The sequence below is a fragment of the Microbacterium sp. H83 genome (genome assembly GCF_001650405.1).
Taxonomy (GTDB): domain Bacteria; phylum Actinomycetota; class Actinomycetes; order Actinomycetales; family Microbacteriaceae; genus Microbacterium.
Genome location: NZ_LWCU01000003.1, coordinates 54699 through 110276, shown reverse-complemented (window position 1 = coordinate 110276; position 55578 = coordinate 54699). Strand labels below are relative to the sequence as shown.

The following is a 55578-nucleotide window of genomic DNA, read 5'->3' as shown; positions in this document are numbered from 1 at the left end:
GGCGAGACCCAGCGCCCGCACGATCTCGTATTCGGGCCCCGGGGCGTGGAAGCCTGTGCACGACACGGTGACGACGTGCGTGACGTCCGACGCCACGACGTCGGGGTCGGCGTCGAGGGCGCGACGGGCCGCCTCGACGAACATCCGCGACGCCTCGCGCACGTAGATCTCGTTGCGCTGCTTGGTGCCCGGCGAGAGCAGGTGCCCGGACCGGCGGTCACGGAAGACAGGCGCGTCCGTCTCGTCCGTCCCTTCCGTCCCGTCCGTCCGGACGGGCGAGAGCTCCTCGATGACGGTGTGCCGGGTGTCGATGCCCGAGCCGTTGAACGAGGCTCCGATGAGGCGCTGGGCGAGCCGTCCGACGTCGGGCTGCCCGGCGAAGACGTCTCGCACCTGCTCCTGGGCGATGACGGTGTCGGGGACGATCGTCTGCAGCGATCGGAGGATTGCGGGGCGGCTCATGTCCGTCACTCAAGCACGAGCCGGCGACCCCCGGGAAGGGGCTTGCGCCCGACCCGGCGAGACCCGCCCTCAGAAGCCGAGCGCACGCGCCAGCTTCGACCCGGATGCCGCCTCACGGCCGCCCGCGGCGAAGATCGCCTTCTCCGCGGCGGCGAAGAGAGCCTCGCGGCCTGCGGCGTCGGCGGGGGCGGCGGGGCCGAGCTCCAGCTCCCACTCGCGCCATTCGCGCCGCACGTCGTGCCGGAGATCGGTGGCGCGGACCCGGTCGTCGACGAACTCCGCGACCACGCCGTCCGGTCCGGTGAGGAGATACGCCGTGCGGGCGTTCTCGATGCGGGCCAGAGGGGTGAGACCGCCGGTCGCCCATCGGCTGAGCGTCTCGACGACGGCCGCGGGGACGCTCTCCGCGTCGCCCGCGTCGACGTCCAGCGGCCAGCCGATCTCGACGCGGCCGTCGCCCTCACGCGGACCCTTGATGTGCCAGCCGGCGTCGGGCCCGCCGGTGCGGCGCCGCAGGGCGACGCCGGCGCGGGACAGCTGGGCGTCGGCCGTGTCGAGGTAGCGCGCGTCGAGCTCGCGGAGCTCGCCGGCGGACACGGCATCGACGCCGGGGACGCCCCTCCACTCGGGGAGAGGCGTCGCGTCGTCGACGTCGTACTTGCGCTCGACCTCCAGGACCCGGGACGGGTCGGAGCCGGACGGGGTCTCAGTCATCCGAGGGGTTGAGATCCTCGAGCGACTCGTCGTACCAGTAGTCGATCTCGGTGGGACCGTCGGCGTCGCCCGTGTTCTGCGGCTCGCCGCTGCGGTTGTACACCACCTGGGTCTCGCTGTAGGGGACGATCAGCTTGTCGTCCGCGTCGTCGAGGGGGATGATCTGCCCGTCGAGCGGGCCTCCGTGGAGTCGTGCGAGTGCCATGTCCTCACCCTAGACCCGCCGCCCTGTGCGCCGCCCGCGCGCCGCGCCTGCGGCGGGGCTCTCAGGTCGCGACGACGCCGAGGACGGCTCCGATGATCATCCACGGCCCGAAGGCGATCCGCGTGGTCCGGTCGGCGCGACGCAGCGCCATCAGCGCGAGGGCGTACAGCGCGCCGAGCACGAACGCGGATGCCGCGCCCACGGCGAGCGCCGGCCAGCCGTGCCACCCGAGCACGAGGCCGATGACGGCGGCGAGCTTGACGTCGCCCCCGCCCATCCCCTCCCGGCCGAGCGACCGCAGCGCCGCGTAGAAGACGCCGAGCACGAGCATGCCGAGCAGTGCCCGCACCAGCGCGCGGATCTCTCCTGTCGCGAGCGCGTCGAGGGAGGCGAGGACGAGGAGCGCGGCGAGCGTGGGCAGCACGAGGCGGTTCGGGAGCCGGTGGGTGCGCGCGTCGATCGCGACGAGTCGGCACCCGACGACGAAGAGGGCCAGGTGCACGCAGACGACGACCGGGGTGCGGAGATCCATCCGGGAAGGCTAGGAGATCGCGGGTCGTCGCAGTGCAGGGTGTGGATAACCGATCGTCCGGGGCCGATGTCGGAGGTTCGAATTATCGTCATCTGATCCAGTTGCTTTAGTAGTACATATATTCGAGGATGGAAGCATGGGGATCGGGCTCGATGCGATGACGTCGATCTCTCCGGCGGGTGACACCCGCGCCGGAGAGGTGCTGCGACTGCGCCGCGAGATCAGTCGCATGCAGCGTCGGCGCAGCGATCTCCCGCTCCTCCCCCTCGACCCCGCCTTCTCCTCGCTGCTTCCGGAGCAGGGCCTGCAGACCGGCACCGCGTACACGGTCTCCCCCTCACCCAGCCTCGTCCTCGCCCTGCTCGCCGCCGCCTCCCGCAAAGGTCTCTGGTGCGCGGTGGTCGGCATGCCCACCCTGGGCGTCGAGGCGGCGGCGGCGTTCGGCATCGAGCTCCCCCGGCTGATCCTCGTCCCCGAACCGGGAGACCGGTGGCTCGCCGTGACCTCGGCGCTCGCCGAGGTCGTGCCGCTGATCGCCGTGGCCCCCGGCGGCAGGGCGCGGGATGCGGATGCGTCCCGCCTCAGCGCCCGCCTGCGCGACCGCGGCGCCACCCTCCTCGTCGCGGAGTCGTCGACCTCGGGGGCCTGGCCGCAGAGCGAGGGCTCGATCCGTCTCCACGACCAGCACTGGCTGGGCATCGGGGAGGGATGGGGACTCATCGAGGGGTCCACGGCGACGGTGACGGCGAAGACGAGGCAGAGCCCCACGGCCTCGAGCGTCCGGGTCCGCCTGCCCGGCAGCGACGGCGCGGTCGAGGCGCTCGTCGACGAGCAGGCCGCAGCCGCGACGGTGGCGGAGCTGACGGCACTGCCCGCCCTGCGAGGCGCGGACGCCTCCCCTGCCGAGCACCCCCTGGCGGTGGCGGGATGAGTGCTCCCCTGCGCGTCCTCGTGCTCTGGTTCCCCGACTGGCCGCTGCGTGCCGCGCTGGGCGGCGATCCACCGCATCCGCCGACCGCCCTGGTGCATGCGAACACGGTCGTCGCCTGCACGGCATCGGCGAGGGAGCACGGCGTCCGCGCAGGTCAGCGGCGCCGGATCGCCCAGGGCCACATCTCCTCGCTGCGGGTGCTCCCGCACGACCCCGCGCGCGACGAGCGGGCGTTCCTCCCGGTGCTGCAGCTCATCGAGAAGCACGCCCCCGGTGCGGCGCTGCTGCGTCCTGGCCTCGCCGCGGTGCGGGCCCGCGGCATCTCCCGCTATCACGACGGAGAAGAGGAGGCAGGGCGCGCACTGATCGCCGTCCTCGCCGAGGCGGGCTTCCCCGAGGTGCGGGTGGGCATCGCCGACGGCCCGTTCACAGCGGAGCTCGCGGCGCGGGGGAACGCGCCCTGCACCGTGGTGCCGGCGGGAGCCGCCTCCGCGTTCCTCTCCCCTCTTCCCGTCCGAGTGCTGCGCGACGAGCAGCTCACCGGCCTGCTCATCCGGCTCGGCGTGCGCACGCTCGGCGAGTTCGCTGCCCTCGACGAGATCGAGGTCCGCGACCGCTTCGGCGAGCGCGGAGCCCGATTGCACGCCCTCGCCGCCGGCGCCGACTCCCGGGCCGTGGTGGCTCGTCCGCCCGACCCCGAGCTCGTGCGCTCCATCGAGTTCGAGTCGCCGCTGGCCGGAGCAGACCAGGTGGCCTTCGCGGTGCGGCAGACCGCCGATGCGGTGATGCTCGCGCTCGGCGACGCCTCCGTGGTGTGCACCGAGGTGCGGATCGACCTGACCGACGACGACGGCACGGTCTTCTCCCGCCCCTGGCTGCATCCGACCTGCTTCGATGCGGTGGACCTCGTCGACAGGGTGCGCTGGCAGCTCGAGGCGCTGGCCGCCGAATCGGCGAAGCAGCCGATCGACGAGGCACGGGCTTTCGGCGGCATCATGATGGTGCGCATCGTGCCGGTGGCGGTCGACGACGCCGCGCATCATCAGCCAGGGCTCTTCGGCTCCGGCACCGACGAGCGTCTGCACCATGCCGTCTCCCGCGTGCAGACGATGCTCGGACACGAGGGCGTCGTCACCGCCGCGCTGTCCGGCGGACGCTGGCTCGCCGATCGCCAGGTCCTCACGCCGTGGGGTGAACGGACCGTCGCACCCCGTGATCCCTCGCACCCCTGGCCGGGCAGTCTTCCCGACCCCCTTCCCGCCGAGGTCTTCCGCCCGCCTCGACCGATCGGCGTCCAGACCTCCGGGGGCGAGACCGTGCTCGTCGACGATCGCGGTGCGCTCACGGCGCCTCCGGCCCGCATCGACGGCGACCAGGTGCAGGCCTGGGCCGGCCCCTGGCCGATCCACGAGCGCCGGTGGGACGCCTCGGGAGGCAAGAGGGGGCATCGCCTCCAGATCGTCGACGGCCATGACCGCGCCTGGCTGGTCTTCTGCACGGGCGACCGCTGGTGGGTCGAGGGGAGGTACCGCTGATGGGCTGGCACAACCCTCCGCTGTCGTGGAACGAGCTGGAGCGCGCGCTGAGCGGTGAGGAGTCCCCGCACCCGATCGGCGGGGAGCCGCCGACCATCCGGCCCGACCCCGGCCCGGTGAGCACCCGGCGCACGCGGAAGCCGCCCACGTCGGTGAGCCGTCCGGACGATCCCGTCCCCTACGCGGAGCTGCACGCGCATTCCACCTATTCGTTCCTCGACGGCGCCTCCTCACCGGAGGATCTCCTCGCCGAGGCCGAGCGGCTGGGCCTGACGGCGCTCGCACTGACCGACCATGACGGCTTCTACGGCGCGGCGCGCTTCGCCGAGGTCGCCGAGCTGATGGACGTGTCGGTGCAGACGGTGTACGGCGCCGAGCTCTCCCTCGGTCTCGACGCCCCGCAGCGCGGCGCCGCCGACCCGATCGGCGATCATCTGCTGGTGATCGCCGACGGCCTGGACGGGTACCACCGGCTCTCCGGCGCCATGACGACCGCCCACCTCCGCGGCGGCGAGAAGGGCCGACCGGTCTACGACCTCGACGAGCTGGCATCGACGGCGGAGGGACACTGGACGATCCTCACCGGATGCCGCAAAGGCGGGGTCCGTCGCGGGCTCGAGACCGGAGACGCGAGGACTCCCCTGCGGCGGCTGGTCGATCTCTTCGGGCACGACCACGTCGCCGTCGAGCTGTTCGATCACGGCGACCCGCTGGACACCCGCCGCAACGACGCGCTCGCCGAGCTCGCGCGGGAGATGCGTCTCCCCGTGGTCGCGACCAACAACGTGCACTACGCCGCCCCCGAGCGAGCCTCGCTGGCCGAGGCCGTCGCCGCGGTGCGCGCGGTGCGCAGCATGGACGACCTCGACGGGTGGCTGCCGACCCATGGCGGGGCCCATCTGCGCAGCGGCGCCGAGATGGCAGCGCGGTTCCGCCGCTACCCGGGGGCCATCTCCTACGGGCTCGAGCTCGCCGGAGCCTCCGCCTTCCCCCTGCGTCGCGCTCGCCCCGCTCTGCCGGAGCAGAAGGTGGAGGACGGTCACACGCCGATGAGCTGGCTGCGGCACCTGGTGTGGGAGGCCGTGCCGACCAAGTACCCCCGGCTGGACGCGGACGGCCGTCGCCGGATCGCGCGGGAGCTCGATGTGATCGAGGAGAAGGACTTCCCCGGGTACTTCCTGATCGTGCACGGCATCGTCGCCGAGGCGAGACGACGGGGCATCCTCTGCCAGGGGCGGGGATCCGCCGCGGCGAGCGCGGTCTGCTATCTGCTCGGGATCACCGCGGTCGATCCGATCCTGTACCGGCTGCCCTTCGAGCGGTTCCTCGCGACCACGCGCCAGGAGGAGCCGGACATCGACGTCGACTTCGACTCCGATCGGCGCGAGGAGATCATCCAGTGGGTGTACCGGGAATACGGGCGCGAACGTGCGGCGCAGGTCGCGAACGTCATCCAGTACCGGCCGAAGAACGCCGTGCGCGACATGGCGAGGGCGCTGGGATACTCTCCCGGCCAGCAGGACGCCTGGTCACGGCAGGTGGACGGGTGGAGCACGGGACTGGAGGTCGCGGACGAGCACGACATCCCGGCGAACGTCCTCGACTACGCCGGCGAGCTGCTCAAGGCTCCCCGCCACCTCGGCATCCACTCCGGCGGCATGGTGCTGACACGGCGGCCGGTGGGCGAGGTCGTGCCCGTGGAGCACGCGCGGATGGAGGACCGCACGGTCATCCAGTGGGACAAGGACGACGCCGCGTGGATGGGGCTGGTGAAGTTCGATCTGCTGGGGCTCGGCATGCTGGCGGGGCTGCAGCACTGCTTCGACCTGGTCCGCGACGCGACCGGAGAGGAGTGGACCCTGGAGACCCTCCCGAAGGAGGAGCCGGCGGTCTACGACATGCTCTGCCGAGCGGATTCGATCGGGGTCTTCCAGGTCGAGTCGCGCGCGCAGATCGGGCTGCTCCCCCGTCTGCAGCCTCGCGCGTTCTACGACCTCGCGATCCAGATCGCGCTGATCCGTCCCGGCCCCATCCAGGGCGGCGCGGTGCATCCCTTCGTCCGCCGCAAGATGGCGAAGGATGCACTCGACGAGGAGAACCGAGCACGGACCGCGCGGGGCGAAGAGCCGGTCGTGCTGGAGATCCCCTACCCGCACGACGATCTGAGGCCCATCCTGGAGCGCACCCTCGGCATCCCGATCTTCCAGGAGCAGCTGATCCAGATGGCGACCGCCATCGGAGACTGCACCGCCGACGAGGCCGATCTGCTGCGTCGGGCGATGGGATCCAAGCGCGGGCTCGAGAAGATCGAGAAGGTCCGCGACAAGCTCTATGCGGGGATGACGCGGCGCGGGCTCTCCGCCGAGCAGTCCGATCGCATCTACGCCCAGATCCAGGCGTTCTCGAACTTCGGCTTCGCCGAGTCGCACTCGCTCTCCTTCGCGCTGCTCGTCTACGCGAGCTCCTGGCTCAAGCTGCACTACCCGGCCGCCTTCCTCGCGGGACTGCTGCGGTCGCAGCCCATGGGGTTCTACTCCGCATCCACCCTCACCGCGGATGCACGGCGGCACGGAGTCGAGGTCAGACGCCCCGATCTGCACGCCTCCGCCGCGACGGAGACCCTCGAGGCGCTCGACGACGCTCGTCTCCCCGGACCGACGGGGCGGGACTCCTGCAACGACGCGCAGCAGCCCGAGGTGCCGCGCTTCGACCGGACGCGCCCCGACGAGTCCTCCGCACATCGGAGAGACGGCGGCTTCGCGGTGCGGCTCGGCCTCAGCGGCGTCCGCGGCATCGGCATGCCGTTGGCGGAGAGGATCGTCGCCGAGCGGGACGCAGGCGGCCCCTATCGTGACCTGCACGATCTGGTGCGCCGGACCGATGCGAGCGCCGCGCAGCTGGAGGCCCTGGCGACCGCCGGCGCGTTCGACTGCCTCGGGCTGCAGCGCCGGGAGGCGATCTGGATGTCCGGCGCCGCCGCCGAGGACCGATCCCGCTACCTCCCCGGCACGACGGTCGCGGTGCAGCCCCCGCTGTTCACGGACCAGTCCAGCTACGAGCGGCTGTCGGCCGACCTGTGGTCGACCGGCGTCTCCACCGACGACCACCCGATGACGCACTTCCGCGCGCTGCTGCGAGAGCGCGGGGTGCTGTCCTCCGCCGACCTGCAGCACCACGAATCCGGACGCCGCATCGAGGTCGCCGGCCTCGTCACCCATCGGCAGCGTCCCGCGACGGCCGCGGGTGTCACCTTCCTCAACCTCGAGGACGAGAGCGGCCTGATCAACGTCATCTGCTCGACCGGTGTCTGGGGCCGCTACCGGAGGGTCGCGCGCGACTCCCCCGCGCTGATCATCCGCGGCATCCTCGAGCGCTCGGCGGAAGGGGTCGTGAACATCCTCGCCGACGCCTTCGAGGATCTCCGCACCGGAGTGACCCATCGCTCCCGGGACTTCCGGTGAACTCCCCGGAGCGCGATGTCGCGAGTCCGCGACGCAGCAGGAGGCCTGGCGTCCTCACGCGAGGCGCGTCCCGGGGCGGTCACCAGAACCGTTCGGGCTCCGGCTCCGGCATCCGATCGCCACCGCCCCACCGGTCGGCTTCCGCCTTCGCGGCCTCAGCCGCCGCATCCGCGCCCGTGAGCGCCGCCCGCGCTCCGACTCCTCCCGGACCGTCGCCGTCGGTGTCGATGACGACCACCGTGCGGTCGCGATGTCCGCCGAACGTGACCGTGCAGTCGAGGACTCGACCGAGCCAGTGCACGAGCTCGCCGCGGGGCTCCTCGGCGCGACGGAAGCGCACGCCGGTCTCGAGGTCGACGATCGCGAGCAGCACCGCCTCGCCTCTCGTCTCGTCGATGGCCTCGGTCACCTCGACGCGATGCCCGCGAGCGAGCGGAAGCTGCGCGGCGACTGCGAGCGTTCTGTCCATGGGTCCACTCTATGAGTGGACGTTCTCACGGCAACCCGGAGTCCTGGAGGAAATAATCGTAGATTTCTTTGTCCCCCAAATGGCGGACAAGACGTTTTCGCGATATTCTGCTTTCAGTAGCGGGGGCTACCGGCTGAGACGTTGGGGAATCAGCCGATGAGAGCAGCGAGATCTTCGCCGCCTCCCCTACCGTCCGGGATGGACGGTGAGCCCTCTCGAGAGGTCCATCTGGGGTGGATGACTCGGGAGGGCAACCAACCCCGACCGGCCGCTTGCCGGGCTAGCGAACGTCCTCGCACCCGTCAACCCTCGTCGACGTGCGCCCGTGACGTCGTAGCGTCGCTCCTCGAAGGAGGCGACCATGGTTTCGACCCCTCCGACCGGGCGCGTGCGGATCGGCGTCTCCGGCTGGAAGTACGCGAGGTGGCGCGGAGACTTCTACCCGAAGGGCCTGGTCCAACGCCGGGAGCTGCAGTTCATCGCCGAGCGCTTCCCCACGGTGGAGCTCAACGGCTCCTTCTACTCGCTGCAGCGGCCCGAGAGCTATCGACGGTGGAGGTCGGAGGTGCCCGACGACTTCACCTTCGCGGTGAAGGGCTCCCGCTACGTCACCCACATGCTCCGGCTGCGGGACGTCGACCAGGCGCTCGCGAACTTCTTCGCGTCGGGGCTGCTCTCCCTCGGGCGCCACCTCGGTCCCATCCTCTGGCAGCTGCCGGAGAGGCAGCATTTCGATCCTGAGCTGATCGAGCGGTTCCTCGGATCTCTCCCGACCACGACCGCAGAGGCCGCAGCCCTGGCCGCGCGGCACGACGAGCGCCTCGAGGGGCGCGCCTGGTTGCAGATCGACGCGGACGATCCGCTCAGCTATGCGCTCGAACCCCGCTCGGCGAGCTTCGCCCTGCCCGAGGCGCTGCAGCTCCTCACGCAGCACGATGTCGGCCTGGTCGTCGCGGACACCGCCGGCCGGTGGCCGCGCTTCGACGCGCTCACCAGCGATCGCCTGGTCTACATCCGTCTGCACGGCGCGCAGATGCTGTACCACAGCGGCTACACGCCGGCCGAGCTCGACGAATGGGCCGAGCTCATCGCCTCCTGGGCCGATGGGCGCGGCGCGAGCGACGGACGACCGCGCGACGTCTACGCCTACTTCGACAACGACGCGCGCGGTCACGCTCCCCATGACGCCGAGGGGCTGCAGCAGCGGGTGCGCAGAATCCTCGGCAGCTGACCGCCGTGCCGGTCCGACGACCGGCGCGGTCAGGCCCGACGACCGTCAGCGCGGAAGCGCGTGCGGCCCGCCACGATCGTCTCGATGATGCGGGCCTCGAGCAGCGACGAGGGACCCTCCGCGAACGGATCGATGTCGAGCACGATGACGTCGGCGGCGAAGCCCGGCGCGATGCGTCCCCGCCAGTCGCCGTCGCCGACGGACGCCGCGGCGTCGCGTGTCGCGTGGCCGAGCGCGCTCGCCAGCGGCAGAGCGTACTGCGGATGCGTCGCCGGCACGGAGCGATCGAGAGCCGAGGCCCTCGTCGATGCGATGTACATGTTCGCCAGCGACTCGTACGGTGCCGTGGGGGCGTCGGTCGAGAAGGCCAGCAGGGCGCCCGCATCCTCGTACTCCGGCCAGGCGAACGCCCGTTCGACGCGGTCGTCGCCGAGCATCTGCGCCCAGTTGTCGAAGATCGCCGGATCACTGTGCACCGGCTGCATCGAGGCCGTCACGCCGAGCCGCGCCATCCGCTGCGCGGTGCCCGGGGCGGCGTACTCGAGGTGCTCGATGCGATGGCGTCGCGGGAGATCGCCGTTGACGGCCACCGCATGCTCGAGCGCGTCGAGCGCGATGTCGCTCGCCCGGTCGCCGATCGCGTGCTGCGCGATCTGCAGTCCTGCGGCATCCGCGGCGACGACCACCGGATGCAGCTGCTCGACGGGCCAGATCGGCTCGGCGTTCGTGCCGTCGGCGTACGGATGCCGCATCGCCGCCGTGCACGCGTCGATGACGCCGTCGAGGATCAGCTTGATGCCGACGACGCGCAGCCACGGCGAGGTCGACGCCTTCGCGAGGTCGGCGGCGCGCGCCACCTGCGCCAGGTTGGCGGCGTCGTCGCCGGTGTTGGTGACGATCCAGTGCGCCGCGACGCGGAGGGGCAGCTCACCGCCGTACCGGGCCCGCGCCCGCTCGAATGCGGCGAGGCCGAACTCGTCGAACGCCATGTCGACGACTCCGGTGACGCCCGTGGCGAGGTAGGCGTCGATGACTCGGTCGACGTCGGCGTCGCGATCGGCGTCGGTCGTGGTCTCGTCTCGATGCGCCCAGGCGTACTGCGTCGCCGCGGTCTCGAGGAGGAGTCCTGTCGGCTCGCCGTCGGCATCGCGCACGATGCGACCGCCGAGGGGGTCGGGGGTGGCGCGCGTGATGCCGAGCTCGGCGAGCGCAGCCGTGTTGACCCAGCACGAGTGGTAGTCGTTCGCGTCGAGGTAGACCGGGATGTCGTCGATGACGGCGTCGATCATCGCGGCGGTCGGCGCGCCGTCGGGCACGGAGTCGAACAGCCAGCCGCGCCCGCGAAGGACAGCCGTGCCGGGGCTCTCCGCACGAGCGCTGCGCAGCGCTTCCTGGATCTCGTCGAGCGATCGGGCGGCGGTCAGCGGCACCTGGCCCAGCGCGGCGCCCGTCATGAGCAGGTGGGTGTGCGCGTCAGTGAACCCGGGGAGCATCAGGCGCCCCTCGAGGTCGACCGTCTCGTCGGCATCGGGCGCGCCGTCGGTGGTGCCGACGTAGGCGATCTCCTCCCCGTCGACGACGATGGCCTCCGCCCAGGTGCGCGCCGGGTCGAGGTCGGCGGTGAAGATGCGTCCGTTGAGGTAGCGGGTGGTCACGGTCGACCGTCCTTTCCGAGAGGGGTGCGCAGCAGCGCGGCATAGAGGAGGGCGGACACGGCCATGCCGAGCGGCACCGACACGTCGACATGGCTCGTCAGCTGCGCGATCGGCCCCTCCCACACACTCGTCGAGAGGCACACCGCTGTGACCACGCCGCCGACGAGGAGGGAGGTGATGCCCGGGATGCTCCATCCGGCGGAGTACCAGAACCTGCCGCTCCTGGTGTCGTGGAAGAGGTCGATCCCGTCGTACCGGTATCGACGGAGGAGGACGTCCACGACGAAGATGGCCATCGCGGGCCCGGAGACCACGACGAGGAACTGGAGCATCAGGTTCGCCGCCTCCAGGAGGCTCGAGGACAGCACGAGATAGATCGTGAGCGCTGTGCCGACGACGCCGACGATGATTGCGGCGGGGATGCGGCGGAGCCGGAAGCCGATCGCCTGCAGCGCCATGCTCGATGTGTAGGCCGTCATGGCGTTCAGGGCGATGGTGTTGAGGACGACGCCCACGACGAGCAGCGGCCCGAGCCATCCGGGCAGGAGGTCGAGCAGGGCGACGTCGATCCCGACGTCGAACGCGGCGGCACTCAGGCCGGTGGCGAGCAGCACGCCGACGATCGTGAACACGATGAACGGCACGGCCCCGCCGAGCGCGGTCGCCGCGGCGATGTGCGAGGGCTTCGTGCTGCGCGGGAGGTAGCGGGCGATGTCCGGGCTGTTGATGAACGACAGCGGGGTCGACGCGAGGATCGTGAAGCCGATCGAGACCGACGACCACAGGGCGGTACCGGTCAGCGGCGCCGGGGCGGAGTACTGCCAGTCGACGGTCGGGAGGATGAAGCCCGCGACGGCGAGGAAGATCAGGAAGAGCGCCGCCGCCATGTACGGGTAGGCGCGCAGGATCAGGCCGTGGCCGAAGATCGCCACGAGGATCGTCACGGCCGCGACGACGACGGTGACGCCGATCGGCACCCACACCGGGTCCTGCAGGCCGACGCGGCGCAGCAGGTCCGCACCCATGAACGACGAGGCGAGCCAGGTCAGCGAGAGGAACACGGCGCCGATGAACCAGCCGACGAGGGCGACGAAGAGCCGGTTGCCGAGGATCCCGTACATGGCGCGGGTCACGACGGAGCCGGCGGTGCCCGATGCGGGTCCGCTGCCGGCGATCACGCCCGGCAGGATCCACAGCAGCGAGGCGGCGAGGATCACGGCGATCGCCTGCCAGACCTCGAGGCCGAGCAGGATCAGGGATGCGCCGATCGTGAGATTCAGGATGCTGACGCTCGGCGCCGCCCAGATCAGGAACAGGTCTCTGGCACGACCGTGGCGCTGCGTGTCGTCGATGAGCTCGATGCCCCGCGTCTCGGGGCGAGCGGCGGAGTCGGCGACCTCGGCGTCCGGGGCGAACGCGGGGCCTGCCGACGTGCTGCGGGCACTGCCGCCGCCGACGGCCGCACCGTCGGCGGTGGATCGGATCCCGGTCATGGAAGTCCTTCCGGGAGGAGCGTCGTTGCTATTGGTCGGGTGCCCAATGGACTATTGGTCACTCATTCAATAGCATGGGAGACGTGACGTCAAGCACTTCCTCTCCACGGATCCGCAAGCAGCCCGAAGAGCGGCGCGAGGAGATCCTCGCCTGCGCTGCGGACATCGCGATCGAGGAGGGGCTCGAGCGGATCACCCTCCGCGCCGTGGCCGCGCGACTCGGAGTCCGTCCAGGGCTCATCACCCACTACTACCCCGTGGCCGAGGATCTCGTCGTCGCGGCGTTCGCCCGTGCCGCCGTCATCGAGCGCGAGCAGTTCTTCGCCGCCGAGGGCACGCCCGTCGAGCGCCTGGCCCGCTTCGTACACCACATCGAGCGCGGCGCCTCACTCCCCCTCGCGCGCCTCTGGCTGAACGCCCGACACCTCTCGCGGTTCAGCCCCGCGCTCGACGCGGAGCTCGAGGTGCAGGACGCCCTCGACCGCGAGCGCCTCACCCGCATCATCGACGACGGCATCGCCGCGGGCGACTTCTCGCCGGTGGATGCCGAGACGGCGTGCATCCGCATCCTCATCGCCGTCGACGGCGGCGGTTCGTATGTCAACGCCTCCGCGCAGTCGGAGCATCCTGCCCACAAGCGGGTCGTCGCCGACGTCGCGGAGTGGACGCTCGGGCTCGCGCCCGGAACGCTCGGCGAGGTCGTCGCGCGGGAGGCCTGAGGTCGGTCGCGTCCTGGCGCGTTCAGCGCGGATCACGGAACCGCTCGGGTCAGCGGCGACGGTTCCCGGGCAGGAGCTCGTGGGCGCCGTAGCTGTTGTCATCCGGATTGACAGTGACCCCGGGCGCGACGAGCTCGTCGATGCGGTCGAGCACCTCGGTCGACAGCGTGATCTCCGCCGCCGGCAGGTACGATTCCAGCTGCTCCATGGTGCGAGGGCCGACGATGGCGGAGGTGACGCCGGGGTGGGTGATCGCGAACGCGATGGACATCTCGATCAGGGTCATGTCGTTCGCCTCGGCCAGCAGCGCGAGCTCTTCGACGATGTCGAGCTTGCGCTGGTTGGCAGGTGCTGACATGTCGAAGCGCGCGGAGGGCCGAGCCGACGAGGTGGGCGCGGCCGCGGCATCCTTCCGCCACTTCCCCGACAGCCACCCTCCGGAGAGGGGGCTGTAGGTGAGCGTGCCCATGCCGTGCCGCCGCGTGGTCGGGAGGACGTCCTCCTCGATGCCGCGGACGAGGATCGAGTACGGCGGCTGCTCGGTCACGAAGCGTTCGAGGTTGCGGTCACGCGACGCCCACTGCGCTTCGACGATCTGAGATCCGGAGAACGACGACGACCCGATGTAGCGGATCTTCCCCTGATGGACGAGGTCCGAGAGGGCTCCGAGGGTCTCCTCGATGTCGGTGTCGGGGCTGGGGCGGTGCACCTGGTACAGATCGATGTAGTCCGTGCCGAGACGGCGCAGCGAGTTCTCCACCTCCTGGATGATCCACCGCCGTGACCCGCCGCGGTGGTTGAGGTCGTCGCCCATCGGCATGAAGAACTTCGTCGCGAGCACGACATCGTCGCGGCGACCGGCGAGTGCCTTGCCGGTGATCTCCTCCGAGGCCCCGGCCGAGTACACGTCGGCGGTGTCGACAAACGTGATGCCCGCATCGAGCGCGGCGTGGATGATGCGGATGCTGTCGTCGACGTCCTGGTTGCCCCAGGGACCGAACATCATCGTGCCCAGGCACAGCGGGCTCACCTTCACGCCGGTGCGGCCGAGAGAGCGGTGGTCCATGATCTTCTCCTTCTTCGCGAGTGCGGGGGGTGGTCAGGCTTCGTCGATGACGACGTCGAAGAACGCGTCGCGGGGCTGGTCGGGGTCGGGGCCGCCGCGCACGCCGGTGTCGAGGGCGTCGATACGAGCGAGATGCTCGCCGGTGAGCTCGAAGTCGAAGACATCGAAGTTCTCCGCGATGCGCGCCGGGTTGGTCGACTTCGGGATCACGGAGCGCCCCTGCTGGATTCCCCAACGCAGCATCACCTGCGCGGGGGTCTTGCCGTGCGCATCCGCGATCTCGGCGATGGTCGGATCCTCGAGCACGCTCCGCTTGCCGTCGCCCCAGCCGGGGTAGAAGGTGATGCCGCCGATCGGCGACCATGCCTGCGTGAGGATGCCGTGCGCAGCATCCGCCTCCTGGACCGCCCGCTGCGTGAAGTACGGGTGCAGCTCGACCTGGTTCACCGCGGGCACGACGTCGGTCTCGGCCAGCAGGCGCTCGAGGTGGTGCGGCATGAAGTTGCTGACGCCGATCGCCCGGACGCGTCCGTCGGCCAGAAGGCTCTCCAGAGCCCTGTACGCGGCGATGGTCGTCTCGAAGCGGGTGGGCGCGGGCTGATGCAGGATCAGCAGATCGAGGGTGTCGACGCCGAGCTTGCCGGCGGCCTTCTCGAACGCGTGCAGCGTCTGGTCGTAGCCGAAGTCGGACACCCAGACCTTGGTCTCGAGGAAGACCTCGTCGCGGTCGACGCCCGACCGGCGCAGTCCCTCGCCGACCTCCCGCTCGTTGCGGTACGCGGCGGCGGTGTCGATGTGCCGATAGCCGATGCGGAGAGCCTCGGCGACCGCCTGGGCCGTTTCCTCGGGGGCGCTCTGGAAGACCCCGAGGCCGAGAGTCGGAAGGGTGACGCCGTTGTTGAGCGTGAGGTCGATCATGGCTTGTCTCCTGTTCGGTGAGCTGCTGGTCTCCACTCAACGCCCCCACCGCGACTCGCGACAGTCACCCCTGTGACCGGTACTGACAGTTCCCCCGTGCCGGGAGCCGCCGTCCGCGAGCCGCCGTCGGTGCGAGCCGTCCGCCTCTGCGAGCCGTCCGCCGGTGCGAGCCGCCCCGGCTACGCGGTCGACGCGTCCGTCGACTCGAACTCCTGGGTCGCGGCCCACGACGCGAGCACGCGCAGCGCGTCCGCCGATGGCGAGCCGGCGGGCGCGGTGTAGACGTTCATGACGAGTCCCGGCTCGCTGGGCAGCTCCATCGACTCGAAGTTCAGGTCGAGGTCGCCGACGACCGGATGATGGATCCGCTTCAGCCCGCTCCGATGGAAGACGACGTCATGCGACGCCCACCGCTGACGGAACAGCTCGCTCTGCATGGAGAGCTCGCCGACCAGCTTCGTCAGCTCCTCGTCATGCGGATTCCTTCCCGCCTCGAGGCGCAGCATGGCCGCCGCGTCGTTCGCGATCCGGTCGTAGTCGCGCCAGAACTCCCGCGCGGCGGGATCGAGGTAGGTGAATCGTGTGGTGTTCGGTGGGTTCCGCGGGCCGTCGAACACGGGCGCGTACAGCGCGCGTCCCATCCTGTTCGCGGCGAGGATGTCGTGCCGTCCGTTCCGGACCCACGCCGGAGCATCCGCCATCGCGTCGAGCACCTGACGCACGGCGGGACGCACCTCGCTCGGCTTCCGCTTCGGCGGGCGTCGGGAGGCGCCGGCCGAGCGGGCGAGGTCGAAGAGATACTGGCGCTCCGCGTCGTCGAGCTGCAGCGTCCGCGCCAGCGCGTCGAGCACGCTCTCCGAGGCACCGGCGAGGTTCCCACGCTCCAGCCGGACGTAATAGTCGACGGAGACGCCGGTCAGCATCGCGACCTCCTCGCGGCGCAGCCCGGGCACGCGTCGGTTGCCACCGTACGCGGGCAGCCCCGCGGCATCCGGCGAGAGTCGAGCCCGACGCGACGAGAGAAACTCCTTCACCTCGGCATGCAGATCACCCATGGATCCACAGTACGAGCGGGAGACACTCGGTGGGAGTGACTGCCGCACCCTCCCAGAGCGCATCGCCTCGGAATGGCCGCACCGCGCAGCACGGCGACCTGCGCCGGCATGAGAAAAGCCCCGGAGCTCCGCGTGGCCTCGCGGTTCTCCGGGGCTTGCTGGTCGGGCTGACAGGATTTGAACCTGCGACCCCTTGACCCCCAGGCGTCCAGACGGCGTCGTCAAGGCTGAATCCCGCGTGACGCCGGGGCTCAGATCATGCAGGACGCTTCGTGCGATGCATGATTTGCATGATTCTGGTCCCCTTCTGGTCCCCCCCCTCCCCGCTGATTGAAGTGTCTGGTGGTTACGAAGGCACCTGTCGCCCAGGGTCGAAGCCCAGTGACGTTGCGAGGGCGCTACTCCCCCATCCCTCGTCTGTGATCTTCCAGATTGAAGCGATGTGAAGCGACTCCAAGTATCGTGCGTGCTCGTCGCCAATCGGCTCGGAGAACACGGCCAACAAGTGCGGCTGCCGAGTGTCGTTCCGGTACCAGAAATAGCGGTACTCCAAAAGCTGTGCGGTCGCTTCGCGCACTGCTTTGGTTGCGTTGCCGCGATATACCTGTTTCACCTCAACAAGACAAACCTCGCCGACCCGGGTCAGTTCCATGTCTCGAGGATGGACATTGGTCGCGGGTTTCCAGCCGCGCGCCGCGGCAGCGATACCGAAGGTCCTCAGCGTCTCTTCATGATCTCGTCGTTTCGTCAGCACCTGACCTTGCAGTCGAGCAATGTACTCGCCGCTGTCTTTGGGTTTGAAGTCGGCGAGAAGCTCGGCTTCAGTATCATCACGCAGGCCCGCGCGGTATCGCTGCGCCTCGGCAATCGAAAGCGGACTGAGTCGCCACGGACCTCCGCGCGTCGACGGCAGCATCTCTCCTCGATGCTTGAGCTGGTCGTATAGGGAGTCGACGTTGTTCTGCCACGCGGCTTCGCCTCGTCTACCAACGCGCGGCCGCATGTCCTCGGCGCTGAACTCGTCCCCAAAGAGGTGCGTGATTCGCGCATGCACCTGCCGCCGGTATGCCTGCTCGCCGAGGTCCACGACCGCAGTGAACAACCAGCGCCGCACAATGGCACGAGACGATTCGGTCATGTGTCAACCGTAGCTTTCAGCCATGTCCACACAGCCGCCAGTTCCGGTGCGTCTTCCGGCTCGGAGAACTCTGTCCGACCCGGATGCCCGTACGTATACGAGGACTCTCGCTAGAACCAAAGTCGCCAAAGTTCGACCACACCCCAAACGAGCGCGGTTCCAAGAGCAGCGGCCACCGCGCCGACGAGCACCTGTCCGACGACTCCCAGGGCACCCGCGGCGGTACGCTGGCTCCAACTCGGTCCGACAGCTTCACGTAGCGTCTGCGGCCAGCGGAGGAAGCTCGCGATCACGCCGACAAGTCCGCGCTCATGCTGAAGCGCGTTCTCGTACCGAGTACGCGCCTGACCGATTGCGAGATCGACCGCTGACACCACCATCTGGGGCTTGAGCTCGTCAGGACGTTCTAGCGCGAAATGCCAGTTCGCGATGGGGTTGACGGTCGTCATGTAGGCAGCATTGCGCATCGTGAACGTGCCACCGCCGTTGGCGCTGTATGCCTCCTGCGCAGCACCCGCCGCGATTGCGGTGTCCCTCTGGAGCTGGGACCACTTGTCGTCCGAAACGGCGGGAACTAGCCTCGGTAGATCCCAGTCGCCACCCACAGGCTTCGAGGCGTTCATCAACTCGATGAAGGCGTGACGGAACTCATTCAGCCGTTCACCCTGCTGCTCAATTCGAGTCGACGGTTTCCCCATAGTTCCATCCTTGTCAGCAGTACCGACTCTGCTCGACCGACACGCTCTAGGGCTGCCTCCGCCGGGTCTTCCAAGAACGTCCGCGCATTCCGCGCTGGTCGTCGATCGGACCCGCCTCAACGGAAGCCGCAAGCCTGCGCTGATCGCGGTGCTGGGCGTGCGGCTATTGCTTCTTCTTCGTGAGGTTGAGGTTGTATGTCTGGCAGGCGCAGCGAAGCGACTCTTCGGCTCCGGTCCTTCCGCTCACGGCGATCCATGATTCGCAGTCAGCGTTCTCGCACCGGAAAAGCGAGAGGAAGTCCTGTGCCGCAGCGAGCACAGGGCGGAAGTCGGCCGCGGTGCCATTGGCCCAGTCGTTGTTGTGGACGAGCTTATTGAGAAGCCACGACTCGGCATCTTGCTCTGGGACGACGGCGTTCCGGCGCTGCTTGAGCTGTTCAACTCGTTGGGTCTGCGGCTGGTTTCCCCAGGATTGCGCCGAGCTCGCGGCCAAGCCCAAAAGCTTTCCGTGGCGGCCTTTGATGGAGTCCAGGAACGCCGAGAGGTCGTAGGTGCCGTCGCTGCGGTAGGGCACCGACCCCCCGATGCTCTCGGCGATATCGGACGTGCTCGCTTCGAGTGCTCGTCGGAGCTTGTGGGCAGCACCGGCTACGTCTTCTTTTTCGAGGTCGGCTTCGATTGAGGCCCACGCATCGCTCACGCCGTAGGCGGGGCCGGCGTCGACTGTCCAGCCGTAGAATCGTGCCATCGAGGCGGACTTGACGAGTCCGGATGCGCGCATCTGACGAGCCCAAACCTCGTCATGCGTGGTGATGATGAACTGGACGCCAGCGAACTCGGTCTTTAAGAGTTCAGCGAAGCGGCGCCGGTGGTTGGAGTCGACGGACATCACGACGTCATCGAGTACCGCGTACTTGAAATCTGGGCCGAGAAGCTGCTTCACCAGGGCGAGGTACAGGCAGACACCCATCCCGTCCTGATGACCTTCGCTGTGATAGGCCACGGGCGGGAACATGCCGAGCTGGTAGAAATCGACCTTTAGGTCGAGGCTTCCCGAGCTGGGGACGAGCTCAGCGCGAAAAGCCTCCTCATCGTCTGCATTGACGAACTGGTAGTAGCGGCTGAAGTCGTGTTCGACAGTGGCGTACAGGGTCGACAGTGCTTCGTCGGCGGACGCACAGTAGAGGTCATAGGCTTCCTGGGCGGCCTTCTTCACAGCGTCGGACTTCTTGGCGTCTACGCGCGCGAGCCGAACGCGGGTCCATCGGTCCTTGGCGAGATCAAGGAAGGTGCGCGCAGCGTCCTCGTCAGACTCATCAGGGGCATCTTCGAGCGCGGTGCGGAGCGCGTCGAAGGCCTCCGTCAACAGCTTCGGAGGAACGTGAGCCGTCACAGAATGCGAGGCGTCGTGGGCGGTCACAGCCTCGAAGGTGCCGACCGTTCCTTCCAAGACGGCAAGCGAGTCCGTCCAAGACTTCAGAAGATGCGGAAGATCCTCTGATCCGAAGTTGCGTGCGGACGGAACAATCCGCTCTGCCTGCTCGCGCAAGCCTCGGAGCGCCGTCCTGTATGAAGCGGCCGCCGTGGTGACTTCACCGCGTAGCTTCTGCGCTGCCTCGGTGGCGGCGATGCGCTCGGCGATGTGTGCTTCGAGGCTCTCCTGGGACTCCCAAGCTAGATCGCAGAGCGGGCAGGTGGCGGCCTCGACCGCCGCGAGCCCCAGATCGAGTAGCTCTCGGTGCCGGATCGCGTCCATCATGGATGGGTTGGCCACGAAGGTCGCGACCTTGCCTTGAAGTTCCTCGCAGGCCATCTTGATCGCATCGTCTTCGGTGATCACTGTGCGCAGCGTGGCGAGTTCGCGTCGAGCGCTATCCAGGTTGATCGAGCTGGACTTCCGCCGTTCACCCGATCCCTGCAGGACGTCAGTATCAACGGTGAGCTCGATCAGGGCCGCCAGCCCAAGAATCTCGCGACGCTTGTTGATTTCGCGCAAGACCTCGGCAGACAACAGCGACGTCAGGCCAAGATGCTGTTGGAAGGACCGTTCGGCGAGCGCGCGCTCCGACGCGCCCGTCTTGGCGTCCGTTGCGGCCTTGAACGAGGCCGCTTTAAGCGACTTTCGCAAGGCTTCGACGCGATCGAGCTTCAGGAGCGCCTGCACTTCGGCGGCGCGCTGCCCGGGCTTGGCGACAATGTAGTTGATCAGCTCGCGGCGCGAGAGGGTGAGTTCGGGATGATCCGCCGCCGCTTGGAGTGCCCTGCGCATAGCGGGCGTGTCCGGAGTGAGCGTAAAGGTGGCGGCAGTCTTCACGCTGCGCGTGATCGTGGCCACCTCGCCCGATTCGGTGTCCCTCACGCGGAGCACGACCTTAGCGGCGGCGGGGTCGTCGCGCCGGTGGACATGCGGTCCGTGACGTAGAAGCGTCACGCCCGCGGTTCCGTCGCCGGCTAGGCGCGCGATGCTACCCGTGAGGCCGAAGTCGATGGCGTCGACGACACCGCTCTTGCCAGACCCGTTCGGCCCGTATACAACGAACGACTTGGCGGCCAGGTTCAGATCGATGGAACGGATGCCTCGGAGCTCCTCGACGTGGAGGTGTTCAAGCTGGATCATACGGGCTGGTCTCCCACGTTCGTCTTGGTCGCCTCGAGGAGAGATTCTGCTGTAGGCACGCGATCGCTGCGGACGAGTTCCATCAACTTCGCGGCCAGCTCGACCGAGATCGCGTCTGATGCCGCTAGACGGTTCTCGAAGTCGCTTAGAATCTGGCCTTCAAGAGGTGTGGGCACTGTGGCCTCCTACTGACATTGTGACGAAGAAGAGGACTGGTGAAGGTCTTGGTAGGGGCGTGGATGTAATGATGACCGAGTATCCGAGGGCAGAGGGAAGCGGATCGATGATTAGCCGGTCTGGCTCAAGTGGATGCCTCTTTAGATTCGAGTAGCGCGTCGATTGGCTTTCGGTGGTCTACTCATCTCGTCCGTCGAACCACCGAATGGGAACATCGGAGTATCCGCTGACGCGTTGCTCCAAGAGGTCTGCGCGACGGCGCAAGAAAACGTCCGGGTCCGCCAACGATTCCAGCAGTGGTCCACCCGGAAGTAGTTGCGATTCAAGGGCAGCTTCCGGGACCGTGCTCAGGAAGCTGCCGCGTTCCCGTCGCACTTGGCGAGCTGACGCACGCGTCATCAGAACCATCCCGAGGACGCGCAGATGAAGATCCCCCTCGCCGCGCGGAAACAGGCTGACGACAACTGCGTCTTCAGCAGGACTAACGATCACTTCGCCAGTCAGGAAATCACGCGGTTCCTCTGCCGCGAGGAGCGAAGTAAACGCCGACCACAGGGCTGACTGTTGTCGGCGGGTTGCACTTTGAAGCAGTCGACGATCAATCGCGAAAGAAGCTGAGGACCAGTCCGGGTTCACCTCAGACAGTAGTCGAGAGTCCAACGCTATTCGGGTACTCGAACCGACCCCATAGTCCATCCCCAGTGAACGGGCCCAGAACCAGGTAGAGAGCTCAGCGTTATCCTCAAGCGAGTCCCGTCCCAAACGCATCGCCCGATCAGCGAGCGGCAGCAACAGACCGCGGTATGGCATCCAGGAAGGCGCAGGGATCCCAATGTTGCGGAGCTTCAAGACAGCCGCTTCAGTTGCGGCCACTGCCGGGTCCCACGAGCCACGAATGTCCCGCGCTTTGAGGCCGAGGAGCGCGGGCTGACGAACGTCACCCTCAAGATTGAGCGAGATCGTTTGGATCACCGGAAGTCCATCGTCTCCGAGCCAGTGCGCAATCGGCTCGCTCTCGCGACGCGCTGTTTCCCACCTATCCCGCAGATTCCATTCCGGCTCGTATACCCGCGCGACGAGCAAGTCGAACGTGTTTAGCCGCAAGCCGGTCAAATTGATCCGTTCGAAAATCCGAGCAACGGCTGCCGGTGGTAGGTCGTTGTCAAGCAATACAGCCGGGAACGCATATGTATTCAGTCGTCCAAGGTGAGACCGGTAGACATCCGCCAAGAGTCTGCCGACCTCTCCGCGCTCCCTCTCCGGTGTCGCTTCGATCACGCGGTCGCGCCAGGCGAAAAAGTCTGACGCGGTTCGAAGTTCATGCAACGGCACCAGGCGTTCTCGACTTTGCCGCTCAAGCGGGTACTCGCGTTTCCACTTCCCGCGTGGGACAAGCTCGATGAGTTCCTCAATCGCCTCGGCGCTCCCGTCGGAGTTGGCCAAGTCCTGCGCGCGAAGGATGAAAGCAACGTCTCCGCGCCCCCGGATCGCGTGAAATAGGGCGGTGAGACGCTGCTGCCCGTCGAGGACGACATACCGCACATCGTTAGCGAGATCTGGACCGTCCTCAAACTTCCGAACTTCAAAAAACTTCGGCGCTCCACTCATCAGTAGGAGGCTCCCCGCGGGCCAATCGGAGAGCAGAGTCGCAAGCAAGCTGACGACGTCCGAGTCCGACCAGTCGAAGTCACGCTGAAACGCGGGAAGTACGGCCGTGCCTTCTTCCACCGAGTCAAGCAAATCCTCAAGGCGAATCTGCTTCGCATCAACAGCTAGTGCGCTCATTACCTAGACCTCATCCAATCGGTTCATGCCGGCCAGGAGCGGCTTATAAGCCGTGAAGAAGTTCGTCGGATACTCCTCCGGGCTCTGGTTGTACACGAACGCAACACGATCGCGAAGTTCGTCCGAGTCTCCGGGAGCCGCGAGGGTCACAATCGTCGTTCGATCGATCGTGACAACCTCATAGCCGAGGTCGAGATCATGCTCTACAACGCTAAGTTTGCTTCCTCGGTGCAACTGTTCAGAACCCTGCTTTGCGTCGCGCCACAGTCGAGCAGCTCGCGCGACCACGTCGCCAATATTGTCGGCGAGCCTTTCGGCAGTAACCCCGCGCAACTCGGCTTCCCGCGCGAGATAGGCTCCGCCATTCACCGGCACTGCGATGGTCACCGACAGAGGCCGCTCACGTGCGACGTCTCGAATCACGTAGGCGTTTCTGTCGAGCCAATCTCCGTTGTAGGTAAGTACGGTGATGTCATTCGCGGACGCGAGCAAATGCTGCCAGTCCAATTTTGAACGAGGAGACACATCCTGCAACCCCGACTTCGCGATACTCGATCCGAGCCGAAGATAGTGCCGGAGATCCGTGCTGTGATCGCGGCGAACAAAAAACTCCCAGATGAGCGAAACGACTGCCAGACCGAAAAGAACTCCCAGCACATTGGTGGCCGCCGCGTACAACCACGGCCAGAGATTGTCGCGGAAAAGCTCCAGAAGGACTAGTGCCGCGAGCGTTAGGACACCACCGATAACCGCGAGGGTGAGGACACTTCGGCGTGTCGCCGCGAAGGCCTTATCCATAAGGGTGCTCTCGCCCATTGCCAAGGAGCGCGTCTACGCGTGACTGCTCGGCGAGACTAACGCTATTCATCGCTCGACCGCCAGGACTGGCTGCGACCGTCGCCGACGCGCTTCTTTGTGCAAGTTCACTGGGGTGGCGTCGATTACTCGCCGCACCATTTCGGCGATGAAGTACCCCGGCTGGAGGTCAGCGGGGACAAGCTCGACACGGATCGCAACGTGAGGCAGGTTTGCCAATGCTTCCTCAACCGCTGAGAGTTCGACGCTTTCCTCGGCGACCTCGTCGTCTTCGAGTGGCGTGATACCTGCCTCGGCAAGGGGGTCTTCCCCGTCGCCAGGGTCATCGTTGCCCTCGTCGACGGCCAGGTGCGCTCCGTATTCAATGATAATGAGAGCAACAGCGTGATAGGCATCGTCTTCCCTGCCAAGCTTCTGGAGCAGATCAATTAGCCATTCGGCTTTGTCAGGTGACTCGTCGAAGATCGTGGAACGAAGCCCGTACGCGAAGCCGAGCGCTGCGAGGGGATGTCGGAGACGAAGGTTCTTGGCGTCGCCGTAGGATTCTTCTACACGGTTGGCGGCGTTCTTGCCGAAGCTGGAGTCCATTCGTTTCGTGCTGATGAGCAACTCGGGTCCGGCAACCCAGTTCGACATGACCACATCGACCTGTTTGAGGTAGTTCTTACCCAGAATGCTGGCGCTCGATGCTGCTGCGCCGGCCGGTGGGGTCTTAGCGCGGAGTCGTTTCCAGAGCGCTTCGCGCTCCTTAACGGTGACCTTCTCAAGCAGGCTGACCACGGGTCCAGGAAGGATTCGCGGTGCGGTCGGTCGGGGCCACACTGCGTCCGCATCAAAGCCCGCGCGGCGGAGTTCGTACGAGAGCCACACATCGAGTGCAAGTGCCGGGACACCCGTTGTCGTTGGGGCCTTCAAGTAGAGAGGCACCCCAAGAAGGCGGGTAAGTGTTGCGTAGTCAGGTTCGTAGACCAGGTTGCCGTCGGGGCCCTTCGTCCACGGGTTGCTGTGGACGCCTTCGGGTGCCGCGTCGGCGACGATGCGGTCAAAAATGGCCCAGGCTTTGGCCTTCGTTGACGGTTCAGCGGCCACTTCGTCCCCTCGCTGTGCGTCGGTGTGTCATAGCCGCGTGAGCTACCCGTACTCGAGCCAAGTCAGCTTCCGAGACAATGCCCGCGCCTGTGAGCAGGACGCGGTCCACAAGTTCAACGGCCTGGGCGAGCTTTCCGTGCTGCAGCAGCGTCGCGACCCTCGGTTTGATAGCGCGGAGTGCGTCGGCGTGCGCCTGAATGTGTTCGGTCGAAGGCATGGCCCAGACATCGGCTTCGCGAGGTTCGAGCTTGAGAATCCCGCCCCCGTACGAACGACCGACCATTTCAGCATTCAGAAGGGTGACGGAGTTCAGACTGGCGAGAGGCAGCAACTCTCGCCCCAGCGCCCGAACACCGTCCTTGAGGTAAACGCCGTGGACAGAATTCAAGTGCCCAGCCTGCGCGCTGTTGGTGGTCAGGCGTGGGGTATCGGCGTTCATGCAGGTCAGCAGCAGGTCCGCTGGCGGCAGGAGCGGGACTCGATACCAGGGCTTACGGACCCGGCACTTGTATGCCTCGTCGACGCCGGCGAGATGACCGGTCGCAATGTATGCCTGAGCCGCGGGAGATGGGGTCTCGGACGGGCGGAACAGCCAGGTCGCCTTGCCCTTCTGCCCGAGTCGGGTCATGGCATCACTGGAGAGCTCCAGTCCACGGAGATGCGAGCTGCCGGGCGGGGAGAGCCGGATCAGGTCTTTGCGAGTGAGACCGAGCTCTTTCACCCGTGCGGGCGAGAGGGCAAAGTACCGGTTGTTGCCGGTCACCATCCCGAGCGTGGTGTCACCCCAGGCCTCGAGGTTGGTGAAGTGTCCGCTAGCTTTCAGGGTGCGGAGCGGCTCGATCGCGTCCGGGTCGACGAGTAGGCCAGTCCACTTGGCCGCCGGGTCCGGTGGCGTCCAGGTCAGCGGGCCGCTGAGCGTGGAGAGAGCTTCGGCGTCTTGTGCCTGATAGATGGTGGCGTGATCGGTCGGCCCTTCGTCAAACCCGTCGGCGAGGAGAAGGACCACGTCAGCCTCGGCCTCGGGGAACACCTGCTCGGTGAACAGCACGAGCTCTACGCTGCGGAAGCGATCGAAGAGGAACTGTCTGACGGCGGCGGCGTAGTTCACGCTGAGCAGTTCGGCGGGCAGCACAAGTCCCATCCGGCCGCCGGGTTTGAGGAACAGGGCGGAGTGGATGGTGAAGGCTGCCCAGCTGGAGGCGAGCGCCGTCAGTGCGACGCCTGCTTTGAGCGCGGCGGCGCGGGAGCGTGTGCGGGACTCTCCGGTGAAGTCCTGGTAGCGGATATACGGCGGGTTTCCGATCACCACGGAGTAGCGGGGCTCGGGTTCGACGAGGAAGAAGTCGCTAACGATCAGGTTGGGGTCTCCCCCGGCCTCCTTGACCCGGGTGCGGGCGATACGGGCGCTGTGCGGGTGGATCTCCACCCCGTCCACGCGGGGCGCTGCGGTGTCGCCGTTGGCTAGCTCTTGGAGACGCCGGACGGCTTGCACAAGGAACGCGGCATCGCCGGCTGACGGCTCCAGCACCGTATCCTCTGAGGTGCGGACTGCCCAGTTCGTGATGTAGCGGGTGATCGCGTCCGGGGTGAAGAACGCGCCGCGAGCCTTCCGCAGCTCAGCCGTGTCGACAGCGGCGGGTGCAGAGGAATCGAACATGTCTTCATTCTGGCGCACGCATCTGACAATCGTCGTGAGGCCGCGCTCAACATCACGGCGCGAGTTGTCCCGCCGATCGTTGGACTTCGTTCCGCCAGGAGCGAGGACACGGTCGTTGTGGCCAGATCGACAGGAAGTGTGCCAGATCACATCTCGCGGGCACGCTTCCTGTCGATCCCGCACTTAGCTTGCTTGGGCGAACACTTTGTCGAGCAGTTCCGCGGTGACCGGGTTCACGGTCTCGTTACGCTGGATGTAGTGCTGCATCGTGATCCTCGGGTCGGTGTGCCCGAGGAGCTCGGAGGCGAGGAGCGCGCCCCGGGCGTCGTTGACGACGGTCGCGACGGTCCGGCGGAATCGGTGCGGGGTAACGTTCTCGATCCCGGCCGCGTCCATCACGTCGCGCAGGAGCCGGCGGACGTTGTTCGTCGTGTGCGGCGTCCCAACCCGCGTACTAAACAGGAGCGCACACGGTTCTGTGTCTCCTGTACGGAGAAGTCGCAAGCGGATCGCCTGCAGCGCGAACGACGGCAGTGCGACGCGGCGGACAGAGCGATCCGTCTTCGGATGATCCTGCCGGTGGGTCGGCTCACCCTTGCGGCTGATGATCGTCCCGGCAATCCTTGCCGTCGGGATCGGACCATCCAGGTCGAGATCCTGGACTCGGATGGCGAGGACTTCACCGATGCGGGCGGAGGTGCCGAGCATGACCTCGACGATCTGGCCGAGTTGCCGCTCCGGCCTCGGTCCCGCCAGTATCCGCCGGGACTCCCAGGCCTTGATCGCCGCCCGGATCTCATGCACCTCGCCGAGGGTGAACGCGTCCGGGATGGTCTTCTTCCGGTGCAGTCGAGAGACGTGGTCCATCGGGTTGCGGGGCAGGATCTCGTGTCGGACCGCGAGCGCGAGGGCGAGTCGAAGGACGACGCGGGCGTGCTTGGCACGGCTGTAACTGCGCTTGGCGAGTTGTTTGAGGAAGTAGTCGCAGCGGGCGACCCCGATCTCCCGGAGAGTGAGGTCTTTGAATGCAGGGAGCACGAGGGCGCGCATGTCACGCTCGTAGAGATTCCTCGTGGTTCGTGAGAGGCGGTCTTCGATCTCCATGTCTTCCAGCCAGTACGCGACGAGCTCCGGGAACGAACTGTCGGCGCTCATCCCGTTGAATCCGGGCTGGTAGAGGGAACGTTCGGCGAGCTTCTGCTTGAGCTTGCGCTCCGCGGCGGCCCGTGACGGGCCCGTGGCCTGGACGAGCCGGTTGCTGCCATCCCAGTCCCGGTACCGGGCGCGGGCCACATGGTTGCCGTTCGGCTGGGCGCGGGTGGCGATGATCCCGAAGGTGCCGATCGCTGTGCGGGGCCTACCCACGCGCGCCCTCCCCCGCTCCAGGAAAGGTGGCGGCGCCGGCGGGCTCGCGCATGGTGTCCATCCAGGCGCGGATGTCGGTTATGCCGAACATGATGCGCTTGCCGAAGCGGTAGGCGCGGGGGCCTTTGCCGTTAGTGCGCCAGTCGTAGATGGTGGAGACGGGCACGCCGAGGTAGTCGGCGAGTTCGTCGATGTTCAGGAGCGGTTCCAGGCCGTGCGGGCTGGACTGGTGTTGATTCATCCCTCCAGTCTCAAAGGACAGATGACCGGATCTGTTCTCCCGCCCTGCTCCCCCGTCGAGTTGCCCGCCGCCCGGCACGCGAATCAGCGCCTGCCGGGCGGCGTCGCTGTTCGAACAGTGCGGGCGAGGTCGCGATGCAGTTCCTATGGCATGCGCGCCGTTGTCGGTTCAGCAGGCTCAATCGGCCGACGTGTACGGCGGTCGCGGCGGCGGGTTGCCGATTCCTCAAGGCGAGCGCGGACGAGGAGGACAACGCTGATCGGCCCCATGATGAGGAACTTGAGCGCGTTCCAGCAGAACAGGAGCACGAGGAGGTTCAGCCAGCCGGGGCCGCCGTCCTCGATCAGGGTGAGGCAGTAGTTAGCGGCGAGGAAGTACGGCGCGGCGAGGAGCATCGCGGGGGTGCCCCATTTCAGGCCGCGGCGGGTGCGGATCGCGTCGAGCGCGATGTTGGTGGGCATGTAGCGCCGCAGGTAGTAGCGGGCGTGGGCGCTGAGCGCCCAAAGCAGCCGGATCATGGCATTGTCCTCTCGTGGCACGGTCAGATGACGAGACAGTGCGTAGAGAGCGGCCCGAGGGCCTGTCCGCAAGGACGCCAGATCAAGGAGGAATCTGCCTCGCTCCCAGGGTACGACCCCCCTGCGACATCCGTAAGAGGTGCGCCCGCTCGTTCGGGTGACACTCGCACACCTGTCTGGCACACACGGACGGGAGCCGGCATGGCCACGATCACTTCTCTCTCCAAGGACGAGCGCGCCGCACGGGTCGCTCTGGCTGCAACCTTGGAGCCAGACGACGCGGTGACCGGGCGACTCATCGCTGCGGTCGGCGCAGTCGAGACCGTCCGCCTGGCAACTGGCACCGGCGCGTTCCCGAAGAAGGTCGATGCGATCGAGGCCGGGCTGTGGCGTAACAAGGTCGCCCCGCGCTTGGATGTCCAGGCGGTCACACGGGTGCTGACAGAGACCGACCGCCTCGGGCTGCGCGTTCTCGTCCCTGGCGACAGCGACTGGCCGACCGCTCTGAATGACCTGGGCGAGCGCGCCCCGACTGCCTTGTGGCTGCGTGGTGCGACATCGTTTCTCACCGCTCCGCTGAGCGATCGCGTGACGATCACCGGAGCCCGCGCCGCCACAAGCTACGGCGAGCACGTCACGGGCGAGCTCGCCTCCGATCTGACACATGCCGAACGAATCATCGTGGCCGGCGGCGCCTACGGCATCGACGCCGCCGCACACCGAGCCGCGCTCGCCACAGGCGGGCAGACTCTCGCCGTGATGGTCAGCGGACTGGATCGGCTCTACCCCTCCGGCAACCGTGAGCTGCTGGAACGAGTCGGAGACCTCGGGCTGCTCGCCAGCGAGATGCCGCCCGGCGCGACACCGACCAAGTGGCGCTTCCTCGCCCGCAATCGCATCCTCGGTGCCCTCTCCGGTGCGACCGTCATCGCGGAGGCCGGCTACCGTTCCGGCTCCCTCAACCTCGCCGCCCGCGCCGCGCAGCTCGGGCGTCCGGTCGGCGCCGTGCCCGGCCCGGTGACCAGCGTTTCCAGTGCTGGGACGCACCGGCTCCTGCGCGAAGGCATCGCGTCACTCATCACCGATGCCACAGACGTCACGGCACTCCTCGACCCGCCCGCAGGCGTGAGCGGGAAGGCGCTCGCACGTGAGTCGGCCATCACCCCGTCCGCGCGCCGGGAGGGGCGCGCGCTGTAGGCGGCCTCCGGTCGGCGTCACCGCCAGTTGTCGCAGGTGATCCCTACGCTGGGGGTCATGACTTTCACCGCTCTGCATCGCGCCCTCGGGGTCGGTCCTGGACCGCTGACGGACGAGCTGCTGGATGCGGCGGTGAGCAGCGGAGTCGTGGAGACGAACGATCTGGACTGGAAGTCAGAGCTGCCGCCGGCGAAGGGCATACCGCAAACGGACTTCCCCAAGGACGTTGCAGCGATGGCGAACAGCGGCGGCGGCGTCATCGTGTTCGGAGTACGCGAGTCACAGAAGGCTGCGACAGAGCGCGTCGACGTCGGAGAGTTTGATGAAGCGTACGAGCGATCCCTGCGCTCCGCGGCGATCACCGCGATCTCCCCACCTGTCTTCGGCCTCAACGTGCACCGTCTCGGAGCTGATGGTGCCCGCGCTGTAGTCGTGGAAGTGCCGGCAAGCGTTGACGGACCGCACCTGATCTACCGCAACGACTACTTCGGCGCTCCGGTGCGCAACGACTCCGACACCGTATGGATGAAGGAACGCCAGATCGAGGCAATGTACCGAGCCCGCTTCGATGAACGCCGCCACGCCAGCGAAACGCTCGACAACCTGTATGCCGAGACTGCGGGCGGGCGCGCCACGAGCGAACGCGCCTGGTTGATCGCTGTCGCCCACCCGCGCGTCCCTCGACTCCACAACCGCCTGACACGCGACGGCGCGCGCGGCGTGCTGACCAAGGCGGAAGGCTTCGCCTTGCTCTACGCCGGACGTAGCGGTGTGCACCCGCTGGAAAACGTCGACCGGCACAATCCACGACCGGGGTTGCGCCGCCGGATCGCCGTCAACACCGCAACGGGCGACCGATCGCTGTGGAGGGAAGCATGGGCGAGCCTCCACCACGACGGATCAGTCACGCTCGCAGCCGCAATCGGCGGCCACCGCATGAGTAGCGACGGATACTTCGAGGGATGGCAGATCCAGTCAGACGCGGTCGAGTGCGGCGTCGCAGACCTGATGGCTCTCATCCGGGCGACCGCCGACGCGACGGGCAACGATGAGTACGACTTGCGCGTTGGGGTCGAGTGGACCGGTTCAGAGCCCTTGATGATCCTGACTGTGGACAACTTCGGCCGGTCCTACGGCGGTGTCTCCACGCCGTTGCACCGCTACATACCTGTCGAGAGCACCGTAAACGCGGCGGCTGCCGATCTTGACTTCTACTGGCGCGTTCACGACCTCGCTCAGGACTGCGTGAATCAGGGCGGTGTCTCGAACGTACGGATGATCCAACCACCAGATCGAACCGAGTAACCGAACCGCTACAGCGACGGACTGACGCTCTGCGGCCGGGTGCGCCGGGCGCGCTCCTGCTCTGGCTGTTCGGCCTGGGCGAGGTCTTGCACCCTGTCGAGCGCGGCACGGGCGCGGGCAGCGTCGAGCTTCTGCGTCTCGGTCTCGGCGCGTGCTCCGAGGGGTGCAGGCCCAGTGACGCCGTAGCGGTCACGGTAGGCAGCGAGGGTGCGAGCGGCGTTCCGCCATGCGTGGGCTGCTCGCGCCTGCTTCGGCTGGAGGCCGAGTTTCGTGATCCACTCGTGCTTCTCAGTGAGCGCGGTGTCGAGGAGCACATCGGCCCGGGTCTCGATAAGGTCGCGTCGCTCGGTCAGCGCCTGCCGCATCTCGGACGGCACTGTGCCAGTGGCTTCGGGGATGAGGCCGGCGATCAAGCGTGGTGCCTTCCGCGCGCGACCGGACCCCGCCGGCCGCGCGGTCGCCTTGGCGACGCGGTAGTGCAGGACGGCCGCGATGTCATCGGCGTCCCCGAACCCGCGTGCTCCCACGAGGCGCGGCAGTAGGGTCTCGACGTCGTGCTGGTTCGCCTCTGCCCGGCGGAGCTCTGCGGTCAATGCGCCGAATGCGGGTGAAGCGATCGCGTCGTCTGCGTCGTCGTCGCTGAGCCCCGACGAGCGGACGAGTGCGGCCCAGCGGTCGTGTTGTGCGGCAGCAGCCAGGGTCTCGTACTCGGCAGCGAGCTGCGCAATTGAGCCCCAGGCGTCCTGCTCGGCGGTGATCGTCTCGTGCGCCGACAGCTCGGCGCCGACGTGCTGCAGCATCCCGAACAACACCGACCGGGCGGTGGCCTCGGTGTTCTCACCGGGGTGCAGGCCGTCGTGGGCGGGGTCGGGCTTATCGACAGCGACGTAGGCGATGTTCTCTTCGCGGCCACGGGTCATAGCGACGTAGAACGTCTCTCTGGTCATCGACGCATCCGCCAGGACGTGCGAGGAGTCGACCGTGATGCCCTGCGCCCGGTAGGACGTGACGGCGTAGCCGAGGTCGAGATGTTCGGCCGCGTACTTGGCCGGGACCACGACCGATGCGCCCCATCGCTTGCCTGCGCGGCGGAGGGTGAGGGCGCCGTCGTCCCGAACCTCGGTGATGTTCCATCTGTCGCCGTTACGGACCCAGGACCGGCCGGCGCGCAGGCGACGGTCGTTGCGGCGGGTGATGACGGTATCCCCGGTCGCGGCTCTCGTGCCGTCGTGCAGCTCGACCTCGCGGCGGGCGTTCACGATGCCATCGAGGATCAGATCAGCCCGCGCCCTGTTGTTGAGCGCTCGGACGGACTCGTTGGAGTCGGTCACGAGGACGCTGGCTCGCCCGGCCAGGGTGTCCGTACGCCAGGCGGTGTAGGCGGCGTCGATCATCTCCTCGGTCTCCCCGCCGATCACGCGGCCGTGCTCGGCGTAGGTGTCAATGACGTCGGTGCGGCCGTACCGCAGAGCGAGGGATGCGGTCTTCTCCCACACGTTGACGAACCGGTGCACGTCGACCAGCTCCGGGGCGTCGTCGCGGTCGTGAACGAGGAGGGAAAACGCGCCCCCGGCAGAAACGGACTGTAGCTGGGCGTGATCCCCGACCAGCAGCACCTTCGCCCCGGCCTCCGCCGCCAAGGTGGTGATGCGGTCGAGGGAGAGCGTGCCCGCCAGCGACGCCTCATCGACGATGACGAGCTGACCCTTGCGGAACGTCTCGCCGGTGCGGTCGTGGGTGTCGAGCCACTTCGCGGTGTTCTCGGTCTGGATGCCGAGGTCATCGGCCAGGACCTGCGCGGCGACCGCGGACGGCGCGAGCCCCACCACGCTGCCGCGCCCGTGCTCGTGCTCCCACGCCCGCCGCAACGCCGACATCGCCGTCGTCTTCCCCGCCCCCGCCGGGCCGACCAGCACATCGACCCTGCGCCCGGAGACCGCGATCTTCGTCAGCGCGGCCGCCTGGTCGTCTCCGAGCATCCGGCCCTTGCTGTCGGGGCGCTTCGTGATTCGTTCGACGGTGGTCAGCGGCACCGTCGGCGCCGTGGTGGTGCGGGCGCGCTCGAGGAGGCGGTCTTCGGCGGCCAGCAGCGCCTCGGAGGAGAACAGCGCGGAGTGCTTCGGACGGAACACGCTCGTGCCGTCCGGTCGGCGGAACTCCGCCGGGCTGGATGCGAGCTCCGGCGGGGTCAAGCGCAGCGAGGCCGCCTCGGCAGCGTCAACGACCATTCCGACGATGGCTTCGCGATCCTCGGTCGACGCGAACCGGTAGGCCATTGTCTGCCGAGCGGCCTCGGCGGTGAGGTTCCAGCGATGCCAAGTGGAGCGCTTTTCCGCAACCGCGGCCACGACGTCTGCCCCGAGCGAGTCGATCACGTCCAAAGGCACGTCGTCGGCACGCAACAGCAACGGCTCCTCGTTCGCCGTCACGCCGCGCGCCCACGAGGTCGCATCCGACCCGAGCACCCTCCCGGCCCGTTCCCGCCACGAAGCCGTGAGGGCGGCCAGCGACCGCACCTCCTTCTCCGGCCGAGTGGAGAGCGTGGCCTGGGCGCGGAGCTTCATGATCGTCGCCGGCGACGGCCGCCGCCCATGCGTCTCGACGTAGCGCTCGATGAGCCGGTCGCTCTCTGCGTCGATGTGCTGGGCACGCGTCGAGAACTCCTTGACCAGTGCCTCCGGCACCCCGGTGACCGCCCAGGCGGGGTTCCGGTCGCGGCCCATGTCGCGCGCCTCCCAAGAGACGCCGAGCATTCGGGTGAGGTGGTCCGCGAAGACCGCCTCGTGCAGTTCGGAGAGCGCGACCACTGCGGCGTGCATCGGCCGCCCATCCAGGCTGCGCCATTTCCCGTCGAGGACGGTCTGGACCTTGTTGCTGATGACGACGTGCGTGTGCAGATGGGGGTCGCCCGCCCGGCTGTCGTAGTGGTCGAACGCGGTGCCGATCAGACCTGCGACGTCGACCTGTGCAACCGCGCCGTCGCGGCCGGTTGCACCCGTGCGGGTCGCTGCAACCTCCCGCTCCATGAACGCAACCACCTCCGCAACCGCCGAGTGATGCGCGTCCGCGATAAGCGCCTGCGTCCCCGCATCGGCCACCGCCCAGAGCACACTGGCGGACTTCGGAATGGAGAAGGTGAAGTCGTAGCCCGCAACCGCCCGGCGCGTCCCGCGTGCGGCCTCCTCGGCCTCGATTGCTACGGTCGCCTCCGCACGGCTGGCCGGCCCGAGGTCGGGATCGAGCGCGGCGACGCGCTGCGCGATCCGCTCGGCCACGGACTTGTAGGCCGGATACTCCAGCCCGAGCGGAGCACCCGTAACCGGGTGCCGACCGAGACCGAGGAGGAGTTCGAGCTGGCCTTCGGTGACCTGATCGCCCTCCGCGATCACCCCGCCAAGCGCCGCGACGCCAGCGCCAAGCCACTGGCCCGGTGGAGTGCCAACCTCGGCGTAATAGCGCGTCAGCGGGGTCGAGAGCAATCTGTCGCCGTCGCCCGCAACGACCGTGCGTAATAGGTATCTGTAGCCGTAACCCGCGGACATCACTCGCATCGAGACCGTCACATGCAGCAGGTACGCCTCCCAGCGCTTGCCACGGCCGATCGCGTCAGGCGGGCAGCCTCTTGCAGGCGAACTCCCCGACCTGATCCTCGATGAGGAACTCGTCCCCAGTCAGGTCGGCGTACATTGCCGCGATGCCCTCCGGTTCACCCGCGGCTCGGAAACGGACGCGGTCAGAGTCCGTATGGATCAGATAGGCGCTGCACTCGCACGAAGCCATGAATGCGTAGAACCGTCCCTGGTGCGCTTCTCGCAAGAGCGCAACGGGGTAATAGATGTCGTGCTTGCGGCATAGCGCGGGGACTTTGACTGCACCATTTTCGAAGGCACTCCGCGGGAGGTGAGCTGCGTGGGACCAAGGTTGCAGTCGCACCTCACCGTCCAGTGCACGCAACGTACCCCCGTCTGCAAGTGCGAGCAGAGACTTCTCCGTGCATGTCCGTCCAGCTGGCCACGTCACCGACGTGTCTGATGGCCACAACTGTGGCATCCCGAGATCCGTCGTCGTGTCCGCCTGAAGACCCGGAGTGGTGAACCGCACACCGTGCAGCAGGAGCGCACCGACGACGACCGTCATCGCGTACCCCTGAGGCAGCGCCGGCTCGGGGAACCCCGGAATGCGAACCGTCAGCGGGGTAACACGTACAGCCGAGAACCCGTTGATTCCCTTGAATCTGCCGACCCAGAACTGACTGAACTCCAGCGGTTGCATCAACTCGCGACGTTCGTACAGTGCCCTGTACTCCGACGGAGAGAGCCCGTAGCCGTTCTCCCTCTGTTCCTTGCTGGACAGGAGCATCGCTGTCAGCGCGGTCTTCTGCACCCACGTCGCGATCGCTGCTTGATCTTCGAGCGTGATCGTTCCGGGCTCGTCCAGGATCAGCGGGGTCAACACCCGCTGCGCGACCGTTTCGAGATTGCTCATCCACCCGTTATTACACGGAGCACAGAAGCTCTTCACCGTTTGCCGGAATGGGGGCTGCTCCCCCATGTCGCGCGGCAGAGCATTCAACGGACCCGCATGATGACGCATCGGTGCGAGATCCAAACCAATCCTGCTCACCCACTGACCGAAAACGTGCTCGCGGGTCAGGGGCCCCGGCGACCCACAGAAGGCACAGGATTCAGGCATCCACCCATTCTCCGGCACGGATACCGTTCCTCGACCTGCAAGAGGCGTGGTGGCTCTGAGGTGACGTTGGAGAGGAACTCCAGCGAGTCCAACGCAAGGTTAGGGCGAGGCAGGCCGCAGGAAGTCTCCGCGGGCACACAGCGGGTGCGCAGCATCCATCGCCTGCGCCATGGATTCGATGACGACTCTCCCGTCTGACATTGAGCTGATGACAAGCGCACTGGCCGATTACTGCATCAGATGGCCGATCTCTGCATGCTCTGCGCGCACTTGTAGTTATTTAGAGACGGTCGGTCTAAATTCGCTGTCATGACCGACATCGCAGCTCGACCACGCCGGGGACGGCCCCCGAAGATCCCTCGCGAGCACGGAGACACGCGGGAAGCGCTGTTGCGCTGCGGCATGGAAGTCCTCACAACGCAGGGCATGAGCGCGACCGGCATCGACGCGGTCCTGAAGCGTGTCGGCGTGCCGAAGGGCTCCTTCTACCACTACTTCGACAGCAAGGACGCGTTCGGATTCGAGGTGCTGCAACGGTATGCGGACTACTTCGCTCGCAAGCTCGACCGATGGCTGCTCGAAGAGGGGCCGTCGCCGCTGGAACGCCTGACGCGGTTCGTGGACGATGCCAAGGCCGGCATGGTGCGACATGACTTCGAACGAGGGTGCCTAGTCGGCAACCTCGGCCAAGAGGTCTCCTCCCTCCCCGACGGCTACCGTGAAGCGCTCGAAGACGTGCTTCGCGACTGGGAACGTCGCGTCGCGGCGTGCCTGCGACTGGCCGCAGACGCAGACGAGATCCCGCCCGGCTCCGACTGCGACGAACTGGCGTCGTTCTTCTGGGTGGGTTGGGAAGGCGCGATCCTTCGCGCCCGCCTGACCCGCGACGTCCGACCGATGGAAGTGTTCTTCGCCGGTTACCTCGCATCTGTCCGCATCCATCCCGGGAGAGCATGATGTTCAGCGCAATCTCCATCGACAAGACCGACGCCGGACACCAGGCAGCGCTGCGCGAACTCGACGAGAGCGAGCTACCTGACGGTGACGTCACGGTGCGCGTGTCGTACAGCGGCCTGAACTACAAAGATGCCCTCGCGATCACGGGAAAGGCGCCAGTCGTGCGTCGCTTCCCGATGGTGCCCGGGATCGACCTCGCCGGTGTCGTGGAACACAGCGACAGCCCCTCTTATGCGCCTGGTGACCGGGTGCTGGTGAATGGATGGGGCATCGGCGAGACGCACTGGGGCGGCCTCACCCAGCGGGCTCGCGTGAGCGCGGACTGGCTCGTGCCGGTTCCTGACGCGATCTCGGAGCGGCAGGCCATGTCGATCGGCACGGCCGGATACACGGCGATGCTCTCCCTCATGGCCCTCGAATCGCACGGCCTCAGCCCTGATGCGGGTGACGTCCTCGTCACGGGCGCGAACGGCGGAGTCGGCGGGTTCGCGATCGCGCTACTGGCAAGCGGCGGCTACTCGGTCGTTGCGTCGACCGGCCGTCCCGCTGAAGCCGACTACCTGCGCCGCCTCGGCGCGATGACGATCATCGACCGGACAGAGCTGTCGGAGCCCGGCCGGCCGCTCGGCAAGGAACGCTGGGCGGCTGCGATCGACTCCGTCGGCAGCCATACCCTTGCGAATGCCTGTGCCGGGACGAAGGCGGGCGGCGCCGTCGCCGCATGCGGGAACGCACAGGGCATGGATCTGCCCGCCACCGTCGCACCGTTCATCCTGCGCGGGGTGAGCCTGCTCGGCCTCAACAGCGTCACCCAGCCCCACGACAAGCGCGTCGCAGCATGGAACCGCCTGGCCGACGAGCTCGACCTGGACTTGCTGCCCGCTATGAGCCGCGAGGTCGGCCTGAGCGAGGCCCTCTCCGTTGCCGATGACCTTCTGGACGGCCGCATCCGCGGCCGGATCGTCGTCGACGTGAACCGCTGACCATCCCCCAAGACCACACAAACGAAAGAGGAAGTCCATGACGAAGATCACCGTGCTCGGAGCCGGCGGACGCATCGCAAAACACGCCATCGCCGCGCTCCTCGAGGAGCCTGCCAACGAGCTGACCCTCTACCTGCGTCGCCCCCAGAGCCTGCCGGATGTTCCCAGCGTCCGCGTGCAGGTCGTCGAGGGTGACGTGCTCGACAAAGATCTCCTCACACGCACTGTCACGGGACAGGACATCGTCTACGCGAACCTCGGCGGAAGCGACATCGAAGCTCAAGCCCGCGCCGTCGTCGCAGCGCTGACCGCCGCGGGAACGCGACGTTTGATCTGGATCTCGACCCTCGGCATCTACGACGAGGTTCCCGGCGAGTACGGCAAGTGGAATCACCAGATGCTCGACGGCGGATACCTGCAGACGTACAGCGCCGCCGCGAAAGTGATCGAGGAGTCCGACCTCGACTACACGATCATCCGTCCCGCCTGGCTGTCCGACGATGATGAGGTCGACTACGAGCTGACCCAGAAGGGCGAGCCCTTCCAGGGCACCGAGGTGTCCCGCAAGAGCGTCGGCGCGCTCGTCGCCGAACTCGTCAAGAACCCGGCCGACAGCATCGGCGCCTCGCTTGGCGTGAACAAGCCCGGCACCGACGGCGACAAGCCGTCCTGGTACTGAACGGAGCATGCCATGACCGCTTTGGACACGCTCACCGAGAACGGCTTGTCCCTCGGGATCGAGCTGCCCCTGGACAACGATCTCGCCCGACGAGACGTCTCCGGTCACGGGCTCTTCCCTGACCTGACCCGGCATCAGGAGCGTGCGCAGCTCGCCGACAGGCTCGGGTTCCGGGCGCTCTGGCTGCGGGACGTGCCGATGTGGCGACCGCGTGACTTCGGCGACGCCGGACAGGTCTTCGACCCCATCCCCTACCTCGGCTACCTCGCCGCATCGACCGAACACATCCTGCTCGGAACAGCGGGGATCGTGCTCCCCTTGCGGCATCCAGTTGCGCTCGCGAAGGAAGCTGCAACCGTCGATGTCCTCTCCGGTGGGCGGCTGCTGCTCGGCCTCGCCTCGGGCGACAGGCCGGGTGAGTACCCGTTCTTCGGAGTCGATTTCGATCGTCGGGGAGAGACCTATCGCGACGGTGTGCGCGTGCTGCGTGAGATCTGGGCGCAGGCGGCGCTGGGCCGGATCGATCAGGACTCATTCCTGCCCGCCCCTGCGGACGGGACGATTCCACTGATCGGGATCGGTGGCGCGCAGCAGTCGCCTGCGTGGGCGGCAGAGTACCTCGACGCGCACATGACCTACCACCGTGCAGGTCCGCAGATGCGCGCCGTCGCTGCGCAATGGCGGGCGATATCGCTCAAGCCGTTCATGACGAACCTCTACCTCGACCTCGCTGAAAACCCGGATGCTCCCTTCGAGCCGATCCGCCTCGGTGCACGAGTCGGCACCACCGGTCTCACCGATTACCTCACCGGACTGGCAGCGGCAGGGGTCGCGCACGTCAACCTCGTGCTGCGGCCGGGACGACGAGACGTCGAAGACGTCATGGAGGAGATCGGACAAGACGTCATCCCCGCCCTCCGAGCCCGAACCGCATCAGAGCCAGCCGGCGCAGACATCCGATCGTGACCGAATCCACCGAATCAAGAAACCAACGAGCAGGGAGAACGATTGAAATGAGCAGCACAGACACCGTCGCCACGACCGCGAGCGACCCGACAGCGGTTGTCGCGACCGCGCAGTTCCTCACCCCCGTCGTACTCGGCCTTCAGGCGCTGACCATCAACGCCAAGCAGGCGCACTGGCACGTGCGTGGCGCGAACTTCGTCGGCGTCCACGAGTTGCTGGACACCATCGCAGGCAACGCCGGCGAGTTCGCCGACGCGGCAGCGGAACGCATCGTCGCCCTCGGCCTTCCGCTCGACGCCCGCGTCAGCGCGGTCGCCGAGAAGAGCTCCGTGACAAGCGTTCCGGTCGGCTTCGCGAAATCAGACGACCTCGTGCACGCGGTGATCGCAGACATCGACAGGCTCCTCGCGGACGTCCGCGCAGCGGTCGATGGCCTCGACGGGATCGACCTCACCAGTCAGGACGTCGCGATCGAGATCCAGCGAGGTCTCGACAAGGACCGCTGGTTCCTCGTGTCTCACATCGCAGCCTGACCGACCTGCCAAGGCGCCTCTCACCGGTCCGGTGAGAGGCGCCGCGCGCACTACGTCGTGCAGTCGGACAACACGGGCTAATCGAGAATCGCGGTGACTTCGAGCTCAACGAGAACGTCCGGCTCGAAGAGGTAGTCGACCCCGATCAGGGACGCGGGCGGCAAGGGCTGAGGCAGCTTCAGCTCCTCAGCCACCCGAGCGATCCCGTCCATGAAAGGTGCGATCTTTTCGGGCTCCCATTCGGTGACGTAGAAGGTCAACCGAAGCGCATCGTCGAAGGATGCACCCGCGCCTGCGAGCGCACGAGCTGTGTTGCGGAGAACCTCCGCGACCTGACCCGCGAGATCGTTGATCGCGATGGGCTTTCCTTCCGCACTACGGGCGATCTGGCCGCTGATATGCACGTGACGCGTGCCGGTGCCAATGGCGACGTGATCATACGGCGTTCCTGGCTGGAGACCGGCAGGACTGAAGCGTGTGACTGGCATAGAAGGTCCTCTTCGTTGGTGGTTTACTATTGATACTTGGTAGTTGAAGGACACTTCAAGGAGACCTGGTTTCATGGCCGATACCGACGCCGTATGCGAAAGCGAGCTGCGTATCGCGACGCCGCATCGCGAGCTGCTCGACCAGGTGCTCGACAAGTGGTCACTCAGCGTGCTCAACGAACTGTGCGAGCGACCCTGTCGGTTCAACGAGTTACGGCGTGCGATTCCGGGAGTGACGCAGAAGTCCCTCACGGCGACGTTGCGTCGGCTGGAGCGAAACGGAGTCGTGCAACGCCGAGTCATCAGCACGCGGCCGGTGGCCGTCGAGTACGGGATCACCGCCTTGGGCAAGACGTTGCGCGGGCCGATTGACGCGCTCGTCGCCTGGGCAGATGAGCAACTGCCGAACATTGAACGCGCACGCATCGCCTTCGACGAAGACGAACAGTAGACGTCGGGACATCTTTCCCCTCGCGACCAAGCAAGAGCGCGGCTCAGCTCTCTGTCGGATGTTCAGGCTTTGCGCCTTCTCTGTCTCCCATGACGGCGTCCACCATGCCCATCGTCGCGTCGAACTGCGTCATGACCAGCGCCGCTGTGCTCGCGAAGCCGCACGCGAGAAGGATGAGCAGCGAGGGGACGAACTCAGTCGGATCGGGCACCCAGCCTCCCAATGTCCATGGCAGGACCATGGCGATGACGATGCCGGCGCTCGAGAGCCATTCGTTCACGAATAGAGCGCGTGAGGAGCCGGACCCGCCCCTCGCGAGGATACGACGTCCTGTTTCCACTGTCATCGCTACCAGGAGGATGCCGAGGACGATGAAGCTCAGCGCGCCCCAGAGCGGATCAAGCGACGCGAGCACGAGCGGAACAAGGAGCGGAATGGAGTAGGCGGTGAAGACCCAGCGGACCGACGAACGGAGATACCGGTCCGCAGCCTCCGACGCTGCGAGTCGGCGGTGCATCTCCGAGTCGATGTAGAAGAACACGCCCACGATGAACGTGCCGAGCATCGTTCCCGATACTCCGGCGAGCCCCAAGAGGAAGTCATCATCCGTACCTGACATCGTCTGCGTCCCTTCTTCCCTGGGCACCTGTGAAGCGGGCAATCCATGCGGTCGCAGGATTTCGTGCCAGATCGGCGAGGCTTCCTCGCTGCGTGATGCGCCCTGTCTCAAGGACGATCACCTCGTCAGCGAGCACCTCGACGTCTTCACGGTCATGTGTGACGAGGATCGTCGGACCGGCGAACTGGCGGAGACGCAGACCGAGGTCGGCACGCACCTCATCCCGGAACTCCACGTCCAGCGCCGCGAGCGGCTCGTCGAGGAGCAGTGCCTTCGGCTCGGATGCGAGGGCACGGGCTAGCGCTACACGCTGAGCTTGCCCGCCGGAGAGTGCACTGGGGTATCTCTCTGCCAGGTCCGCCATTCCGAAGCGAGACAGCCAGGGGTATGCGCTGCGCCGGGCGGCGGACCAACGCCCACCGCGGACTTTGGCTGAGAAGGCGACGTTCTCGCGCACCGTGAGGTGAGGGAAGAGGAGCAGGTCTTGGAACATGACGCCGATCCTTCGCTGGTCAGCAGGAAGACCGGCCAGATCCTTGTCCCCCAGTCGAATCGTGCCGTGGGACTCGGTGAAGCCTGCGATCGCCGCGATGGCGCTGGACTTTCCGGCACCGTTCGGTCCGACGACGGCGAGCACACTTCCGGGATCCGCTTTCAGCTCCACGACTACGTCGAAGGCGGGGCGTGGGATACGTGCGGAGACGGTGAGCTCGAAGGTCATGCGGTGCCTGGCAGCCATCGGTCGCGGAGTGCGAGGAGCACACCCAGTGATACCGCGAGCAGGACGAGTGCGAGGGCGATCGCGGTGTCGGGGTCCGAGTTCATCGCGAGGTACGACGCGATCGGGAGTGTGCGCGTCACGCCGGGGAAGGAGCCGGCGAACGTGATCGTCGCGCCGAACTCGCCGAGCGCGCGGGCGAAGCACAGCACGGCGCCCGCGGCGATTCCAGGCGCGGTCAGCGGAACCGTCACGAGGCGGAAGATCTGCCACGGGCTGGCGCCCAGGGAGGCGGCGGCTAGTTCGCTGCGGCGGTCCGCTGATCGCAGCGCGCCTTCGACGGCGAAGACGAGGAAGGGCATCGCGACGAAGGTTTGCGCGAGCACAACGGCACCGGTGGTGAAAGGAATAGTGATGCCGACCTGCGTGAGCCATTGCCCGAGGATGCCTCGCCGTCCCAGCAGGAGAAGCAACGCAATGCCGCCGACAACGGGAGGCAGTACCAGCGGGATAGTGATCGCCGCCCGCAAGAGGCGGCGCGGCAGGACCTTCCAGTGAACGGAATGGCTCAGCAGGACGGCTAGCGGGATACCGAGGACGAGACTCAGGCCGGTAGATAACGTCGCTGTGAGTAACGAGAGCCCGAGCGCCTGCAGTACCTCTTGCCGAACGAAGAGTTCGCCCAGCTGGCCCCATGGTGCACGCAGGATGAGTCCGAGCAGCGGGAGAACGAGCAGCGCGAGACCGATCACCCCGAGGGCGAGGATGACCGGCTGCCGGCGTTCACGGGGTCGCGAAGCCTGCATGCTCGAAGACCTGACGTGCCTCATCGGAGCGGAGGTAGTCGATGAACGCCTGTCCTGCGTCGGGGTTCGGTGCCTCGGCAAGAAGGGCGACCGGATAGTTGTTGATCACCTGCTGCGCCTCAGGCACATCGATGCCTTCCACCGCGCTCCCTACTGCGACGACGTCGGTCACGTAGACCAGTGCGGCGTCGGCCTCACCCAGAGAGACTTTCGTCAGTGCGGCACGCACGTCCTCCTCAAGTGTGTCCGGTTGGGCCTGAACACCAGCAAGGTCGAGCAGGGACTGCGCTGCGGCTCCACACGGCACCGCGGTGTCGCACAATGCGATTGTCAGCTCAGGCCGTGCGAAGTCGGCGAGACCGGTGATCCCTGCAGGGTTCCCGGCGGGAACCGCGATCTGCAGCGTGTTCGTGACGAGCACTTCCGGATCGGCAGCCAGGCCTGCGTCGACGACAGACTGCATCGTCGCCTCATTCGCTGAGAAGAACACGTCCACCGGGGCACCGGAGACGATCTGCTCGGCGAGCGCCGACGATCCGCCATAGCTGGCGACCACGTCGACATCTGCGTTCGCGTCCTCGAACCTCTCGGCGAGGACGTCGATCACGTCGGTCAAGGAGGCTGCGGCCAACACTGTCACCGTTCCGGAGGTCATGTCGTCCTTGCTTGCCCCGACATCCGATTCGTCGCTTCCCGTGCCGGGCGATGAGCATCCAGCGAGCAGAAGGAGCGCTGCGGCTGCCGCAAGGAGGGAGGGGGCACGCACGACAGGAACTCCTCTGAAAGACGGTCGGTCAGGCGAACGAAGTTGCCGACCTGTCTCAAGCCTCCCGTAGCCGAGGTCGTGAGAATGGCCTGCGACTGCTGGGCTTTGTCTGCTCTCTGCTGTCTCGCCGCTTCCGACCTCACCCGCTGGGACCGGCTCCCTAGCCTGAAGGCATGCCGGTCAATCCGCTCTCTCCGACCTTTCAGAGGCAGCGCGTCCTCACGGGCTTCGGCGTTCCCGCTCAGGAGCGTCTTTCGAGAGCGCATGTGCTCGTGATCGGCGCGGGTGGGCTGGCCAGCACCCTGTTGCCGGTCCTTGCTGCCGCAGGCGTCGGCAGCCTCACGATCGTCGATGACGACACTGTCGCCGAATCGAACCTGCACCGGCAGACGATGCACACGCCCGGCGACATCGGTCGCAGCAAAGCGGTCTCAGCCACCATAAGGCTCGCGTCGCTCGCTCCTGATGCTGAGCTCCGCGCCGTCGAGGGGCGTTTCGACGCCGTGACAGCCGAGGGTCTGCTGCACGGTGTGGACGTGCTCGTCGATGCCAGCGACAACCCGGCAACAGTGATGCTGGCAGACCGTGTTGCTGCCGAACGCGGCATTCCGCTCGTGTGGGGGTCAGCACTGGGGTACGCCGGCCAAGCAGGCGTGGCATGGGATGCCAGAGGCACCGACTACCGCGACTTGTTCCCGCATGGTCCGGACTCCAGTGCGGACACCTGCGACATGATCGGCGTGCTGCCGAGCGTATGCGCCGTCATCGGGGCGTTCATGGCGACCGAGGCACTCAAGCTCCTCACCGGCATCGGAGAGCCGTTGATCGGCCGGGTCGCCGCGTACGACGCACGCACCGGCCGCACCCGCGAGATCGCCTACCGGCGCGACGAGTCCGCCCGTGCCGCAGCGCAGAGCATCGAGACCACTCCGCTGTCATCCGACGATCAGAACGCCGTCTCGCCCGAGGAACTGCGCGACCTGCTCACAGCTTCCTTCCCGCCGCTGCTGATCGACGTACGCGAACCGTGGGAGGCCGACATCGCAGCGATCCCGGGAAACGTGCTGATCCCCTTGACCGAACTCCCTCGCCGGGCACCAGAACTCGACACCGGTCACCCCATCGTGCTGTACTGCCACCGCGGCACACGCTCACGCCAAGCGCTCGATCAGCTCCTCCAACTCGGATTCTCCGATGTGCGGCACCTCACCGGAGGCATCGATGCCTGGGCTGTCCGCATCGACCCCACGGCGAGCAGGTACTGACATGCCCCGCACATCGGTCGCTGAGCACACGGCCCGAGTCCGCACCCTCCTGAACGCCGTGAGCCAGCGCCCCGTCGAGCAGGTCGCCCTGTCTGACGCGCTAGATCGGGTGCTTGCCCACCCCATACGGACTCCGATAGATCTGCCCCCGTTCCGGAACTCACAGATGGACGGCTTCGCCGTCCGTACGGTCGACCTCGCGCGGACGCCAAGCAATCTGCCGCTGCGCGGTGCGATCCCCGCTGCTCCTGGCACACCTGGGCCGCTTCGCCCTGGCCATACCGTCCGGGTCATGACCGGTGCGCCGATCCCCGACGACGCCGATGCGGTCGTCCCTGTCGAACACGCCACCGTCCAGGGAACGACAGTGACGTTCACGCGGAAGCCGGACGTCGGAGAGTTCGTGCGTGAAGCCGGCTCTGACCTCGCGGGCAGTGAGCCTCTGTTGTCTGATGGCTTCCGGCTCGCTCCTCGCCACCTGGCGGCGCTCGCAGCTGCGGGAGTGGCGTCCGTCCCCGTTCGCTCACAGGTACGTGTCGCAGTGATCTCGACCGGAAGCGAGCTGGCCGCTCCCGGTGAGCTTCTGGCTCCCGGCCAGATCTACGACGCCAACGGCCCCGCACTCGCCGCAGCGGTACGAACCGCCGACGCCCTCTTGGTCGATGAGCATCGTGTCGTCGATGACACGGCCGCGTTCGCGCGCGCTCTCGACGCGTCGTGTGCGGCGGGAGCCGAGATCTTGCTCACCAGCGGGGGCATCTCGGCAGGCAACTACGAAGTCGTGAGGGAGCTTCTGGAGCCGCTCGGGGCGCACGTCGATACTCTCGCGATGCAGCCGGGCGGCCCCCAAGCCACTGCCATCTACAAAGGCGTTCCCGTGGTGTGCTTCCCAGGCAATCCCGTGTCCGCGCAGCTGTCGTTCATGCTCTTCATCGAGCCGGTCCTCCGTGAGGCAGCAGGACTGCACGCGCGACAGCCCGAGCCGCGGACCCTGGCCGAGCCTCTCACCTCTGTCGCCGGGAAACGGCAGTTCCGCCGTGGTGTGGGGTTGCCTGGAGGCCGGGTGGCACCGGTTGGCGGCCCTTCCTCGCACCTTGTCGCCGCCATGGCGGCATCCGACATGCTCATCGATGTCCCGATCGATGCCGTCACCCTCGACATCGGGACACGCGTGGAGACCTGGAATCTATGAACGAACTGCCGCACCTCGACGATCACGGCCGGTCGCGGATGATCGACATCGGCGGGAAGGCGATCACTCGGCGCACGGCGATCGCGACCGGCCGCCTCGACACGACACCGGCGGTGCTGGAACTGCTCGCCGCCAACCAGCTGCGCAAAGCAGACGCGCTCCCGACAGCGCGGGTCGCGGGCATCCAGGGCGCCAAGCGCACCAGCGAACTCGTACCCCTCGCGCACACATTGCCCCTGGAGTCCGTCACCGTGGACTTCGAGCTCAGCACCTCATCGGTGGAGATCCGGGCCACGGTCGCAGCGACGGCGAAGACTGGGGCCGAGATGGAAGCCCTCACCGCCGTCGCCATCGCCGGTCTCGCTCTGCACGACATGATCAAGTCCGTCGATCCGGCCGCCGTGCTCGGAGACATCCACCTCATCGAGAAGACCGGAGGAAAGCGCGGGCACTGGGTTGCAGACGCATCCGTGCCCGCAGAACACGGACAGGCGGTCGTGATCGTCTCCTCAACGAGCACCGCGGCCGGTACGCGCGAGGATCTCACCGGTCCGGCAATCGCAGACTGGCTTCGCGACCACGGGTATCGGCCAGACGAGCCCGTCGTTGTCGCTGACGCGGATATCTATCAGGCGCTCACGGATGCTCTCACCAGCGAGCCGGTATTGATCGTCACGACCGGCGGCACCGGGGTGCATCCCGAGGACCGCACCCCCGAGGCGACGAGCGCGGTGATCGAGAGAGCACTTCCCGGCATCGCCGAGGCCATCCGTGCAGCGGGCCGCGCGGCGACGCCGACAGCCTCGCTCAGCAGGGCGCTTGCAGGGATCGCCGGACGCACGATCGTCATCAACCTGCCTGGATCGCCACGCGGCGTGGAAGACGGCCTCATCGCACTGGAGCCGCTCTTGCCACACCTGCACGACCAGCTGGCCGGTGGCGGACATGCCTGACCCGATCGGTTTCGTCACCGCTGCTCCGCTGGACAAGACGCAGCTGGAAACACGGATACGCAGTAGGAAGAACGGGGCGGTGGTCACCTTCGAAGGCATCGTGCGCGACCATGATCACGGAGAGGACGTCGGCTCTCTCGACTACGAGGCGCACCCCGACGCGGAACGAATCCTCATCGACGTGTGCACGAGGATCGCTCAAACCACGGACTGCGATGTCGTCGCCGCTCACCGCATCGGGCACCTCGAGATCGGCGACGTCGCACTGGTCACGGTCGTCGCCGCCCCGCACCGGGCAGAGGCGTTCGCCGTCTGCGGGAACCTCGTCGACGCGATCAAGGCAGAGGTTCCGATCTGGAAGCACCAGCACTTCACCGACGGCAGATCGGAGTGGGTGGGGTTGTAGATACACCGCACGACCTAGCGAACCCGCCGGGTGAACGATGGTGCAATCACCGAGGAAAGAGGCGCCAGATGACTGGCATTGAGACTGAAGCACACAACTTTCATGGCAACCGACTTCCCCCGTCAGAAGCCGCCCGCGTCGCACCCACCGATGCGGCCGCTCGGACCGTTCTTGCGAGCCTCTGATGTCGTTGCTGCGTGGTGGTGATGCGTTCCCCGCCCTCGAGCTGCTCGAGGTGGGAGGCACACGCCGAACGATCCCGGCCGTATTCGCCGGGCAGTACGGCGTGGTTCTCTTCTCTCGCGGAGCAGGCTGCCGGTCTTGCGTGGAGCAGCTGCGTGCGTTCCAGCGCGGCCTACGACGCTTGTCCGCCGCGGGTATCGCTGTCGTCGCGGTGACTGCGGACGAGGAGCCGATAACCGCGGAGCTCGTGGCGCGCTATGGGCTGACTTTTCCGATCGGACACAGCGTGGACGTGGAGCAGATCACCGCCGCGACTGGAGCGTTCGTCACCGTGGACCCGCCGCAGTTGCAGACGACCGGATTCGTGCTGGATCCCGATGGGACGGTCGTGATCAGCGTGTACTCCTGCGGAACGTTGGGACAACTCGTTCCCGACGATGTCCTCGAACTCATCCGGGAGTTGCCTCAGCATGCGGATGCGAATCGGAAGCAGGCAGACCGATGAAAACCATCGATGCCATCTCGAGAGCGCGGATGCAGACCGCTGCGAGAGCAGTCGGCAAGGATGTGCGCAACCAGAACAGGATGCAGACACATCCTCTCTTGATCGTTCCGCCGGAGAAGCGACGTTGACCTCGTCTCCGAACGCCTCAGGTGCCACTGGGACAGCCGTCTGGGAGGAGCTCGCTCAGGAGGTCCTCAGCAGAAACCCACGCGGCCGGATACTCGTCGCCATCGACGGCGTGGACGCTGCAGCCCGCATGCACTTCGCCGACGCCCTGGCGGCAGCGCTGCGTGCAGTGGGACGTCACGCGACTCGTCTCAGCGCGGCCCCGTTCACGGACGATGACGCCGTCCGAACCATACTGCGCATGTTCCGCCACAACGGACCTGAGAGCGAGCTCGCTGCCGCGCCTGAGGACAGGATGCTGATTGTCGACGGTTGGTCACTGCTGCGCTCTAGCCTGCGCTCGGCGTGGCACTTCACCGTCTTCCTCGACGGCGGTGAGCCGGCGCACCCAGACACCCATGAACGGCATCTCCGCTACATGCGCGAGGACATTCCACGCGAATCATCCGATGCCGTGTACGAGGTGAGCGACAGCATGCATCCCCAGCGCTTGTACTCCGATTCCTGCTGAGACAAGGATCTGGGCAGCACCGCGGTCGTCTCACGTAAGAGGATGGCAGCGCAGGAGACGAATGCAGTTCACGACACGTGGACCCCCGCGGTGGATCGGACCTCAGCCGCTTGTGGTTTGGCTCAGCCGCCGGAGAACGGGGGCAGCACGTCCACCTGCGCGGAGACCGGTCGCGCGGGATCGCGTGAGGCGATGCCGTCGACGAGGAATGTCCCCTTTGCGATCACCGGCTCGAGTGCCGGGTGAGCTGTGAGGAGCGCGTCCTTCGCCTCTCCGAGGGTCGTCGCCTCGACGTGCTCTTCTTCGCAGCCAGCCGCTTCAGCGGCGGCTGCGAAGTATCGGACGAGTATGCGTGACATCGTCAGCCTCCGATCGCTCCCATGGAACGGGCCGGTCGACGAAAGCTCTTCTCTTCCATCCCGTGCCCAGCCTGTTTGTCCCACATCGTCGCCCGCCAGGCGTCGGCGATAGCGGCATCGTCTGCTCCACTTCGCAGCATCGTGCGCAGGTCTGTCTCGTCGTCTCCGAACAGACAGGAACGTACCGAGCCTTCGGCTGTCAGCCTGGTTCGGTCGCACGCGTCGCAGAAGCTGCGTGTGACGGACCCGATGATGCCGACGGTGGCCGGGCCTCCGTCGACGAGCCACTCCTCTGCGGGAGCGGACGGGTCTTCACGCCCGGCCGGGGTCAGCCGGTATCGGCGTCCGAGCACAGACAGAAATTCTTCGGCGGAGACGAGGTGGTCTCTGCGCCATGTCTGATCTGCATCCAGCGGCATCTGTTCGATGAACCGCAACCGCACGCCGTTGGCAAGCGCCCACGCCAGCAGGTCGGGCGCACCCGCGAGGGTCTCGCGCAGCGCCACCGCGTTGATCTTGATCGGGCTGAGCCCTGCGTACTGTGCCGCCTCGATCCCCTTGAGCACGGCAGGCAGGCGATCGCGTCGGGTGACAGCGGCGAAATGCTCGCGGTCGATCGTGTCCAGCGACACGTTGATCCGCGTCAGTCCAGCCTCCACAAGCTGCGGCGCCTTGCGGTCGAGGCCGATCCCATTGGTCGTCATCGACACCGGCAGGCCGGGCACGGCTGTCGTCGTCTGGCGCACGATCTCGACCAGATCAGGTCGCGTAAGCGGCTCGCCGCCGGTAAAGCGCACCTCACGGACTCCGAGATCGTGGACGGCTATGGTGACCAGACGCGCGATCTCTTCCGGAGTCAGCAACTCCCCGCGAGGGACGATGGGCAGGCCTTCCGCCGGCATGCAGTATGTGCAACGCAGCGAGCAGGCGCTTGTGATCGATACGCGCAGGTCTCGCGCGGTGCGCCCGAACCTGTCCACGAGAAACGGTGTCTCGGGTCGGCCGACCGTCGAGCGCGCGCGATGGCGAACGGTCGGCATGCCGAGCGCAACAGGGCACATGGTCACAGACTTCTTCTCGATGCTTGCGGGGGGGGGCGAGGTCGCCCGGTGGGGCGTCCTGTTCCACAGTGTGGTCGGCACAGTGGCCCGTTTTCACCCCGGGGACTCATCACCTGCAGTCATGGGCAAGTTCCGCGCAGGACCAGGCGATCAGCGAGAGAGCTCCCGCAATATCGTCGGTGGTGTACAGCCAGAGAAGACGGAAGGGGCGATGTATGTCGTTCACTACTCGCGGATTCGCGGGACGCCGGCGTGGACCCGATGATCAGCTCCCTCCGGGACAGACGCTGTTCGACAACTGGCCGGTGCTCACCGCCGGTCCCACCCCCTATGTCGATACCGAGACGTGGGATTTCGCCATCCTCGATGAGACCGGTACCGAGCATCACTGGAACTGGGAGCAGTTCCTGGCGCTCGGTGCCGAGGACATCACGGTCGACATCCACTGCGTCACGCACTGGTCCAAGCTCGACATGGCCTGGCGCGGGGTGAGCCTGGACAAGCTGTTCGAGAACGTCGAGACATCCCATGACTACGTCATGGCGCACTCCTACGGCGGCTACACCACGAATGTGCCGCTTGAGGATCTCCTGGATGGCAAGGCCTGGATCGCGACCGAGGCCGAAGGCGCACCGCTCGACGCAGAACACGGCGGGCCGGCACGTCTCCTGATCCCGCATCTGTACTTCTGGAAGAGCGCGAAGTGGGTCCGGGCATTGACGATGATGCCGACGAACGACCCTGGGTTCTGGGAGCAGAGCGGCTATCACATCTACGGTGATCCGTGGAAGGAAGAACGCTACTGGTGATGGAGCAGACCCGGCTCGCTCCGCTTCGCCCCCGCGTGAGGCCGTCGTGGTTCGTCGCCACGGTTTCGGAGGTGCGTCCAGAGACGCCGACTGCGGTTCGGCTGGTGCTCGATGTCCCGGGGTGGCCGGGGAGCGAGGCGGGCAGCCATCTCGATCTGCGACTGACCGCTCCGGACGGCTATCAGGCGACACGTTCGTATTCGATCGCATCCTCCGAGACGGGCGGAACGATCGTCCTCGCGGTCGATGAGCTGCCCGATGGCGAGGTGTCTCCGTTCCTCGTCCGTGAACTGCGCGTCGGTGACCAGCTCGAGGTCCACGGACCGCTGGGATCGTTCTTCCTCTGGCGCCCGGGACAGAGCCAGCGCCCCGTGCAGCTCATCGCCGGCGGGTCAGGTGTCGTGCCCCTCTACGCGATGGCGGCGTCTCATGCGGCCGCATCCGATCCCGTTCCGTTCCGGCTGCTGTACTCGGTGCGCACCCCGGAGGACGTCTACTTCCACCAGGAGCTCCTCGAGCTGTCGGACGGGTCGTTCGCCATCGACCTCGTGTACACGCGACGAGCGCCAGCCGGATGGCGGGAGCCGGTCGGACGGCTCACAGAATCGGCTGTCGCGGCGCGGACGCTCCCTCCGGAAGACCGCCCACGCATTTTCGTGTGCGGTTCGACAGGCTTCGTCGAAGCCGTCGCGCCCTGGCTCGTGAAGCTCGGCCATGCGCCGCAAGACATCCTCACCGAACGATTCGGAGGCCTATGATGACCAGCCACCTCGACGGGAACATCCTCGCCGGACCTCTCGCCCAGTTCCTCGTGCCCGATGCAACGATGATCGAAGGACGGTGCGGAGGTTGCGGGCGTATCGCGCCCCTTGCCGAGGCAGTCGTGTATCCGGACGCCCCGGGGCTGGTCGTGCGCTGCAAGACGTGCAGCCACGTGCTGGCGACGATCATCGACGCCGGTGAACGCCTCTTCCTCAGCTTCGCGGGGATGACTGCGTTCGCGATGAGGCGGGATCAGGCTGAGGAGTCGGTCTCAGTCGCGTAGGCCCCGAGTTGTGCGATAGCCATGTCGAGAGCGGCACGCATCGGATAAACATCTCGACTCGCCTTCGCCAGAAGATAACCTCCCTGCAGTGCCGATAGCAGCCCACTGGCAAGCGCTCGCGAGTCCGCATCGCTGCGCAACACGCCGCGTGTCTTCAGCCTCTCCACGGCATCGATCAGCATCTCCAGCCACTCATCGAAGTGGGCAGCGATCGCCCGGCGGGCATCCTCGTTGTGGTCTGCGATCTCGTTCGCCAGAGACCCGAGCGGGCACCCGTACGCGCCGTTGCGTAGCGCGTTGCGTTCGACGAGCTCATCCCGCCACAGCTCGAACCCACGTAGGGATTCCACCCGTCGAAGGCGCCGGCGCTGCTGCGTCAGGACGTCCTCCGCCCGGGTCTCGATGACTTCCTTCACGAGTGCGTCCTTGTCGGCGAAGTGCTGATAAACCTGAGACTTCGATGTCGCGCTGGCGGCTCGGACGTCGGCAAGGGTCGTCGCCGCAACGCCTCGCTCATACATCAGCTGGTTCGCTGCGTCGACGATACGCGCCCTCGTTGCCGCCCCTTTCGGCGTCAACCGGCGCGCACTCGTTCCGTCGGCAGTCACGCCTCCAGGGTAGTCTCCTCCGTCCGCAGGACTCGAAGTCGTCCGTCACGCGATGCCAGCCCGGCCGGCCCAGTGAAGTCCAGCGGAGCGGGACGCTCGCATCTCACACCTTCACAATAATGGACCTCGAAGTCCTTATCCAAGTCGACCCGAAACACCTAAGGCGATCCGAGCGCCCTGCTTTTCAGACCTATGACACCTCTCATCGATCGACGTCCGGCTCATACTTTGGTCTGGCGAGTCCTTTTCTGTCGTCGTAGGCTAGTGGTCATGATGTGCGGGAAGCCACGCGGCTCACGGATCTTCCGTGTGCGCGAGAACGTCCGAGCCGAGGGCTCGGTGCGGCTGCCCACGCGCGCCCGTCGAGAACGTTGCGCGCTCCGCAGGAGAGGGGCGTTCGGTGGACCTGCCTGTCAAGCTCGGTGACGCGCAAGAGTTTCTGATGCTCGTTCCCTCGCCTCTTGCGGAGCGGGTGGCTGAGGACGAGCGCCTGGTCGTGGCGGCCTATCGGTTTCGTAGGGGCCTGGGCATCCGGGCTCGACGGGCGTTGGCCTCACGCATCGAGCATGAGGTGACCGCCGCGCTGCACATCGTTCGGCCCGGAACGGTGGTGGTGGCGTTCGACGGTGCCGGCACGATGTCTCGAGCCCGAGTACACAGGTTGGCGACGGGCGTAGTCGGTGAGGTGAGCAGGAGCGCCACCAATCTCGTCGGCGCGGACACGACCGTGATTGGAGTCGTGGTGATGTCACCGGCCGAGCGAGATCTCGCCGCCGCGTGCGTGCGGCATGTCGCAGAGCAGCCACCGCACCGGGGCGACGGGCTCGTCTTTCACGCCAGCGACCTCCGCCGGGCGAACATCTATGAGCTGATCGAGGAAGCAGTCCTGTGATGACGGTCAGCTCTCCCCGTGGTCGCAGCGAGGACCACCTGTTAGTCATCTACCAGCGTCGGAACGCCTCGGTCCTGTCGCTGCAGGGGCGGGACGCTGAGCTGACCCCCGGGAGCATCGTCGTTGTCCCCCGCTCGACGGTGGAGAGCGCGATGCCCACCGAGGATGCCGATCGCATGATCGTCGAGGTGCCGTTGGGTGTGGTGGGGTTGACGGCGGATCAGGTCGCTGAGGTCTCGGGTGTCGACCTGCAGGAGCGGACCTCGCTGGCGGCGCTGCTGCGGTCCGTGCTCGGGGGCGTGATGGACTCCGAACTCAGCCTTCGCGACGAGGTCGACGTGTTCGCACCCGTCGCCGACCTGCTGAAAGTCACCCTGCTCAGCGCCCTCACTCCCGACCGCGCCACGACCCGGTATCCGCTGGCCGAGCAGATCGTCACCTACGTGCTCGACAACCTCACCGACCCCGGCCTCGGAGCCGCCAGGATCGCGAAGGACCTGCACGTGTCCGAGCGTCTGCTCTACGCAGAGATGTCCCGCGCGGACATCAGGCTCGCGCAGCTGATCCAATCCCAGCGCCTGCGCCGCGTCCGCGACGCCCTGACCGCACCGGCCACCATCGACGTCCCCATCGGCGTCCTCGCCCAACAGCACGGATTCGTCTCCGCCAGCCACTTCAGCCGCATCTTCCGCGAAGAATTCGGCACCACACCCCGCCAATGGCGCAACAACACCACGCCACCGGCACCGTGAGATCACCGCTCGCGTGTCAGGCCTCCGTTGCGACCTTCCCGCGCGATCAGGTCACGGGACGCGCTGTCGTCGGCGCGGATCTGATGGGCGGTCTCGAGCACTTCGTCGATGTCGCTGTCGGGGATGACGACGGCTCCCGATGAGTCGCAGAAGATGTACTGGCCCGGATAGATGCCCACTCCTTCGATGACGACGGGGATATTTGCCTGAAACGGCGTGACCACTGCTCCACCCCAGGCGACGGCCTCTCCCGAGCACCATGCGGCGAACGGTTCCGCGGCCAGTTCGTCGAAGTCGCGAAGGCGTCCGTCAGTTAGGACGCCGGCGAGGCCGACGTTGGTCGCACGGGAGAGCTTCGTTCCACCGGCGAGAGACGTCGAGCTGTGGCCGTTGCTGGCCATCACGAGGACCGTATTGCCGGGATTAGCTGCTGATCCGTCGACGGCCTGGTGGAACAGCCGTCCGAAGGTGTATTCCTCCGGGTCAAGTATGGCGTGGCAGGTCGGGAAGAAGGAGATCGTCGCGACGCGCCCGAACAGGATGCGTTCGGGTGTCGGGCTGACGAGCCCGGTGATATGGGCGCGGTGACGGTGCTTCCGGCCGAGCGCATCGGTCAGGTCTGCGCATGTGAGGACTGCGGCTGACGCTGCGCGACGTCGCTCCACCGCGTTGTCTTCATCTTCGTTCACGGTCGTTCCGCATCATTCCTCCGTCACTGATGACGTGGGGGCGCGCCACCGGCTCAGCGGTGGCACGCCCCCACGTGGACATGGTCAGACGGAAGCCTCGGTCGCCTGGATGCGGCGGGGCAGGACCCAGCCGGCACGAGGGTAGTGGCAGTTGTAGCCGTTCGGATACCGCTGGAGGTAGTCCTGGTGCTCAGGCTCGGCCTCCCAGAACGGGCCGGCGGGCTCGATCGTGGTGACAGCCGATCCTGGCCACAGGCCGGAGGCATCGACGTCGGCGATCGTCTCCTTGGCGACCTGCTCCTGCTCGGGGGTGAGCGGGAAGATCGCCGACCGGTAGCTGGTGCCGATGTCGTTGCCCTGACGGTTCAGGGTCGACGGGTCGTGGATCTGGAAGAAGAACGCCAGGATGTCCCGGTACGTCGTCTTCGATGGGTCGAAGACGATCTCCACGGCCTCGGCGTGGCCGGGGTGGTTGCGGTAGGTGGCGTGATCGTTCTGCCCGCCGGTGTATCCGG

The 55578-nt window shown here is 67.0% G+C and carries 57 protein-coding genes (2 of these 57 running past the window's edge); 24 read left to right on the top strand and 33 right to left on the bottom strand.

What is annotated here, in order from left to right; all coding sequences use genetic code 11:
* The 4 genes from A4X16_RS02545 to A4X16_RS02530 all read right to left on the bottom strand — a co-directional run.
* Positions 1-462 carry part of the coding region annotated (locus tag A4X16_RS02545; RefSeq protein ID WP_231880240.1) for a type III polyketide synthase on the bottom strand (this coding region is incomplete at its 3' end). Its footprint begins 439 nt before the window's first position, so 462 of the 901 annotated nt are shown.
* A 69-nt stretch (positions 463-531) separates the two neighbouring features.
* Positions 532-1176 carry a CYTH domain-containing protein gene (locus tag A4X16_RS02540; protein WP_067115839.1) on the bottom strand — a complete coding sequence of 215 codons (645 nt, stop codon included), beginning with the start codon at positions 1174-1176 and terminating at the stop codon, positions 532-534.
* Positions 1169-1381 (bottom strand): response regulator, encoded by a 213-nt coding sequence (locus A4X16_RS02535; protein WP_067115836.1) that lies wholly within the window; start codon positions 1379-1381, stop codon positions 1169-1171. The genes A4X16_RS02540 and A4X16_RS02535 overlap by 8 nt, the downstream gene beginning before the upstream one ends.
* A gap of 61 nt (positions 1382-1442) precedes the next feature.
* Positions 1443-1913 carry a prepilin peptidase gene (locus tag A4X16_RS02530; protein ID WP_067115833.1) on the bottom strand — a complete coding sequence of 157 codons (471 nt, stop codon included), beginning with the start codon at positions 1911-1913 and terminating at the stop codon, positions 1443-1445.
* A 136-nt stretch (positions 1914-2049) separates the two neighbouring features.
* On the opposite strand from A4X16_RS02530, the gene A4X16_RS02525 reads away from it, so the two are divergent.
* Genes A4X16_RS02525 through A4X16_RS02515 form a run of 3 tightly spaced genes read left to right on the top strand, consistent with a single transcriptional unit; the run spans position 2050 to position 7840 of the window.
* Positions 2050-2844 (top strand): hypothetical protein, encoded by a 795-nt coding sequence (locus A4X16_RS02525; RefSeq protein WP_082914222.1) that lies wholly within the window; start codon positions 2050-2052, stop codon positions 2842-2844.
* Positions 2841-4379 (top strand): DNA polymerase Y family protein, encoded by a 1539-nt coding sequence (locus A4X16_RS02520; RefSeq protein ID WP_067115830.1) that lies wholly within the window; start codon positions 2841-2843, stop codon positions 4377-4379. Before A4X16_RS02525 ends, A4X16_RS02520 begins: the two co-directional genes overlap by 4 nt.
* Positions 4379-7840 carry an error-prone DNA polymerase gene (locus tag A4X16_RS02515; RefSeq protein ID WP_067115827.1) on the top strand — a complete coding sequence of 1154 codons (3462 nt, stop codon included), beginning with the start codon at positions 4379-4381 and terminating at the stop codon, positions 7838-7840. Before A4X16_RS02520 ends, A4X16_RS02515 begins: the two co-directional genes overlap by 1 nt.
* Before the next feature lie 79 nt (positions 7841-7919).
* On the opposite strand, the gene A4X16_RS02510 is transcribed toward A4X16_RS02515, so the two are convergent.
* Positions 7920-8309: a hypothetical protein gene (locus A4X16_RS02510; RefSeq protein ID WP_067115824.1), complete on the bottom strand. Its 390-nt coding sequence runs from the start codon at positions 8307-8309 to the stop codon at positions 7920-7922.
* Between the two features lie 361 nt (positions 8310-8670).
* Here A4X16_RS02510 and A4X16_RS02505 point away from each other — a divergent pair, with 361 nt between their 5' ends.
* Entirely contained in the window at positions 8671-9540 is an 870-nt protein-coding gene (locus A4X16_RS02505; RefSeq protein ID WP_067115821.1) for a DUF72 domain-containing protein, read from the top strand.
* Between the two features lie 29 nt (positions 9541-9569).
* Here the strand turns inward: A4X16_RS02505 and A4X16_RS02500 are convergent, their stop codons facing one another.
* Both A4X16_RS02500 and A4X16_RS02495 read right to left on the bottom strand, forming a co-directional pair.
* Entirely contained in the window at positions 9570-11195 is a 1626-nt protein-coding gene (locus tag A4X16_RS02500; RefSeq protein ID WP_067115818.1) for an amidohydrolase, read from the bottom strand.
* The gene (locus A4X16_RS02495) at positions 11192-12688 is read right to left on the bottom strand and encodes a purine-cytosine permease family protein (protein ID WP_082914221.1); all 1497 of its coding nucleotides are present in this window, start codon (positions 12686-12688) and stop codon (positions 11192-11194) included. The genes A4X16_RS02500 and A4X16_RS02495 overlap by 4 nt, the downstream gene beginning before the upstream one ends.
* Before the next feature lie 74 nt (positions 12689-12762).
* Here A4X16_RS02495 and A4X16_RS02490 point away from each other — a divergent pair, with 74 nt between their 5' ends.
* Positions 12763-13407: a TetR/AcrR family transcriptional regulator gene (locus A4X16_RS02490; RefSeq protein WP_067115815.1), complete on the top strand. Its 645-nt coding sequence runs from the start codon at positions 12763-12765 to the stop codon at positions 13405-13407.
* A gap of 49 nt (positions 13408-13456) precedes the next feature.
* Here the strand turns inward: A4X16_RS02490 and A4X16_RS02485 are convergent, their stop codons facing one another.
* From A4X16_RS02485 to A4X16_RS02430, 14 genes are all read right to left on the bottom strand, one after another.
* On the bottom strand, positions 13457-14473 hold the full coding sequence (locus A4X16_RS02485; protein ID WP_067115812.1) for an aldo/keto reductase: 1017 nt from the start codon (positions 14471-14473) through the stop codon (positions 13457-13459).
* Positions 14474-14506: 33 nt separating this feature from the next.
* Positions 14507-15391 carry an aldo/keto reductase gene (locus A4X16_RS02480; protein ID WP_067115809.1) on the bottom strand — a complete coding sequence of 295 codons (885 nt, stop codon included), beginning with the start codon at positions 15389-15391 and terminating at the stop codon, positions 14507-14509.
* 179 nt (positions 15392-15570) lie between these two features.
* The gene (locus A4X16_RS02475; RefSeq protein WP_067115806.1) at positions 15571-16446 is read right to left on the bottom strand and encodes a helix-turn-helix transcriptional regulator; all 876 of its coding nucleotides are present in this window, start codon (positions 16444-16446) and stop codon (positions 15571-15573) included.
* 346 nt (positions 16447-16792) lie between these two features.
* A complete protein-coding gene (locus tag A4X16_RS02470) occupies positions 16793-17584 on the bottom strand; it encodes a hypothetical protein (RefSeq protein ID WP_067115804.1) in 792 nt (263 codons plus the stop codon).
* A gap of 110 nt (positions 17585-17694) precedes the next feature.
* A complete protein-coding gene (locus A4X16_RS02465) occupies positions 17695-18282 on the bottom strand; it encodes a hypothetical protein (RefSeq protein WP_067115801.1) in 588 nt (195 codons plus the stop codon).
* Positions 18283-18445: 163 nt separating this feature from the next.
* Complete coding sequence (locus A4X16_RS02460; RefSeq protein WP_067115797.1) at positions 18446-20899, bottom strand: AAA family ATPase; 2454 nt, start codon at positions 20897-20899, stop codon at positions 18446-18448.
* Positions 20896-21075, bottom strand: coding sequence for a hypothetical protein (locus tag A4X16_RS17690; protein WP_141369236.1), 180 nt, complete (start codon positions 21073-21075; stop codon positions 20896-20898). Before A4X16_RS17690 ends, A4X16_RS02460 begins: the two co-directional genes overlap by 4 nt.
* A gap of 178 nt (positions 21076-21253) precedes the next feature.
* On the bottom strand, positions 21254-22861 hold the full coding sequence (locus tag A4X16_RS17345) for a GmrSD restriction endonuclease domain-containing protein (protein ID WP_082914220.1): 1608 nt from the start codon (positions 22859-22861) through the stop codon (positions 21254-21256).
* Positions 22862-22864: 3 nt separating this feature from the next.
* Positions 22865-23683 (bottom strand): hypothetical protein, encoded by an 819-nt coding sequence (locus A4X16_RS02455; protein WP_141369234.1) that lies wholly within the window; start codon positions 23681-23683, stop codon positions 22865-22867.
* A 42-nt stretch (positions 23684-23725) separates the two neighbouring features.
* Positions 23726-24766: a hypothetical protein gene (locus A4X16_RS02450; protein WP_067115790.1), complete on the bottom strand. Its 1041-nt coding sequence runs from the start codon at positions 24764-24766 to the stop codon at positions 23726-23728.
* Positions 24756-26423 carry an HsdM family class I SAM-dependent methyltransferase gene (locus A4X16_RS02445; RefSeq protein ID WP_067115787.1) on the bottom strand — a complete coding sequence of 556 codons (1668 nt, stop codon included), beginning with the start codon at positions 26421-26423 and terminating at the stop codon, positions 24756-24758. Before A4X16_RS02445 ends, A4X16_RS02450 begins: the two co-directional genes overlap by 11 nt.
* A 183-nt stretch (positions 26424-26606) precedes the next feature.
* Positions 26607-27788 (bottom strand): tyrosine-type recombinase/integrase, encoded by a 1182-nt coding sequence (locus A4X16_RS02440; RefSeq protein ID WP_067115784.1) that lies wholly within the window; start codon positions 27786-27788, stop codon positions 26607-26609.
* Positions 27781-28029 (bottom strand): helix-turn-helix transcriptional regulator, encoded by a 249-nt coding sequence (locus A4X16_RS02435; protein WP_067115781.1) that lies wholly within the window; start codon positions 28027-28029, stop codon positions 27781-27783. Before A4X16_RS02435 ends, A4X16_RS02440 begins: the two co-directional genes overlap by 8 nt.
* A gap of 143 nt (positions 28030-28172) precedes the next feature.
* On the bottom strand, positions 28173-28547 hold the full coding sequence (locus A4X16_RS02430; RefSeq protein ID WP_067115778.1) for a sulfate permease: 375 nt from the start codon (positions 28545-28547) through the stop codon (positions 28173-28175).
* A 201-nt stretch (positions 28548-28748) separates the two neighbouring features.
* On the opposite strand from A4X16_RS02430, the gene A4X16_RS02425 reads away from it, so the two are divergent.
* Together A4X16_RS02425 and A4X16_RS02420 are read left to right on the top strand one after the other, a co-directional pair.
* Complete coding sequence (locus A4X16_RS02425; RefSeq protein ID WP_067115775.1) at positions 28749-29744, top strand: DNA-processing protein DprA; 996 nt, start codon at positions 28749-28751, stop codon at positions 29742-29744.
* Positions 29745-29801: 57 nt separating this feature from the next.
* The gene (locus tag A4X16_RS02420) at positions 29802-31049 is read left to right on the top strand and encodes an AlbA family DNA-binding domain-containing protein (protein WP_067115772.1); all 1248 of its coding nucleotides are present in this window, start codon (positions 29802-29804) and stop codon (positions 31047-31049) included.
* Between the two features lie 8 nt (positions 31050-31057).
* Here A4X16_RS02420 and mobF read toward each other — a convergent pair whose 3' ends face one another.
* On the bottom strand, positions 31058-34600 hold the full coding sequence (gene mobF, locus A4X16_RS02415) for a MobF family relaxase (RefSeq protein ID WP_067115879.1): 3543 nt from the start codon (positions 34598-34600) through the stop codon (positions 31058-31060).
* Between the two features lie 55 nt (positions 34601-34655).
* A complete protein-coding gene (locus A4X16_RS02410) occupies positions 34656-35534 on the bottom strand; it encodes a hypothetical protein (protein ID WP_082914219.1) in 879 nt (292 codons plus the stop codon).
* Positions 35535-36050: 516 nt separating this feature from the next.
* On the opposite strand from A4X16_RS02410, the gene acuR reads away from it, so the two are divergent.
* Genes acuR through A4X16_RS02385 form a run of 5 tightly spaced genes read left to right on the top strand, consistent with a single transcriptional unit; the run spans position 36051 to position 39859 of the window.
* Complete coding sequence (gene acuR / locus A4X16_RS02405) at positions 36051-36698, top strand: acrylate utilization transcriptional regulator AcuR (RefSeq protein WP_076624041.1); 648 nt, start codon at positions 36051-36053, stop codon at positions 36696-36698.
* Entirely contained in the window at positions 36695-37681 is a 987-nt protein-coding gene (gene acuI / locus A4X16_RS02400; protein WP_197491746.1) for an acrylyl-CoA reductase (NADPH), read from the top strand. The genes acuR and acuI overlap by 4 nt, the downstream gene beginning before the upstream one ends.
* 37 nt (positions 37682-37718) lie before the next feature.
* Positions 37719-38360, top strand: a complete 642-nt coding sequence (locus A4X16_RS02395; protein ID WP_024357658.1) for an SDR family oxidoreductase — start codon at positions 37719-37721, stop codon at positions 38358-38360.
* A gap of 12 nt (positions 38361-38372) precedes the next feature.
* Entirely contained in the window at positions 38373-39326 is a 954-nt protein-coding gene (locus tag A4X16_RS02390; protein ID WP_024357657.1) for a TIGR03571 family LLM class oxidoreductase, read from the top strand.
* 47 nt (positions 39327-39373) lie between these two features.
* Positions 39374-39859: a Dps family protein gene (locus tag A4X16_RS02385; protein WP_024357656.1), complete on the top strand. Its 486-nt coding sequence runs from the start codon at positions 39374-39376 to the stop codon at positions 39857-39859.
* Positions 39860-39936: 77 nt separating this feature from the next.
* Here the strand turns inward: A4X16_RS02385 and A4X16_RS02380 are convergent, their stop codons facing one another.
* Positions 39937-40347, bottom strand: a complete 411-nt coding sequence (locus A4X16_RS02380) for a RidA family protein (RefSeq protein WP_024357655.1) — start codon at positions 40345-40347, stop codon at positions 39937-39939.
* Positions 40348-40420: 73 nt separating this feature from the next.
* Between A4X16_RS02380 and A4X16_RS02375 the strand changes: the two genes are divergently transcribed.
* Positions 40421-40798 (top strand): winged helix-turn-helix transcriptional regulator, encoded by a 378-nt coding sequence (locus tag A4X16_RS02375; RefSeq protein WP_020622155.1) that lies wholly within the window; start codon positions 40421-40423, stop codon positions 40796-40798.
* 43 nt (positions 40799-40841) lie between these two features.
* Here the strand turns inward: A4X16_RS02375 and A4X16_RS02370 are convergent, their stop codons facing one another.
* The 4 genes from A4X16_RS02370 to modA are packed head-to-tail and all read right to left on the bottom strand — an operon-like array spanning position 40842 to position 43596.
* Complete coding sequence (locus tag A4X16_RS02370; RefSeq protein ID WP_024357654.1) at positions 40842-41417, bottom strand: hypothetical protein; 576 nt, start codon at positions 41415-41417, stop codon at positions 40842-40844.
* Positions 41401-42138 carry an ABC transporter ATP-binding protein gene (locus A4X16_RS02365; RefSeq protein WP_067115767.1) on the bottom strand — a complete coding sequence of 246 codons (738 nt, stop codon included), beginning with the start codon at positions 42136-42138 and terminating at the stop codon, positions 41401-41403. The genes A4X16_RS02370 and A4X16_RS02365 overlap by 17 nt, the downstream gene beginning before the upstream one ends.
* On the bottom strand, positions 42135-42941 hold the full coding sequence (locus tag A4X16_RS02360) for an ABC transporter permease (RefSeq protein ID WP_024357652.1): 807 nt from the start codon (positions 42939-42941) through the stop codon (positions 42135-42137). The genes A4X16_RS02365 and A4X16_RS02360 overlap by 4 nt, the downstream gene beginning before the upstream one ends.
* On the bottom strand, positions 42919-43596 hold the full coding sequence (gene modA, locus A4X16_RS02355) for a molybdate ABC transporter substrate-binding protein (protein WP_230977925.1): 678 nt from the start codon (positions 43594-43596) through the stop codon (positions 42919-42921). Before modA ends, A4X16_RS02360 begins: the two co-directional genes overlap by 23 nt.
* A gap of 284 nt (positions 43597-43880) precedes the next feature.
* On the opposite strand from modA, the gene A4X16_RS02350 reads away from it, so the two are divergent.
* The 6 genes from A4X16_RS02350 (at position 43881) to A4X16_RS02325 (ending at position 48848) form a co-directional block, all read left to right on the top strand.
* A complete protein-coding gene (locus tag A4X16_RS02350; protein ID WP_024357650.1) occupies positions 43881-44972 on the top strand; it encodes a ThiF family adenylyltransferase in 1092 nt (363 codons plus the stop codon).
* A complete protein-coding gene (locus A4X16_RS02345) occupies positions 44902-46164 on the top strand; it encodes a molybdopterin molybdotransferase MoeA (protein WP_307723497.1) in 1263 nt (420 codons plus the stop codon). The genes A4X16_RS02350 and A4X16_RS02345 overlap by 71 nt, the downstream gene beginning before the upstream one ends.
* Positions 46161-47117: a bifunctional molybdenum cofactor biosynthesis protein MoaC/MoaB gene (gene moaCB, locus A4X16_RS02340; RefSeq protein ID WP_067115762.1), complete on the top strand. Its 957-nt coding sequence runs from the start codon at positions 46161-46163 to the stop codon at positions 47115-47117. The genes A4X16_RS02345 and moaCB overlap by 4 nt, the downstream gene beginning before the upstream one ends.
* Positions 47110-47523, top strand: a complete 414-nt coding sequence (locus tag A4X16_RS02335; protein WP_020628091.1) for a molybdenum cofactor biosynthesis protein MoaE — start codon at positions 47110-47112, stop codon at positions 47521-47523. The genes moaCB and A4X16_RS02335 overlap by 8 nt, the downstream gene beginning before the upstream one ends.
* A 184-nt stretch (positions 47524-47707) precedes the next feature.
* Positions 47708-48211: a redoxin domain-containing protein gene (locus A4X16_RS02330; protein WP_024357647.1), complete on the top strand. Its 504-nt coding sequence runs from the start codon at positions 47708-47710 to the stop codon at positions 48209-48211.
* A gap of 367 nt (positions 48212-48578) precedes the next feature.
* Positions 48579-48848, top strand: a complete 270-nt coding sequence (locus A4X16_RS02325) for a hypothetical protein (protein WP_152485723.1) — start codon at positions 48579-48581, stop codon at positions 48846-48848.
* A 122-nt stretch (positions 48849-48970) separates the two neighbouring features.
* Here A4X16_RS02325 and A4X16_RS02320 read toward each other — a convergent pair whose 3' ends face one another.
* Both A4X16_RS02320 and moaA read right to left on the bottom strand, forming a co-directional pair.
* On the bottom strand, positions 48971-49207 hold the full coding sequence (locus A4X16_RS02320; RefSeq protein WP_020625377.1) for a MoaD/ThiS family protein: 237 nt from the start codon (positions 49205-49207) through the stop codon (positions 48971-48973).
* A 2-nt stretch (positions 49208-49209) separates the two neighbouring features.
* Positions 49210-50268, bottom strand: coding sequence for a GTP 3',8-cyclase MoaA (gene moaA / locus A4X16_RS02315; RefSeq protein ID WP_067115875.1), 1059 nt, complete (start codon positions 50266-50268; stop codon positions 49210-49212).
* 215 nt (positions 50269-50483) lie between these two features.
* On the opposite strand from moaA, the gene A4X16_RS02310 reads away from it, so the two are divergent.
* The 3 genes from A4X16_RS02310 (at position 50484) to A4X16_RS02300 (ending at position 52122) form a co-directional block, all read left to right on the top strand.
* Positions 50484-51077: a molybdopterin-dependent oxidoreductase gene (locus A4X16_RS02310; RefSeq protein ID WP_067115756.1), complete on the top strand. Its 594-nt coding sequence runs from the start codon at positions 50484-50486 to the stop codon at positions 51075-51077.
* Between the two features lie 104 nt (positions 51078-51181).
* The gene (locus A4X16_RS02305) at positions 51182-51835 is read left to right on the top strand and encodes an FAD-binding oxidoreductase (protein ID WP_231880237.1); all 654 of its coding nucleotides are present in this window, start codon (positions 51182-51184) and stop codon (positions 51833-51835) included.
* Positions 51835-52122 carry a DUF6510 family protein gene (locus tag A4X16_RS02300; protein ID WP_067115872.1) on the top strand — a complete coding sequence of 96 codons (288 nt, stop codon included), beginning with the start codon at positions 51835-51837 and terminating at the stop codon, positions 52120-52122. The genes A4X16_RS02305 and A4X16_RS02300 overlap by 1 nt, the downstream gene beginning before the upstream one ends.
* Here A4X16_RS02300 and A4X16_RS02295 read toward each other — a convergent pair.
* Positions 52092-52730: a TetR/AcrR family transcriptional regulator gene (locus A4X16_RS02295; RefSeq protein WP_029746983.1), complete on the bottom strand. Its 639-nt coding sequence runs from the start codon at positions 52728-52730 to the stop codon at positions 52092-52094. The genes A4X16_RS02300 and A4X16_RS02295 overlap by 31 nt on opposite strands.
* Before the next feature lie 400 nt (positions 52731-53130).
* Between A4X16_RS02295 and A4X16_RS02290 the strand changes: the two genes are divergently transcribed.
* On the top strand, positions 53131-53622 hold the full coding sequence (locus A4X16_RS02290) for a hypothetical protein (protein WP_024357640.1): 492 nt from the start codon (positions 53131-53133) through the stop codon (positions 53620-53622).
* Positions 53622-54374 (top strand): helix-turn-helix domain-containing protein, encoded by a 753-nt coding sequence (locus A4X16_RS02285; RefSeq protein WP_067115754.1) that lies wholly within the window; start codon positions 53622-53624, stop codon positions 54372-54374. Before A4X16_RS02290 ends, A4X16_RS02285 begins: the two co-directional genes overlap by 1 nt.
* A gap of 2 nt (positions 54375-54376) precedes the next feature.
* Here the strand turns inward: A4X16_RS02285 and A4X16_RS02280 are convergent, their stop codons facing one another.
* The gene (locus tag A4X16_RS02280; RefSeq protein ID WP_230977926.1) at positions 54377-55063 is read right to left on the bottom strand and encodes an RraA family protein; all 687 of its coding nucleotides are present in this window, start codon (positions 55061-55063) and stop codon (positions 54377-54379) included.
* Positions 55064-55147: 84 nt separating this feature from the next.
* Positions 55148-55578, bottom strand: the 3' portion of a protein-coding gene (gene msrA / locus A4X16_RS02275) for a peptide-methionine (S)-S-oxide reductase MsrA (RefSeq protein WP_020625394.1). 133 nt of this gene lie beyond the right edge of the window; only the last 431 of its 564 coding nucleotides appear in the window; the start codon falls outside the window, past its right edge — the gene reads right to left on this strand; the stop codon is at positions 55148-55150.

Bases quoted from the DNA above. Each gene is read 5' to 3' on its own strand.
- A4X16_RS02435 (WP_067115781.1), bottom strand. From the start codon at position 28,029: ATGAATCAACACCAGTCCAGCCCGCACGGCCTGGAACCGCTCCTGAAC.
- A4X16_RS02505 (WP_067115821.1), top strand. From the start codon at position 8,671: ATGGTTTCGACCCCTCCGACCGGGCGCGTGCGGATCGGCGTCTCCGGC.
- A4X16_RS02510 (WP_067115824.1), bottom strand. From the start codon at position 8,309: ATGGACAGAACGCTCGCAGTCGCCGCGCAGCTTCCGCTCGCTCGCGGG.
- A4X16_RS02540 (WP_067115839.1), bottom strand. From the start codon at position 1,176: ATGACTGAGACCCCGTCCGGCTCCGACCCGTCCCGGGTCCTGGAGGTC.
- moaA (WP_067115875.1), bottom strand. From the start codon at position 50,268: ATGTGCCCTGTTGCGCTCGGCATGCCGACCGTTCGCCATCGCGCGCGC.
- A4X16_RS02390 (WP_024357657.1), top strand. From the start codon at position 38,373: ATGACCGCTTTGGACACGCTCACCGAGAACGGCTTGTCCCTCGGGATC.
- A4X16_RS02485 (WP_067115812.1), bottom strand. From the start codon at position 14,473: ATGGACCACCGCTCTCTCGGCCGCACCGGCGTGAAGGTGAGCCCGCTG.
- A4X16_RS02430 (WP_067115778.1), bottom strand. From the start codon at position 28,547: ATGATCCGGCTGCTTTGGGCGCTCAGCGCCCACGCCCGCTACTACCTG.
- A4X16_RS02425 (WP_067115775.1), top strand. From the start codon at position 28,749: ATGGCCACGATCACTTCTCTCTCCAAGGACGAGCGCGCCGCACGGGTC.
- A4X16_RS02385 (WP_024357656.1), top strand. From the start codon at position 39,374: ATGAGCAGCACAGACACCGTCGCCACGACCGCGAGCGACCCGACAGCG.
- A4X16_RS02475 (WP_067115806.1), bottom strand. From the start codon at position 16,446: ATGGGTGATCTGCATGCCGAGGTGAAGGAGTTTCTCTCGTCGCGTCGG.
- A4X16_RS02520 (WP_067115830.1), top strand. From the start codon at position 2,841: ATGAGTGCTCCCCTGCGCGTCCTCGTGCTCTGGTTCCCCGACTGGCCG.
- A4X16_RS02380 (WP_024357655.1), bottom strand. From the start codon at position 40,347: ATGCCAGTCACACGCTTCAGTCCTGCCGGTCTCCAGCCAGGAACGCCG.
- A4X16_RS02490 (WP_067115815.1), top strand. From the start codon at position 12,763: ATGGGAGACGTGACGTCAAGCACTTCCTCTCCACGGATCCGCAAGCAG.
- A4X16_RS02375 (WP_020622155.1), top strand. From the start codon at position 40,421: ATGGCCGATACCGACGCCGTATGCGAAAGCGAGCTGCGTATCGCGACG.
- moaCB (WP_067115762.1), top strand. From the start codon at position 46,161: ATGAACGAACTGCCGCACCTCGACGATCACGGCCGGTCGCGGATGATC.
- A4X16_RS02410 (WP_082914219.1), bottom strand. From the start codon at position 35,534: ATGAGCAATCTCGAAACGGTCGCGCAGCGGGTGTTGACCCCGCTGATC.
- A4X16_RS02300 (WP_067115872.1), top strand. From the start codon at position 51,835: ATGACCAGCCACCTCGACGGGAACATCCTCGCCGGACCTCTCGCCCAG.
- A4X16_RS02525 (WP_082914222.1), top strand. From the start codon at position 2,050: ATGGGGATCGGGCTCGATGCGATGACGTCGATCTCTCCGGCGGGTGAC.
- A4X16_RS02530 (WP_067115833.1), bottom strand. From the start codon at position 1,913: ATGGATCTCCGCACCCCGGTCGTCGTCTGCGTGCACCTGGCCCTCTTC.
- acuR (WP_076624041.1), top strand. From the start codon at position 36,051: ATGACCGACATCGCAGCTCGACCACGCCGGGGACGGCCCCCGAAGATC.
- A4X16_RS02345 (WP_307723497.1), top strand. From the start codon at position 44,902: ATGTGCGGCACCTCACCGGAGGCATCGATGCCTGGGCTGTCCGCATCG.
- A4X16_RS02515 (WP_067115827.1), top strand. From the start codon at position 4,379: ATGGGCTGGCACAACCCTCCGCTGTCGTGGAACGAGCTGGAGCGCGCG.
- A4X16_RS02420 (WP_067115772.1), top strand. From the start codon at position 29,802: ATGACTTTCACCGCTCTGCATCGCGCCCTCGGGGTCGGTCCTGGACCG.
- A4X16_RS02330 (WP_024357647.1), top strand. From the start codon at position 47,708: ATGTCGTTGCTGCGTGGTGGTGATGCGTTCCCCGCCCTCGAGCTGCTC.
- A4X16_RS02335 (WP_020628091.1), top strand. From the start codon at position 47,110: ATGCCTGACCCGATCGGTTTCGTCACCGCTGCTCCGCTGGACAAGACG.
- A4X16_RS02445 (WP_067115787.1), bottom strand. From the start codon at position 26,423: ATGTTCGATTCCTCTGCACCCGCCGCTGTCGACACGGCTGAGCTGCGG.
- A4X16_RS02495 (WP_082914221.1), bottom strand. From the start codon at position 12,688: ATGACCGGGATCCGATCCACCGCCGACGGTGCGGCCGTCGGCGGCGGC.
- A4X16_RS02480 (WP_067115809.1), bottom strand. From the start codon at position 15,391: ATGATCGACCTCACGCTCAACAACGGCGTCACCCTTCCGACTCTCGGC.
- A4X16_RS02310 (WP_067115756.1), top strand. From the start codon at position 50,484: ATGTCGTTCACTACTCGCGGATTCGCGGGACGCCGGCGTGGACCCGAT.
- A4X16_RS02460 (WP_067115797.1), bottom strand. From the start codon at position 20,899: ATGATCCAGCTTGAACACCTCCACGTCGAGGAGCTCCGAGGCATCCGT.
- A4X16_RS02370 (WP_024357654.1), bottom strand. From the start codon at position 41,417: ATGTCAGGTACGGATGATGACTTCCTCTTGGGGCTCGCCGGAGTATCG.
- modA (WP_230977925.1), bottom strand. From the start codon at position 43,596: ATGACCTCCGGAACGGTGACAGTGTTGGCCGCAGCCTCCTTGACCGAC.
- A4X16_RS02285 (WP_067115754.1), top strand. From the start codon at position 53,622: ATGACGGTCAGCTCTCCCCGTGGTCGCAGCGAGGACCACCTGTTAGTC.
- A4X16_RS02470 (WP_067115804.1), bottom strand. From the start codon at position 17,584: ATGACCGAATCGTCTCGTGCCATTGTGCGGCGCTGGTTGTTCACTGCG.
- mobF (WP_067115879.1), bottom strand. From the start codon at position 34,600: ATGCGAGTGATGTCCGCGGGTTACGGCTACAGATACCTATTACGCACG.
- A4X16_RS02395 (WP_024357658.1), top strand. From the start codon at position 37,719: ATGACGAAGATCACCGTGCTCGGAGCCGGCGGACGCATCGCAAAACAC.
- A4X16_RS02465 (WP_067115801.1), bottom strand. From the start codon at position 18,282: ATGGGGAAACCGTCGACTCGAATTGAGCAGCAGGGTGAACGGCTGAAT.
- A4X16_RS17345 (WP_082914220.1), bottom strand. From the start codon at position 22,861: ATGAGCGCACTAGCTGTTGATGCGAAGCAGATTCGCCTTGAGGATTTG.
- A4X16_RS02350 (WP_024357650.1), top strand. From the start codon at position 43,881: ATGCCGGTCAATCCGCTCTCTCCGACCTTTCAGAGGCAGCGCGTCCTC.
- A4X16_RS02325 (WP_152485723.1), top strand. From the start codon at position 48,579: ATGTTCCGCCACAACGGACCTGAGAGCGAGCTCGCTGCCGCGCCTGAG.
- A4X16_RS02360 (WP_024357652.1), bottom strand. From the start codon at position 42,941: ATGCAGGCTTCGCGACCCCGTGAACGCCGGCAGCCGGTCATCCTCGCC.
- A4X16_RS02320 (WP_020625377.1), bottom strand. From the start codon at position 49,207: ATGTCACGCATACTCGTCCGATACTTCGCAGCCGCCGCTGAAGCGGCT.
- acuI (WP_197491746.1), top strand. From the start codon at position 36,695: ATGATGTTCAGCGCAATCTCCATCGACAAGACCGACGCCGGACACCAG.
- A4X16_RS02365 (WP_067115767.1), bottom strand. From the start codon at position 42,138: ATGACCTTCGAGCTCACCGTCTCCGCACGTATCCCACGCCCCGCCTTC.
- A4X16_RS02535 (WP_067115836.1), bottom strand. From the start codon at position 1,381: ATGGCACTCGCACGACTCCACGGAGGCCCGCTCGACGGGCAGATCATC.